Annotated in this window: 47 protein-coding genes and 2 other annotated features (1 of these 49 only partly in view); of the genes, 40 read left to right on the forward strand and 7 right to left on the reverse strand. The window is 33.5% G+C overall.

Annotated features, from left to right (window positions below; genetic code table 11):
• From glyA to BMY18_RS10675, 11 genes are all read left to right on the forward strand, one after another.
• Nucleotides 1-1,209 carry the 3' portion of a serine hydroxymethyltransferase gene (gene glyA / locus BMY18_RS10635; RefSeq protein ID WP_092453796.1) on the forward strand. It extends 30 nt beyond the left edge of the window, so the window shows 1,209 of its 1,239 coding nt (coding positions 31-1,239); its start codon lies beyond the left edge, outside the window; its stop codon occupies nt 1,207-1,209.
• 235 nt (nt 1,210-1,444) lie between these two features.
• A complete protein-coding gene (locus BMY18_RS10640) occupies nt 1,445-3,430 on the forward strand; it encodes a GH25 family lysozyme (protein WP_092453798.1) in 1,986 nt (661 codons plus the stop codon).
• A 507-nt stretch (nt 3,431-3,937) separates the two neighbouring features.
• Nucleotides 3,938-4,111: a hypothetical protein gene (locus tag BMY18_RS21045; RefSeq protein ID WP_170841374.1), complete on the forward strand. Its 174-nt coding sequence runs from the start codon at nt 3,938-3,940 to the stop codon at nt 4,109-4,111.
• Between the two features lie 78 nt (nt 4,112-4,189).
• Nucleotides 4,190-5,272, forward strand: coding sequence for an ATPase, T2SS/T4P/T4SS family (locus BMY18_RS10645; RefSeq protein ID WP_092453800.1), 1,083 nt, complete (start codon nt 4,190-4,192; stop codon nt 5,270-5,272).
• A complete protein-coding gene (locus BMY18_RS10650) occupies nt 5,262-6,779 on the forward strand; it encodes a hypothetical protein (RefSeq protein WP_092453802.1) in 1,518 nt (505 codons plus the stop codon). The genes BMY18_RS10645 and BMY18_RS10650 overlap by 11 nt, the downstream gene beginning before the upstream one ends.
• A 9-nt stretch (nt 6,780-6,788) precedes the next feature.
• Nucleotides 6,789-7,121, forward strand: a complete 333-nt coding sequence (locus BMY18_RS10655; RefSeq protein WP_092453803.1) for a hypothetical protein — start codon at nt 6,789-6,791, stop codon at nt 7,119-7,121.
• Nucleotides 7,122-7,354: 233 nt separating this feature from the next.
• The gene (locus tag BMY18_RS21050) at nt 7,355-7,498 is read left to right on the forward strand and encodes a hypothetical protein (RefSeq protein WP_170841375.1); all 144 of its coding nucleotides are present in this window, start codon (nt 7,355-7,357) and stop codon (nt 7,496-7,498) included.
• A 9-nt stretch (nt 7,499-7,507) separates the two neighbouring features.
• The gene (locus BMY18_RS10660) at nt 7,508-8,026 is read left to right on the forward strand and encodes a hypothetical protein (RefSeq protein WP_092453805.1); all 519 of its coding nucleotides are present in this window, start codon (nt 7,508-7,510) and stop codon (nt 8,024-8,026) included.
• A gap of 19 nt (nt 8,027-8,045) precedes the next feature.
• Nucleotides 8,046-8,669 (forward strand): hypothetical protein, encoded by a 624-nt coding sequence (locus tag BMY18_RS10665; RefSeq protein WP_092453807.1) that lies wholly within the window; start codon nt 8,046-8,048, stop codon nt 8,667-8,669.
• A 125-nt stretch (nt 8,670-8,794) separates the two neighbouring features.
• Nucleotides 8,795-9,643 carry a hypothetical protein gene (locus BMY18_RS10670; protein WP_092453809.1) on the forward strand — a complete coding sequence of 283 codons (849 nt, stop codon included), beginning with the start codon at nt 8,795-8,797 and terminating at the stop codon, nt 9,641-9,643.
• Nucleotides 9,644-9,693: 50 nt separating this feature from the next.
• Nucleotides 9,694-13,179 (forward strand): DUF4214 domain-containing protein, encoded by a 3,486-nt coding sequence (locus BMY18_RS10675; RefSeq protein WP_092453811.1) that lies wholly within the window; start codon nt 9,694-9,696, stop codon nt 13,177-13,179.
• Between the two features lie 101 nt (nt 13,180-13,280).
• On the opposite strand, the gene BMY18_RS10680 is transcribed toward BMY18_RS10675, so the two are convergent.
• The gene (locus BMY18_RS10680; RefSeq protein WP_092453813.1) at nt 13,281-14,573 is read right to left on the reverse strand and encodes an HlyC/CorC family transporter; all 1,293 of its coding nucleotides are present in this window, start codon (nt 14,571-14,573) and stop codon (nt 13,281-13,283) included.
• A 252-nt stretch (nt 14,574-14,825) separates the two neighbouring features.
• On the opposite strand from BMY18_RS10680, the gene BMY18_RS10685 reads away from it, so the two are divergent.
• The 10 genes from BMY18_RS10685 to BMY18_RS10730 all read left to right on the forward strand — a co-directional run bounded on the left by BMY18_RS10685 (nt 14,826) and on the right by BMY18_RS10730 (nt 24,512).
• Nucleotides 14,826-15,182 carry a TIGR04086 family membrane protein gene (locus tag BMY18_RS10685; protein ID WP_092453816.1) on the forward strand — a complete coding sequence of 119 codons (357 nt, stop codon included), beginning with the start codon at nt 14,826-14,828 and terminating at the stop codon, nt 15,180-15,182.
• A gap of 200 nt (nt 15,183-15,382) precedes the next feature.
• Nucleotides 15,383-16,390 carry a deoxyguanosinetriphosphate triphosphohydrolase gene (locus BMY18_RS10690; protein ID WP_092453818.1) on the forward strand — a complete coding sequence of 336 codons (1,008 nt, stop codon included), beginning with the start codon at nt 15,383-15,385 and terminating at the stop codon, nt 16,388-16,390.
• 65 nt (nt 16,391-16,455) lie between these two features.
• A complete protein-coding gene (gene dnaG / locus BMY18_RS10695; RefSeq protein ID WP_092453820.1) occupies nt 16,456-18,216 on the forward strand; it encodes a DNA primase in 1,761 nt (586 codons plus the stop codon).
• Nucleotides 18,217-18,446: 230 nt separating this feature from the next.
• Complete coding sequence (gene rpoD / locus BMY18_RS10700; RefSeq protein WP_092453902.1) at nt 18,447-19,538, forward strand: RNA polymerase sigma factor RpoD; 1,092 nt, start codon at nt 18,447-18,449, stop codon at nt 19,536-19,538.
• 39 nt (nt 19,539-19,577) lie between these two features.
• Nucleotides 19,578-20,396 carry a tRNA (adenine(22)-N(1))-methyltransferase gene (locus BMY18_RS10705; RefSeq protein WP_092453822.1) on the forward strand — a complete coding sequence of 273 codons (819 nt, stop codon included), beginning with the start codon at nt 19,578-19,580 and terminating at the stop codon, nt 20,394-20,396.
• Nucleotides 20,386-21,168, forward strand: coding sequence for a Nif3-like dinuclear metal center hexameric protein (locus BMY18_RS10710; RefSeq protein ID WP_092453824.1), 783 nt, complete (start codon nt 20,386-20,388; stop codon nt 21,166-21,168). The genes BMY18_RS10705 and BMY18_RS10710 overlap by 11 nt, the downstream gene beginning before the upstream one ends.
• 53 nt (nt 21,169-21,221) lie before the next feature.
• Complete coding sequence (locus BMY18_RS10715) at nt 21,222-22,832, forward strand: nucleoside kinase (protein WP_092453826.1); 1,611 nt, start codon at nt 21,222-21,224, stop codon at nt 22,830-22,832.
• 410 nt (nt 22,833-23,242) lie between these two features.
• Nucleotides 23,243-23,443, forward strand: a complete 201-nt coding sequence (locus BMY18_RS10720) for a hypothetical protein (protein WP_092453828.1) — start codon at nt 23,243-23,245, stop codon at nt 23,441-23,443.
• Nucleotides 23,444-23,577: 134 nt separating this feature from the next.
• Entirely contained in the window at nt 23,578-24,177 is a 600-nt protein-coding gene (locus BMY18_RS10725; RefSeq protein WP_092453830.1) for a hypothetical protein, read from the forward strand.
• An 83-nt stretch (nt 24,178-24,260) separates the two neighbouring features.
• The gene (locus tag BMY18_RS10730) at nt 24,261-24,512 is read left to right on the forward strand and encodes a kinase to dihydroxyacetone kinase (protein WP_092453831.1); all 252 of its coding nucleotides are present in this window, start codon (nt 24,261-24,263) and stop codon (nt 24,510-24,512) included.
• Between the two features lie 108 nt (nt 24,513-24,620).
• Here the strand turns inward: BMY18_RS10730 and BMY18_RS10735 are convergent, their stop codons facing one another.
• From BMY18_RS10735 to BMY18_RS10745, 3 genes are all read right to left on the reverse strand, one after another.
• Nucleotides 24,621-25,769 (reverse strand): ComEC/Rec2 family competence protein, encoded by a 1,149-nt coding sequence (locus tag BMY18_RS10735; protein WP_092453833.1) that lies wholly within the window; start codon nt 25,767-25,769, stop codon nt 24,621-24,623.
• Nucleotides 25,770-25,875: 106 nt separating this feature from the next.
• The gene (aroA, locus tag BMY18_RS10740; protein WP_092453835.1) at nt 25,876-27,198 is read right to left on the reverse strand and encodes a 3-phosphoshikimate 1-carboxyvinyltransferase; all 1,323 of its coding nucleotides are present in this window, start codon (nt 27,196-27,198) and stop codon (nt 25,876-25,878) included.
• A gap of 29 nt (nt 27,199-27,227) precedes the next feature.
• Nucleotides 27,228-28,319 carry a prephenate dehydrogenase/arogenate dehydrogenase family protein gene (locus tag BMY18_RS10745; RefSeq protein ID WP_092453836.1) on the reverse strand — a complete coding sequence of 364 codons (1,092 nt, stop codon included), beginning with the start codon at nt 28,317-28,319 and terminating at the stop codon, nt 27,228-27,230.
• Between the two features lie 212 nt (nt 28,320-28,531).
• Between BMY18_RS10745 and BMY18_RS10750 the strand changes: the two genes are divergently transcribed.
• From BMY18_RS10750 to BMY18_RS10775, 6 genes are all read left to right on the forward strand, one after another.
• Nucleotides 28,532-30,619, forward strand: a complete 2,088-nt coding sequence (locus tag BMY18_RS10750) for an elongation factor G (protein WP_092453838.1) — start codon at nt 28,532-28,534, stop codon at nt 30,617-30,619.
• Nucleotides 30,620-30,670: 51 nt separating this feature from the next.
• A complete protein-coding gene (locus BMY18_RS10755) occupies nt 30,671-32,329 on the forward strand; it encodes a hypothetical protein (protein ID WP_092453840.1) in 1,659 nt (552 codons plus the stop codon).
• 59 nt (nt 32,330-32,388) lie between these two features.
• Nucleotides 32,389-32,634, forward strand: a binding site (T-box leader).
• Nucleotides 32,635-32,715: 81 nt separating this feature from the next.
• Entirely contained in the window at nt 32,716-35,130 is a 2,415-nt protein-coding gene (leuS, locus tag BMY18_RS10760) for a leucine--tRNA ligase (RefSeq protein ID WP_092453842.1), read from the forward strand.
• A 447-nt stretch (nt 35,131-35,577) separates the two neighbouring features.
• Nucleotides 35,578-35,836: a binding site (T-box leader), on the forward strand.
• 75 nt (nt 35,837-35,911) lie between these two features.
• Nucleotides 35,912-37,636: a biosynthetic-type acetolactate synthase large subunit gene (gene ilvB / locus BMY18_RS10765; protein ID WP_092453844.1), complete on the forward strand. Its 1,725-nt coding sequence runs from the start codon at nt 35,912-35,914 to the stop codon at nt 37,634-37,636.
• Nucleotides 37,637-37,651: 15 nt separating this feature from the next.
• Nucleotides 37,652-38,170, forward strand: a complete 519-nt coding sequence (ilvN, locus tag BMY18_RS10770) for an acetolactate synthase small subunit (RefSeq protein ID WP_092453846.1) — start codon at nt 37,652-37,654, stop codon at nt 38,168-38,170.
• A 525-nt stretch (nt 38,171-38,695) separates the two neighbouring features.
• Nucleotides 38,696-38,965, forward strand: a complete 270-nt coding sequence (locus tag BMY18_RS10775) for a DUF1294 domain-containing protein (RefSeq protein WP_092453848.1) — start codon at nt 38,696-38,698, stop codon at nt 38,963-38,965.
• A 12-nt stretch (nt 38,966-38,977) separates the two neighbouring features.
• Here the strand turns inward: BMY18_RS10775 and BMY18_RS10780 are convergent, their stop codons facing one another.
• Both BMY18_RS10780 and BMY18_RS10785 read right to left on the reverse strand, forming a co-directional pair.
• Entirely contained in the window at nt 38,978-39,223 is a 246-nt protein-coding gene (locus tag BMY18_RS10780; protein ID WP_092453850.1) for a hypothetical protein, read from the reverse strand.
• A gap of 22 nt (nt 39,224-39,245) precedes the next feature.
• On the reverse strand, nt 39,246-40,031 hold the full coding sequence (locus tag BMY18_RS10785) for a hypothetical protein (protein WP_092453852.1): 786 nt from the start codon (nt 40,029-40,031) through the stop codon (nt 39,246-39,248).
• A 124-nt stretch (nt 40,032-40,155) separates the two neighbouring features.
• On the opposite strand from BMY18_RS10785, the gene BMY18_RS21055 reads away from it, so the two are divergent.
• On the forward strand, nt 40,156-40,296 hold the full coding sequence (locus BMY18_RS21055) for a hypothetical protein (RefSeq protein ID WP_170841376.1): 141 nt from the start codon (nt 40,156-40,158) through the stop codon (nt 40,294-40,296).
• 75 nt (nt 40,297-40,371) lie between these two features.
• On the opposite strand, the gene BMY18_RS10790 is transcribed toward BMY18_RS21055, so the two are convergent.
• The gene (locus BMY18_RS10790; protein ID WP_092453854.1) at nt 40,372-40,626 is read right to left on the reverse strand and encodes a hypothetical protein; all 255 of its coding nucleotides are present in this window, start codon (nt 40,624-40,626) and stop codon (nt 40,372-40,374) included.
• 171 nt (nt 40,627-40,797) lie between these two features.
• Between BMY18_RS10790 and BMY18_RS10795 the strand changes: the two genes are divergently transcribed.
• The 12 genes from BMY18_RS10795 to BMY18_RS10850 all read left to right on the forward strand — a co-directional run bounded on the left by BMY18_RS10795 (nt 40,798) and on the right by BMY18_RS10850 (nt 54,898).
• Complete coding sequence (locus BMY18_RS10795; RefSeq protein WP_092453856.1) at nt 40,798-42,105, forward strand: PIG-L family deacetylase; 1,308 nt, start codon at nt 40,798-40,800, stop codon at nt 42,103-42,105.
• 20 nt (nt 42,106-42,125) lie between these two features.
• The gene (locus BMY18_RS10800; RefSeq protein WP_092453858.1) at nt 42,126-43,178 is read left to right on the forward strand and encodes a bifunctional glycosyltransferase family 2/GtrA family protein; all 1,053 of its coding nucleotides are present in this window, start codon (nt 42,126-42,128) and stop codon (nt 43,176-43,178) included.
• A 20-nt stretch (nt 43,179-43,198) separates the two neighbouring features.
• On the forward strand, nt 43,199-44,539 hold the full coding sequence (locus tag BMY18_RS10805; protein WP_242941017.1) for a phosphodiester glycosidase family protein: 1,341 nt from the start codon (nt 43,199-43,201) through the stop codon (nt 44,537-44,539).
• Between the two features lie 2 nt (nt 44,540-44,541).
• The gene (locus tag BMY18_RS10810) at nt 44,542-45,663 is read left to right on the forward strand and encodes a hypothetical protein (RefSeq protein ID WP_092453860.1); all 1,122 of its coding nucleotides are present in this window, start codon (nt 44,542-44,544) and stop codon (nt 45,661-45,663) included.
• 68 nt (nt 45,664-45,731) lie between these two features.
• Entirely contained in the window at nt 45,732-47,303 is a 1,572-nt protein-coding gene (locus BMY18_RS10815; RefSeq protein ID WP_092453862.1) for a putative polysaccharide biosynthesis protein, read from the forward strand.
• 166 nt (nt 47,304-47,469) lie between these two features.
• Complete coding sequence (locus BMY18_RS10820; protein ID WP_092453864.1) at nt 47,470-47,847, forward strand: GntR family transcriptional regulator; 378 nt, start codon at nt 47,470-47,472, stop codon at nt 47,845-47,847.
• A 47-nt stretch (nt 47,848-47,894) separates the two neighbouring features.
• Nucleotides 47,895-48,446 carry a UvrB/UvrC motif-containing protein gene (locus BMY18_RS10825; protein ID WP_242941018.1) on the forward strand — a complete coding sequence of 184 codons (552 nt, stop codon included), beginning with the start codon at nt 47,895-47,897 and terminating at the stop codon, nt 48,444-48,446.
• Nucleotides 48,439-49,470, forward strand: a complete 1,032-nt coding sequence (locus BMY18_RS10830) for a protein arginine kinase (protein WP_092453868.1) — start codon at nt 48,439-48,441, stop codon at nt 49,468-49,470. The genes BMY18_RS10825 and BMY18_RS10830 overlap by 8 nt, the downstream gene beginning before the upstream one ends.
• A gap of 48 nt (nt 49,471-49,518) precedes the next feature.
• The gene (locus BMY18_RS10835; protein WP_092453870.1) at nt 49,519-51,981 is read left to right on the forward strand and encodes an ATP-dependent Clp protease ATP-binding subunit; all 2,463 of its coding nucleotides are present in this window, start codon (nt 49,519-49,521) and stop codon (nt 51,979-51,981) included.
• 75 nt (nt 51,982-52,056) lie between these two features.
• Complete coding sequence (locus BMY18_RS10840) at nt 52,057-52,470, forward strand: endosialidase (RefSeq protein ID WP_092453872.1); 414 nt, start codon at nt 52,057-52,059, stop codon at nt 52,468-52,470.
• Nucleotides 52,471-52,609: 139 nt separating this feature from the next.
• Entirely contained in the window at nt 52,610-53,971 is a 1,362-nt protein-coding gene (gene radA / locus BMY18_RS10845) for a DNA repair protein RadA (protein WP_092453875.1), read from the forward strand.
• A gap of 69 nt (nt 53,972-54,040) precedes the next feature.
• On the forward strand, nt 54,041-54,898 hold the full coding sequence (locus BMY18_RS10850; protein WP_092453878.1) for a methyl-accepting chemotaxis protein: 858 nt from the start codon (nt 54,041-54,043) through the stop codon (nt 54,896-54,898).
• The last annotated feature ends 242 nt before the right edge of the window (nt 54,899-55,140 follow it).

Consider the following 55,140-nt stretch of genomic DNA (forward strand, 5'->3'; position numbering starts at 1 on the left):
GATCCAGAAGTAGCAAATGCTATGGATGATGAAATTGCAAGACAAAGAAGCCACATTGAGTTAATCGCGTCAGAAAACCTTGTAAGTAAGGCGGTTATGGCTGCAATGGGAAGTCCATTAACGAACAAGTACGCTGAAGGATATCCAGGGAAGAGATATTATGGAGGATGCGAGTACGTAGATGTTATTGAAACACTTGCAATAGAAAGAGCGAAAAAGTTATTTGATTGTGGATATGCGAATGTTCAGCCACATTCAGGAGCACAGGCTAACATGGCAGTGTTTTTTGCAATGCTTGAGCCAGGCGATACGTTTATGGGTATGAGTCTTGATGCAGGCGGACATTTAACACATGGTTCACCTGTCAATATGTCAGGAAAATACTATAACATCGTTCCTTACGGCGTGAATGAAGATGGTTTTATAGATTATGATAATGTTTTGAAGATTGCAAAAGAATGCAAGCCAAAACTTATCGTTGCTGGTGCGAGTGCATATGCAAGAATTATAGATTTCAAGAAATTTAGAGAAATCGCTGATGAAGTAGGCGCTTATTTGATGGTAGATATGGCTCATATTGCTGGTCTTGTAGCTGGAGGTCAACACCCAAGTCCAATTCCTTATGCTGATGTTGTTACAACAACAACACACAAAACATTAAGGGGCCCAAGAGGTGGTATGATTCTATGTTCAAAAGAAAACGGTGTGAAGTTTAATTTTAACAAAGCAGTATTTCCAGGTATCCAAGGTGGACCTTTGATGCATGTAATTGCAGCGAAAGCAGTTTGTTTCAAAGAAGCTTTAGATGATAGTTTCAAAGATTATGCTAAAAATGTTGTCGAGAATTCAGCAGCGCTTGCCAATGGCTTGATAGGTAGAGGATTCAAACTTGTTTCAGGTGGTACAGATAATCACTTGATGCTGGTAGATTTAACAAATAAGAATCTTACTGGTAAAGAAGTTGAGAAGTTTCTTGATGCAGCAAATATTACATGTAACAAAAACACAATTCCTAATGATCCAGCATCACCATTTGTTACAAGTGGCGTTAGGTTAGGTTCAGCTGCCGTTACAACTAGAGGATTTAATACAGCAGATATGGATGTTGTTGCAGAGGCAATGGCACTTCTTATTAATGATGTTGAAAATAATAGAGAAAAGGCTATGGAATTAGTTAAGACATTAACTGACAAGTATCCACTTTATTAATAAAATAATAGAAAGCGTCTAAGTGAGATACTTCCTTAGACGCTTTCCTTATTTATATTTAATTGTAGATGCGGTTAAATGTTGGAAAAGGATAAGTGTTATAAAAGAGCTAGCTTTATGGGGACGGCATAAATAACAGCTTATTTAGATTAAAAAGTAAGATATTTGGTAAATATATAAAAAAGAGGATGGCGCAATAAATATCTGTTTAAATTGGATTAAGGGAGAAAATATTATGATAAAAGAAAATCAATTTTTTAATAACGGTAAGGATTCTGATAAAAAAGAAATCAAAAACAATGAAAATAAAAATGAAAAAAACAGTTCACAAGATATAACTGGTGAAAATGATAAATATTTTAAAGAAGATAAAGATTCAGAAGACAATGAAGATTCGAAAGGTATAGAAGATTCAGAAGACGATGAAGATTTAGAAGATGACTTAGATGAAGATGATGAAGACGAGAATAGCAAAAAAAATATTTTTAAAGAAAAATTAATTGGGTTAATTGAAATTTGTAAAAACAACAAAAAGAGAGTGATAATCGTTTCAATTATTATTGCGGTCATTTGTATTGGAGTTACAACAGTTGTTCTTTTAGGTAAAAACGGTAAAACGAGTGATGCAGGCGCACAGTTACCTACAACTAAAAACGAATATGTAGATGTTATACCTGCTGAAGTCGGAGATATTGATGATCCCAATGATCCCCAATTACAAAATGGTAATAATTCGGAAGGCACTGGAGCTCAAATGAGTGCGACTGATATGAAAAAAACAAGTTCTATGTCCAATGGAATTGATCTCTCAAAATTCCAAGGAAAGGTTGACTGGGATGCAGTGGCAGCAACTAAAAAAATAGATTTCGCAATGATAAGAGTAGGATACAGAACGGATAATAATGGGACAATAGTGGAAGATCCATATGCAAGGTACAATATGCAAATGGCAGATGAGGCAGGAATTAAGGTTGGTGTATATTTCTTCTCAACAGCGACCACAAAAGAAGAAGCATTAGAAGAAGCGGCATGGACCACTAATACTATTGCGAAATATAAAATAACATATCCAGTAGTATATAATTGTGAAGGATTTACGAAAAGTGATAGTAGGATGTATGGGATTAGTAATGCAAATAGAACCGATTATGCAATTGCATTCCTTAATTATGTAAAAAATGAAGGATATGAGCCGATGCTTTACGCTAATAAGACGGATCTTGATAACTCAACGTATTGGGATACTAAAAAAATCAGTGCAAGTTATAAAATTTGGGTTGCACAATATCCAGATCAATTGACAGAAAAATCTTCTTATACGGGAACAAACGCTATGTGGCAGTATACATGTAATGGAAAAGTAACAGGTATCAATGGTTTTGTTGATATGAATATTGCTTATTTTTACTATGAAAATGCAGTGGAACCCAAAGATACAAGTGGCGCTGCGAATGCAGACAATCCGGAATTGGGTGTGACATTTACAGCAGCCAGTGGACAGCTGACAGCAAAAGAGAATACCAATTTAAGAAGTCTACCAAATACAATGGGAGATATCCTCGCAAATATTAAAAATGGAGAGTTCGCAACATTAATCAGTAATGGTGATAATGGGTGGTCAAAACTAGAATTTAATGGCACAACAGGATATTCGTTGACAAGATTACTGACTGATAAGGTTAATGCGGTGGCAGTACCAGTGACGCCTGCGGCAACTAAGGCAGCAGAGGTAAGCGCGTATACAGATGTTTTTGATCAGGTAACTGCAAAAGAGGAAACTAATCTCAGGAAGGAAGCTAATACAACGAGTACATTAGTTGCAACAATTACCAATGGTACATTCTACACAAGAACAGGAATAGGTAAGGGCAATAATGAATGGTCAAGACTCGTATACAATGGTGAGACAGTCTATGCAAAAACAGATTTACTGACAACTGAGGTCAAGGTAACGCAGGCACCGACGACTGCAGCAGAGGGAGAGAAGTATAAAGTCCAAAATATGGTATTTACTGCTATTAGTGACAAAGTAACGATAACTTCTAATGTTCAATCCGTGAACCTTAGAGATTTGCCGAGCACAACTGTTGGTGAAACCAAAGCTACACTTAAAACAGGTGAATTTATTGAAAGAACTGGACTCAATGAGGGTACTGGTTGGTCAAAATTAATATATAATGGGGTTACTGTATATGCATCAACACGGTACCTGAAAAATTAATAGTGTTATTTAGAGAATCAAATATTGATATGCTCCTCTATCCGTTTACACGGGAGGAGCATATTTTTTATGTAAACCATTAATAGAATATTTATAAATAACACATTTGCAAATACTAAATAACGTAAATATAGTTCTAAAATAATGTAAATAATGCTTTACAATATATGCTATAAAATGTATAATAATATTATCTTAAAGATCTTTATGAAGTTTCAAGTTTTACTCATTTGCATGCTAGCGTGCTTCTTTTTCATCTCATCTCAAAAAATATCCTAATTATTTTCAAGTTAAAAATTAATATGAATATGCGGAATGCCAATGCAAGTTAATATATGAGGCAGCTATATTCTGAATTTTTAGCGTATTATTCATCAGAAAAATATCTGAAAAGTTATCTGGAAAGTTATCTGGAAAGTTATCTGGAAAGTTATCTGGAAAGTTATCTGAAAAGTAATCCCAAAAAGTTATCCCAAAAGTTATTTCAAAAATGAAAGGAGGAAAAGAATGTTAGCTAAAATTTTTGATGAATATGGTGGTGCTATCAAAACAGTTGTTGTTTTATTGCTAATTATTGCGATTGTAGTAGTTTTATTAGCGACAAATGGCCCAGTAAAAACAGCATTTACAGATCTACTATCAAGTTTCTTTACCAAAGCAAGCACTAGCTCCGGCATATAATCAGTCGGAGATTGAGGGGGCTTGTACAATGTGGATATATTGGACTGGCTCCTTTTTTGAAAGGAGATTAATTTTAAAATGGCAGAAAATAAAACCAAAATTATGACAGGAGTTATTACAAAAGAAAGGCTGAAACCACTTTTTAAATATTTAAAAAATGATGAGATTACTGACGTTGATTGGAATGGCTCAGACCTCTGGATTAAAAATATATATAACGAAAGTATTATGATTCCCAAAGAAGAACATGAAATAACACCAGCATTCATTCAAGCATTTACTACGCATGTTTCTAATTCTGTTTCTAAATTGTTTAATCAAGAAAATTGTGTGTTGGAAGCAGAAACAGAGGACTATCGTATTGAATGTGTCCATGAAGCCAGGGCTATTTCTGGAAGATGCTGTTGTATTCGTAAAACCACACGAACCCCACGGATGTCATATAAATATTTGATTGATTCCAAGTATACTATTTCACCTATTTTAAATTTACTGATTAATTGTTGTATTGCAAAGTTTAATTTTATGATTGCAGGGGAACCGGGTGTAGGAAAAACAGAATTCGCAAAGTTTTTATCATTGTTTATACCAGATGATCAGAGAGTAATTACAATTGAGGATTCTCCTGAGTGGCATTACAAAGAACTGAAACCCTATGCAGATGGTATTGAATTACAAGTGAATGATGATTTTTCTTATACTGATGCATTAAAGACTTGTATGAGACTTAACCCAAGAAGGATATTTTTATCGGAAGTAAGATCAACTGAAGCAAAATCACTTATAGAATGTTGGTCAAATGGGGTTAAGGGGTTTTCTACCCTGCACACAGATGATGCGAGAAAAATACCTGATAGAATTCTTAATATGATGCCAACTCGAGCAGATGCAGAAAGATTAAAAAGCAATGTATATGAAAATTTGGATATTGGAATTTTGATAAATCAAAAGAAAGACGAGGATGGTAAGAACCATAGATACATCGAACAGGTATGCTTCTTTGAAAGAGATATTCAAAAAGAAGAAAACAAAATATATATGATCGTTGAGGAAGGCAAAATAATAACGCAAGAGATACCTCAAAGCAAAAAAATAAAACTGAAAGGCATAAGCTATTTTGAGATTTCCGATGTCCTAAAGGAGAAGTATTATGAAACATAAGAAAACCAAAAGAAAAAGCATGTTTTACTATTTGAGACATAAAAATCTTATTGTTGAAATCGAACAGTTTGGCCATGTTTTATCTTTCAAAGAATTAATGTTCAGTTACATTAAAGTGGTATTTATAGGTATGGTGGCGGCTTATTTATTCAAGTTACCAATTTATGGTTACATAACCATTATGGGTGCATCTACACTATTTGTATCCAGACTTATTATTGGCTCATATAAGAGCATTTATGAACAAAAGAAGTTTAGTGATGCTAATCTGTACCTGGAAAAAATGTTGTATTTTTTTAAGAAGTCAAAGAAAATTTATTCATCATTAAATGAAGCTTTAAATGTGTTCCCAAGTGGAAACATTCATAATTTGATCGAAAATGCTATAGAGATTATACGCACTTGCGAAAGTAAAAATGTATCAGAAGAAGCATTGAAATTAATTGAAAAAGAGTTCCCCAATAGCAGAATAAAAACACTTCATTCCTTCATGCTAAACGTTGAATCGAAAGGTGGGGACCCATCACTCGGGGTTGAAATGTTACTGAATGATCGAGCACTTTGGACAAATAGAGTTGTATCATTACAACAAGACAAGCAACTTATCAAAAAGAATGTGATTATAGCACTCATTATGACATTAGGGTTATGCTTAACAATTCTATATTTACCATTTATGATTGGAAACATAGGTAATATGGATATAAGCGGTAATATATTTGTGCAATGGTCAGCAATAGCATTAATTATTTTTCTTTTGTTTTTTTATACAAAGGTAAACAATCAGCTCAGCACGAATTGGCTTGAGTATGATCTTATTCAAGATAACTTAAAAATAGAGAAAAGATATAACGATTTTATTCATATTGATATGCAAAAGGAAAGAGTAAAAAGTGTTATATACGCAGCGATACCAGCACTTGGGACAGCAATTTTATTTGCTTTTTTTAATTTAAAAGTTATATTATTTGTTGGTTTAGCAACGGCTATGTTTTTCTTGAATGCGTATAAGCTCGGTTATAAAATCGAAAAAAAGAATTTGATAAAGGAAATAAGTAAAGTATTTCCGACCTGGTTATTGAATATAGCATTATTAATGCAAAATGAAAATGTTCACATGGCAATTGTTATATCCTATGAGGGTGCCCCACCTATTTTAAAACCGGCTATTAAACAGTTATTAGAAGAACTCGATGATAATCCCACGTCTGAAGCTCCATTCAATAAATTTCTAAGTGATTTTTGTTTATCGGAAGTAAAAGAATCCATGAATTCATTATATTGCATTAGCGAAGCCTCAGGAGGTAATATTGAGGATGAATTTCGTCAGATTATTACCAGAGTTAACAAGTATATGGATAAGGCAGAACAAATAAAAAACAGCGATAAATTAGCAATTATGAGCGCTTATATCAGTGCGCCCGCCTTGGTTGGTACATTTAAACTATCCATAGACATGGTAGTTATGCTCATAACTTTCATATCTATGAGTAATTCAATAGTTTAAGGAGGATATATGTCACAAGTATTTAAAACATATCTAACATTATTTTTAATATTTCTTGGTGTACTCATACTGATTGGTATCATAACTGCAGATATTGATATCTCAAATTCAAGGGATTACAAAAATTATGTTATAGATCAAATGGAAAATAGTAATCTCTCTGATAGTGTGATAGAAGCCTGCAAGACGAATGCAAAAATCTATCATTATGAATTAGTAACGAAGTCTATAAAAGATGATATAGGGAAAACGATAGCAGTAGAAGTTATTTTAAAATACAACTATTCTATCAAACTTGTTAATGTATTAATAGAACATGAGCTTCGCGGATATGCAAGGTAGGCGATACCTTCTTATTTATGAAATATTTATATTTTGAAAAATGATATTAACAATATTTTTCAATCGAGGAAAGTGAGCTTTTGAAAGTACTGAGAAAAGAGGGGAAATATGAAAAGTATAATGGATGAATATGGGGAATCCTTGATTAATTATGTGATTGGAACAATGATTGGATCAATGTTAACTACAGCATTAATTGTTGTATCTTTATATTAAAGGAGTGAGAAAAAATTATGTTAAGCCAAATTTTTGAAGAATATGGAAATCAAATCACAGCCGCTATTGAAGTATTTCTTTTTATTGTATTAGTTGCTGGAATCTTTTTTGGAGGAACAATTGGGAATATCATATTAAGCATATCTAATGGTATGTGTTAGGAGAAAACATTGAAACAAATACTAAAAGTTTTGGGAACTTCATTTATTATGGCGGTTGTTGTTCTTGGTCTATTGATTATTTTAAATAACATAAGTTTTACCTCAAATGGAAAAACTCACACAGGAATCTTTGAAGTTTTAGGTATGGCTTCAACCATTGAGAGTGCTTCGTATTGTGCATCGGATTCAGCGGTATTTGAAAGTGTAGTGGCTTTGAAAAAACCTGAAATCTATTTTGAAAAAGCTGAATTAGAGAATTTAATAAAAGATAAAGATATTGAAATATTAAATTACTTCAAGGTAAAATTTAATAGCAAAGATAATGTAATCGATGCAAACAGTATAGATGAAAGTCATTGTAAGATTTTGGACATTACAGATAAAAATGGCAATAGTTTTATGTATCTATATAATAAGCAACTCAGAACAATTAAATTTAATCATACAGATATATATACAATTACATTTTTTTTATTAGATAATGAACAAAAAGAAAGTACGGCCATAATAAATATACCCGTCAATTAAAAAGGAGGCTTGGATTAAAGTGAAAAATACAATTTTAGGAATGTGTTTTGTTTTTTTTATTGTCATTTCGATGTCTATTATTTATACTATTGATGGGAGACGTATTAGAAAGGAGGAGACAGTGGACAGCCTCAGCAGCGCAATTGAAAGCTCTATGCAAGCGCTTGTTGATAATAAATATAAAATATCAAATAACGAAGAATTTATTGCAGATTTTACAGAGGCACTTTTAGTACAAATTGAAAGTGATTTTACAGTGACTATTAATATACTCGATATAGATTATGAAAAGAAGATATTATCTATCGAAGTAATAGAGCACTATCAACATCCAAATGGGAAACCGGCCACTGTAGCCTGCGTAAAGACTGTAATATTTGAACAGGACATTGACAGTAGCCTAACCGAAGCAAACAGACAAGTAAAAATCACATACATGATACCTGGTAATGGTACCAATATTATATATAAAGAATTTTCTATCAAAAAAGGTTGCGAAATCATCATACCTCAAAGTCCGTCTATAGATGGTAAAGCATTTATCGAATGGACATTAAATGGTTCCCAATATATATTGATGGATTCAGACCAGAACAAAGTAAAGGTTAATGAAGATATTTCCTTATATGCAGAATTCAATTAAATTAAAAGTTCTGAAAATATAAGGAATACATAAAAGAAAATGGAGGAGTGAAAAAAAGTAGTAAAAAAAGTGGTAAAAAAAGTAGTAAAAAAAGTAGTGAATAAAAGGAGATGGGGGACAGATATTTGAAAAAATCAAAAATCAAGCTTTTTTATTTGTTATCAATTTTGTTATTATGCGCTTGTAACTCAAAAACAAGTACTTCAAATGTAAGTGAAAACATTAGTCAGTCGGCAACTACGATTAGTAAAGAAACAACAGCCGACAAAAAAACAATAACCACTTTGCCCGATGGCACTATCATTGAGAAATCTAGTGATGGTACGACAATCGAAAGGTCTAGTGATGGTACTACAAAAGAAATTCAAGCAAATGGTACTGTTATCAAAACCGCAATAGATGGTACTATTACTGAGACTAAAATAGATGGTACGGTTATTCTTACTAAAACTGATGGATATAGAATAGAAACCTCACCAGACGGTAGTACTAAGGAAATTCAAACAGCGACACAATTAGTAACAGAGAAGCCTACGGAAGCGCAAATGTCAACGCAGGCCACAACGGAATCCTCTTCACAAGTACCTGCGCCTACTGAAGCACCTATAACTCCAATTGAAGCGCCTCCAACAGAAGCACCTGTAGCAACAACAGGGCGGACTTATGGTTACTATACCAATTGTACAACAACCGGGCTTATTCAAGATAAAACTGAGTATGGAAACCATCGGCCTTATGAATATTTTAAATTGACAGAATCACCCATCGCTTATTGCATTGCTTACGCAGAAGATGCATTGAGTTATGGTGTAAAACCAAAATTCAATTCCCTTTTAGGACTTACATCTACCATGAAGGAATTTAGTGATTACGGAAAATCAAAAGGCGGAAATGGTGTTGTTGGAGTTGAGTTAAGTGATTTTGGTTATTATAATGGTCTTCTAGTTTGTGTTGTAAGTGTTGATTTAAATTAAATAATAAATAACGCAGTACTAAGGTTTATGTGAATAGGAAAGGAAGAATAATGGTGAAAAACAATAAAAAAGTACTTACTGTGTGGTTAATAATTATAATAACTATGTTATTACAATCCATTACATACGCCGCTGATTACCGTAATACTACAGGATACCAAATTGATAGAAATGATGGATGTACGGTAACACATGTATCATATGATATCACGAATGAATTTTGGACTAAACAGGTAATTAAAGGCGGTAACTATCAATGGAGCACTTTTGTTAACAGTAGCACCTATACTGATTCCAATTCTGTAAATAATGATTATGGTTCAAAAGAAACCTATTTATGTGACGAACATGACTATAATTACATTGACGTTTCAAAGGTTGAATTTGCATGTGGCAAGAATGATTTAATTGATTTCTTAAATAATATGGAGGGGGCAGGATTAGGTTTTGATAGCGAATTAATGTTATCCCATGATACCAACTACCTACCAGTCTATACGTTCATGTCTTGCCCGCTTGATGGTTTATTGGCCAGGTTAAAAATTAATTATTATGGATTTTGGTGTGACTATGAAAACTGCTATGTTATTACCGGCATTCGTTACCAAACGAAATGTTCCAATTTTGGTTATGAGGATAAAGATGCATTTGGCAATAGTGGATGGTATGCAGGGTGGGAATTTGGTTATGGTGGCGGATATAATTATCCTCATAATCATTGTTACGGCCATCCTAATGAATATACAATTACGTATGACCCAAACGGTGGAAGCGGAACAATTAATGATTTAAACTGCTTATATAATTCAAGTTACAATCTGAGCAATAGTGGTTATACAAGACCAGGATGGCGTTTATCAGGATGGAAAAATATAGAGATGAATCAAATATATAGTTTGGGTCAATCGTTTACTAATTTAACAGCCACACATGGCGAAGTATTAACAATGTCCGCGCTATGGGAGGATATAAATCCTCCGACGATAAACGTACAAAATCCATATGGTTGGATCAATCAGAATGTAGAGATAACAGCATCTGCAGTTGATTATGAAAGTGGAATGAAAAATCTTGAATTATATGATGGATTAACTTTATTAACCTATGGAGAAAATTCTTTATCATTTCCATTTATAGCAGACCAAATCAAAACATATAGGTTAAAAGCTAGTGATAATGCAGGGAATACATCGTATAGAGATTTTACGATTAATATAGATAAAACGCCACCAAACATAACTATAAACAATAATACGAACAAGGATGTAAGCATCAAAGGCGAGAATAGTAAAGTCAATGTGAGTGTTGATTTTGCAGAAACACTTAGTGGATTGTCAAAAGTAAGTGTAGCAGATTCAAATGGAAATGTTTTTCTTGAGCAAAATTTTACAAGTGAATATCAATGGATTAAAGACATGCAAGAAAATTATATTGATAAGGTATATGAAAATTTGTTCTTGCGACAAGCAACATCTGCCGAAAAAAAAGCTTGGCGAAATAATAAGATCAATAATAATCTTGAAGTCGGTGATATTTTTTGGGGATTATTTGAAAATAATGAATTTATAGATAAATATATATACACTTATAGTGATCACGATTATATATATATGCTATATGATGTAATATTAGATAGAGAACCAGATGGGGAGGGCTTTAATAATTATTCCTATGCACTTGCGACAGGAAGCTCAAGGAATTGGCTAGGGCACGTACTTTATGAATCACGCGAAGCAGTAAATAAAAGAGCAAGCCACTATGGAATTCCTATTTCTCAAACATATAATGGTGATAATTATAATGCTTCCCTTGATTTCACTGTAGTCGTTGAGGGAACTTCAAAATGCTATTATATAACAGCCACAGACAATGCTGGTAATTCAAGAACTCAGGTAACAACCGTTTTGATTAACAAATCTGTATTAAAGGTAGATATGCCTGATTATTCATGGACTAATCAAAATGTGCCTGTACATATTACATCAAGTAATACAAGTGGAACCACTACTCATTATAATTTATATAACAATGATACAGGAGCATGGGTGGAGAGTTGGAAAAATAATACTGATCGATATTACTGGGTTACAAATGAAGGGATAACACATTGGAAATGTATCGCGTACGATGATGCAGGAAATTATGCCGAGGCAACGAATTCAGTTGAAATTGATAAAACTGCTCCAACTATTAATCCAGACAATATTAAAGCAACTTATAATCCAAGTGAAAAAATGACATCTATTAAAGTTATTGCAAATGATTATTTGAGCGGTATAAATACACTAAGTTTTTATGACAGTAATAATCAATTATTGAATCAAGTCAATGGGGATGGGGACTCTACCTGTGAAGTGAATTACACGTTTAATAATATAGATTATCAAGATTATTATTATGTTATAGTTACGGATTTAGCTGGAAATACGTATCAACAAATGATTTGCGCTAAATATACGGCAAATCATTTTAAAATGAATAACGATAACAAAACATATAGACTTACTGATACGGATATCTATTTAGGCATTATAGGACAAAATTATAATCCTACCACAAAAGATTATATCGGTTTTAATACCCCAAGTGTTCAGGCAATTAATGTGACAGCGGATGGACAAGCCACCATCAATTATTTTTACAAGCTAGGCAAATTCATTATTAAATTCAATGGCAATGGTGGTACCGGCATAATGTCTGATGTTATATATAATATTCCTACAATACCCCTTCCGACGCATACGTATACAAAAGAAAATGCTGCTGGAAAAAGCCAATTCCTTGGTTGGGATACGGATTACAAAGCAAGAAATCCCCTATATATGGAAAATGATTTGATTACTATAAATGCAGGCACGACGGAACTTACATTATATGCAATATGGGATGACTGCCCTATTATTAGCGGAACGGATAGCTATTACACCTTAGAAGATGCCAAAAGTGGAAAAATTACCGAAGCCGACTTATTAAAATATGTTCTAGTTACTGATGATTGGGATAGCAGTTCGGAACAAGTATTAAAAGTAACTGATTATAACCCATACGAATTCAAACAATTCACTTCAGACGGTTCAACGCTAGTGAAATATCAGGTGACTGATAGCGCAGGTAATACATCCTATACAACGACTACTGTATATATTGTTGACACAACTACAAAACTCGTGCAAGAAAATAAATATGTGCGATTCATTAACGAAGATTATTACCAAAAAAGTACGACAGAAGGTGGATTAGGTGAAAATTCAATATGGAAAACAAGCGCCTCTTATTCAGAGATACTAGATAAAGTTATGAAAAACAGGAAAAGTCTTGTCGAAGAGAACAATTTTACGAATGTGTTTGGAATTGAATATTCGTATACGAAACCAGGTAGTATTAGCCAGAATCAGATTTATCAATCTTGGTCATTTAACTCTGAAGAGATTAAAAAAGTCAAAGAATACATAAATACACATGGCATCGGAAATATTCAGGAAGCTACAGCCTTAAATACATTTTTAATTGAATTTAGTAATTGTAAGAATAGATAGCAATTACATATGAGAATAGAAAGAAATAAACAATAAAAAAAAACAGTCGAAGATGAGTTAAATTCTTCGACTGCTGCAAGACATAATAAGTTGTTTTAGCGTTATAAAGTTTCTGGCGTAGCACCTAAGCTTGTTGGTCCTAGGTAAAGATGAACTGTTTCAATACGATTATTTGAAGCAGACTCTACAACCAGTCTTATTCCAGGTAATTCAATGTAATCATTTACAATTGGTAATCTATCTAGCTTTTCAATTATAAAACCGCCAATTGAATCATAATCTTCTGATTCAATATCAAGGGCAAGAAAATCGTTTAAATCATCAAGTTTAGTATAGCCATCAAGTCTATATTCATTATCATTAATCTTTTGGATGGAGTCGTGTTCGTCATCGTCATATTCATCTCTGATTTCACCAACTATTTCTTCAAGTAAATCCTCAAGCGTAATCATACCAACAGTTGAACCGTATTCATCTATAACAATTGTAATATTATTAGAAGTCTTTCTAAGTTCGGCAAGTAATTCGGCTGTATTTTTGTATTCATAAGTAAAATATGGCTCTCTTAAAATACCGCGAATGTTAAATGCATCACGAGTATCAAATAACAAAAGGTCTTTTACGTTAATGATGCCAATTACATTATCAACGGTATCTTCATAAATAGGAATTCTTGTATATTTTTCACTTCGAAATATTTCCAATATTTCGTCATATGTACTATCAACACTAGCTAAAGTCATATCAATTCTCGGAATCATAATATCTTTCGCTTGTGAATCTCCAAAATCAAATAAGTTGTTGATAATACGTCTTTCTTCACTTTCAATAATACCATCTTCATGACCAACTGTAACAATCGTTCTAAGTTCATCTTCAGTCATTAACTTCTTCTTTTTAGAAGAATCAATTCCAAAGAACTTAAGGGCATATTTTGAAAGCTTATTTATAATAATTATTACTGGGGTGAGTACAAACATCACAAATGAGATGGGTTTTGCATAAGAAAGTGCTAACTTTTCGGCATGAATCGTTGCAGCTGTCTTTGGGGCGATTTCACCAAAAATAAGTACGAGGATAGTTAATATGCCAGTTGCAATACCTGTTACAATACCTGTTGCTTCACTTCCGAATGAATTAATAACGAAAGCTGTAACAATCGCAGATGCAGAAATGTTAACAATGGTATTTCCGATTAAAACGGCACTTAACAGTTTTCCTGAATTTTCAAGAAGTTCGGCAACTTTTTTTGCTCGTTTATTACCATCTTCTGCAAGTGAACGAATATGAATTCTATTGATAGTTGTAAATGCAGTCTCCGCTGATGAAAAAAAAGCTGATAACATTAATAATATAATAATTATTATAATTTGTATGACACTACTGGGGTCCAAAAAGATTTATCTCCTATTTCTTCTAAAATATTGTTTAATAATGTGAATTTTACAGTATTATGAAACAGATGTCAAGAAAGTAGTCATAAATATAGTAATTGTATCGTATATATTATAGTAAACAAAATATTAGAAATATGACTTATATTCGTCGCTTATAAGCTGATAAAAGGTCTAAATTAGGCCATTAGGAAAATGAGAGTTAAAAAGAGCAATAGATATTAAAATAGTGCGCAAGAGGGAGATTGTATAATGTCAGCAAAAATGGTAGATATTCTAAAGGTAGTATTAATTACATATGTTATAACAGGAGTATTGTTGGTTTTATTAGCATTTGGATTATATAAAATGCAATTGTCAAAAGAACAGATTGATATAGGAATTATAATTGTATATGCTATCTCTACAATAGCGGGTGGATATATAATAGGTAAGAAGAAGATGCATAGGAGATTGTTATGGGGATTACTGATAGGATTGACGTATTTCGTGGTACTTTCCCTTATAGCATTTATTGTACACAAAGGAGTCTATGTAAATGGTGCATCTGCTATGAAGGCTGCATTAGTTTGTTCGTTTGGTGGAATCGTAGGTGGAGTAATTAGCTGATTAAGAATCTTAAAAAATTATTGAAACTTAATATTTTATAAAAAAAAGTTTGGGATTACAAAGACCAAACTTTTTTGTTTGTGGTAAAAAGATTAGGAAGGTGCGTGCTAGGAGAAAAAAATAAAGGAAATATTAATATTGCATAGAATATAAGAGTATAGGCGGTTTTCAAGGAATTTGAAAAAAGAAGGATAGCCAAAATGAATATTAGAGAAGATCAAGAACAAAAGGAACACGAATATTTCAGTACATATGCAGCATTTAGTGACGAGTCACAGGGCCGTGATAGACAAGAAGAATCTTGTACAATGAGGACTATTTATCAAAGAGATAGGGACAGGATTATTCATTGTAAATCATTTCGAAGGTTAAAACATAAGACACAAGTCTTTTTGGCACCAGAAGGAGATCATTATAGAACAAGACTCACTCATACATTAGAAGTCTCTCAGATTGCTAGGAGCATTGCACGAGCATTAAAAATGAATGAAGATTTAACAGAAGCAATTGCGTTAGGACATGATTTAGGTCATACACCATTTGGTCATGCGGGCGAAAGAACCTTGAATGAGCTATGCCCTACAGGATTTGCTCATTATAAACAGAGCATTCGAGTAGTTGAATTTTTAGAAAAAGATGGATTGGGATTAAATCTTACAAAAGAAGTAAGAGATGGAATCCTTAATCACAGAACATCGGGAAAACCATCAACGCTTGAAGGTAAAATTGTTCGTTTGTCAGATAAGATTGCTTATGTGAATCATGATATTGATGATGCAATTAGAGCAAAAATATTCAGTGAAGAAGATATTCCTGTAGAGTATTCAAAAATACTTGGGAATAGTACAAAAACAAGACTGAATACTTTGATTAATGATATTGTAACGAATAGTTATGATAGACCAGATATTTTTATGTCAGAAAGTGTTGAGGCAGCAATGACTGAACTCAGAAAGTTTATGTTTTCAAGTCTGTACCTTAATCCTATGGCAAAATGCGAAGAAACCAAAGCATATAAGCTGATTACAGAATTATATAACTACTACATGAGTAATATTGATGAACTACCAGAAAATTATTTTAAGTTTATCGAACAAAGAGGTGAAACACCAGAACGTGTAGTATGTGATTATATTGCTGGAATGAGTGATCAATATTCTGTCGCAAGATTTCAAGAAATATTTATTCCAAAAGCATGGAAGGGCTAAAGACGAATCAAAGATTCGCGTTTAAGAATGCTATGCATTCTCATACATGACAAGTGAGGTTAATTATGTTTTATCCAGAAGAAGTTATAGAAGAAATAAGATCTAGAAATGACATTTTTGATGTAATATCCGGTTATGTAAAATTACAAAAAAAGGGAAGTTCTTATTTTGGACTTTGCCCATTTCATAATGAGAAATCGGGATCGTTTTCGGTTGCACCACATAAACAGATGTACTATTGTTTCGGATGTGGAGCAGGTGGAAATGTAATTACGTTTATAATGGAGTATGAAAATTTTACATTTGTTGAAGCCGTAAAGCTATTGGCGGATAGAGCTGGTATTAAATTACCGGAAGTAGAATATTCAGAAGAAAATAGGCGAGCATTTGATTTAAAGTCTAAACTGTTTGAGATAAATAAGCTGGCGGCAACCTATTTTTATCATCAATTACAAATTGAGAATGGTAAAAAAGCCAAGGATTATTTAAGTAATCGAGAACTAAGTGATGAAACAATTAATCAGTTTGGCCTTGGATACTCAAATATGTATAGTGATGATTTATACAAATATTTTAAGAGCAAGGGATATCAAGACGATATATTAAAAGAAACTGGATTGTTTTCATACGAGAACTCATACAATAGTGGTGTGAATGACAAATTCTGGAATCGTATTATATTCCCAATTATGGATGTGAACAACAAAGTGGTTGGATTTGGTGGACGAGTTATGGGAGATGCAAAACCAAAGTATCTCAATTCGCCAGAAACGAAACTGTTTGACAAAAGCCGTAATTTATACGGGTTAAATATTGCAAGAATATCTAGGAAACCGAACTTGATTATTTGCGAGGGGTATATGGACGTTATATCACTCCATCAAGCTGGATTTAATCAAGCTGTTGCTTCGTTAGGTACGGCACTTACATTGGGACAAGCCAGTCTTATGAAACGATATGCGAATGAAGTGCTAATTACGTATGATAGTGATGAAGCTGGTGTTAAGGCGGCATTGCGGTCAATACCAATATTGAAAGCTGCTGGACTTACAACAAGAGTGATTGATATGCGGCCATACAAAGATCCAGATGAATTTATCAAGGCACTTGGAGCAGAGGCTTTTCAGGAGAGAATTGATAAAGCGATGAATAGTTTCATGTATGAGATTGCCACGATGCAATTAGAATATGATTTGAAAGATCCTGAAAGCAAAACAAAGTTTTTCAATGAGATTTCAAAAAGAATTGTTGAATTTCCTGAGGAACTTGAGCGAAATAATTATATAGAGGCTGTAGCAGATAATTATATGATTTCAGTAGATAGTTTAAGGAAAATGGTAGCAAACTATGGAAATATGGTTGGAATCGTAAAAAATATAGGTGAGCCGAAAAAGAGTACTTTCAAGAAAGAAAAAGAGGATGGCGTTAAAAAAGCGCAGAAGATTCTTCTTACATGGATGATTAATGATGTGCCACTGTTTCAAAAGATAACAAAGTATGTTTCACCAGAAGATTTCATTGAACCACTCTTTCATGATGTTGCGAATAAACTATTTCAGCAGCTTGAATCAGGAAATGTAAATCCGGCTTCGATTATTAGTACTTATGAAAGTGAAGAGGAACATAAAGAAGTGGCGGCACTATTTAATTCTGAGTTAAGCGATGAACTAAATGATAATGAGATGGAAAAGGCACTTAATGAGACTATATTTAAAGTGAAAAAGAATAGTCTTGAATATAAGAGTAGAAATGTTAATAATATGGAAGAATTGAAAAATATAGCGAAAGAAAAGATACTTTTGCAAAATATTCACGTTGAATTGTAATGATATTTCAAAAATAGGATAAAATAGGGTTAACTATGGAAGGATGGTCTATAATGGCTAAGAAGACAGATGAATTGTCAGGAGAAATGGAAGAAGTGAAAGTGGAGAAAAAAGTAACAAAGAGAGCAACAACAAAAAAAACAATTAAAAATAGTGAAGTTAAATCAGAAGATGTTGAGGCAGCAGCTGCTAGTGCAGACGCAGATAAAGAGGATGAAGCAACTGACGGTATGGCAGAAAGATTTGATGAAAAATGTAAATCACTACTTTTGCTCGCTAGAAAGAAGAAAAATGTTCTTGAATATCAAGAGATTATCACTTCATTTACAGATTCAGAATTTGATGCAGATAAAGTTGAAAAGGTATTTGATTTCCTTGAAGCGAATAACGTAGATGTTAAAGTATCAGAAGATGATCAAGAAGATGAAGCTATTATAGATTCTGAAGACGATATTGATATTGAAAAAATCGATTTAACAGTTCCAGATGGTGTAAGTATTGAAGATCCAGTAAGAATGTATTTAAAAGAAATTGGTAAAGTACCTCTTTTAAATGCTGAGGAAGAAATCAATCTTGCTAAAAGAATGGAAAATGGGGATCTAGAAGCGAAAAAACGTCTTGCAGAAGCAAATCTACGTCTTGTTGTAAGTATTGCGAAACGTTATGTAGGTCGTGGTATGTTGTTCCTTGATTTAATTCAAGAAGGTAATCTTGGACTTATTAAAGCTGTTGAAAAGTTTGATTATAGTAAAGGCTATAAGTTTAGTACCTATGCAACATGGTGGATTAGACAAGCAATTACCAGAGCTATTGCAGATCAAGCAAGAACAATCCGTATTCCAGTTCATATGGTTGAGACAATTAATAAATTACTAAGAGTATCAAGACAATTACTTCAGGAATTAGGACGTGAGCCACTTCCAGAAGAAATTGCAAAAGAAATGGATATACCAGTAGAACGTGTTAGAGAAATTCAGAAAATTTCTCAGGAGCCAGTTTCTCTTGAAACACCAATTGGTGAAGAAGAAGATAGCCATCTTGGAGATTTTATTCAAGATGATAATGTACCAGTACCAGCCGATGAAGCAGCATTTACACTTTTAAAAGAGCAATTAGTTGAAGTGTTAAGTACGTTAACTGAACGTGAGCAAAAAGTATTAAGACTACGTTTTGGCTTAGATGATGGACGAGCTAGAACACTTGAAGAAGTTGGGCGTGAGTTTAATGTAACAAGAGAAAGAATTAGACAGATTGAAGCGAAAGCATTGAGAAAACTTCGTCATCCAAGCAGAAGCCGTAAACTGAAAGATTATTTAGATTAATATTTTAGATTAATATATTACTGCAGAAAAGAGGATACGATGGAGCTTATTAAATTATCAAAAAGGTTACTCACTGTAGCTAATATGGTAACAAAAGGCAGCGTGGTTGCAGATATCGGTACAGATCATGGATATCTTCCAATATATCTTGTGCAAAATAATATTTCTGAGCACGTAATTGCTATGGATGTTAATAAAGGACCTCTAAATAAAGCACTTCTTAATATTGGTCAATTGCATTTAGAAAATAAAATAGATATTAGGTTATCAGATGGACTTGATAATCTTGAAAAAGATGAAGCGAATACAGTGACAATTTGTGGAATGGGAGGCAAACTGATTGCTAAAATACTCGAAGGTGGAAGAAACAAAATTTCACAAGACATTGAGTTAATCCTTTCTCCACAGTCAGAAATCCAGTTATTTAGGGAATATCTTTTACAAAATGGGTATAGAATTGTGAAAGAGGATATGATTATAGATGATGGTAAATTTTACGTAATCATAAAATGTTTTTTGAATATTGAAATCAGGCAATCGGAAACCGTGCTATGTAAGGATAAACAAATTGAAGCCAATCAAATTGAAGCCAATCAAATTGAATCCATTCAAGTTGAAACTAATCAAATTAAAGTTAATCAAGTTGAAACCAATCAAGTTGAAGTAAAATACGGGAAATATTTGCTAGAACATAAAAATGATATATTAAAACAGTATCTTATGAGAGAGCAAAAAAGCTTTTTGAAAATAAGAGAAAACGTAGATAATTGCAATTCGGAACTGGCTGAGAAAAGAATAAAAGAAATTGACTACGAATTAAGTTGTATAAAAGAAGGATTGAATTATTATGAAATGTAGTGAGATTATAGAAATTCTTGAACTGTTAAGTCCCAAAAGATTTGCTTGTGACTGGGATAACGTTGGACTTATGGTTGGAAGCCCTAATGCGCATATAAAAAAGATATTAGTGACGCTTGATGGTGATGATGCTGCAATTGATGAGGCAATTAAGACGGGTTCAGACTTAATCATAACGCACCATCCACTTATTTTTAATGAAATTAAAAATGTTACAACAGGCGATTTAACAGGTCGAAGAATAATCAAATTAATACAAAATGATATTTGCGTATATTCAATGCATACTAATTTTGATGTCAAAGGTGGAATGGCGCAATTGGCTGCAGATATGATTGGCATTCAAGATGGAGAAGTCTTAGAAGATGTCTGTGAGGGTGAGGGATTGGGAAGAGTTGGTACATTTGGGGAGTCACTTACAGTCAGACAGTGGGCAGATAAGATAAAAGCACTGTTTGGACTTCCAAATGTCTGCGTTTTCGGCAATCTAGAAAGAATAGTTTCCCGCGTTGCAATCTCACCTGGATCAGGAAAAGACTTTGTGCAATGCGCAATTGAAAAAGGAGCACAGCTTTTCATTTCTGGAGATATTAATCATCATAGTGGTATTGATGCAAATGCACAGGGCTTGGAGATAATCGATGCCGGTCATTATGGAATTGAACATATATTTATAAAATTTATAAGTGAATACTTAGAATCAGAAATTCTAGCTTCGCAAGAGGTGCAGATTGTACATATGAATAAGAAGTTACCATTTGTAATAGTATAAAATATATTATGAAATAGCATTAATGTGTGAATTGTAATTGGAGGTGTTAGAGAATGGGTAAAACATTAATTGAATTAGCAAAAGAAAACCAGTCACTTTTTGAAAATCAAATAATTGTAGCAAAAGCGGATGGAAAATTAAAGGAATTAAGGGAAGAAGTTTCGAGTGAAAACATTGAATTTATATCAACAGAGTCAAGAGTTGGTAGTCAAACATATAAAAGAAGTGTTGTACTTATGATGCTATATTCAATATATAAAATCTCACCGAAAGATAGCATTGAAAAAGTTAGTGTGCAGTATTCAATCAGTAAAGGTTTGTATTGCAAAATTAACGCTGATTTTGATGTGAATTTAGAATTTATAAAAAAATTAAAACATATGATGCTTGAAACTGTAGAGAATGATATGCCTATTAATAAAGTTACAGTTGGTACAGATGAAGCGATTGCTCGTTTTGAAAAGCACAAAATGTATGATAAAGTAAAACTTTTCAAATATAGACGTAGTTCGACTGTTAATATTTATGATATTGATGGTTTTGAAGATTATTATTATGGATATATGGCACCTTCAACTGGGATACTTAAGTATTTTGAATTATATCTTTATGAAGAAGGGTTCGTTCTGCAACTTCCAGTAAGAGCAAATCCTACACAGGTTCCAGAATTTAAACCTCAAAATAAGCTGTTTAATGTATTGAAAGAATCTACAGAATGGGCCGATATGCTTGATGTTGATACAGTAGGCGCATTAAATGAATCTATTTCAAATGGCGGAATCAGCGAACTTATGCTGGTGCAAGAAGCACTTCAGGAACAAAAAATTGCAGAAATAGCAAGAACGATTACTTCTATGCCAGAAAAAAAATTTGTTATGATTGCAGGACCATCATCATCAGGAAAAACGACATTTTCTCATAGATTGTCAATCCAATTAAGGGCTTGTGGATTAAAACCACATCCAATCGCTGTTGATAATTACTTTGTAGAACGAGAGCAAACTCCAATTGACGAAAATGGGATTTCTAATTTTGAAGATTTGCATGCGATTGATATTGCTTTGTTTAATATGCATATGAAGGAATTGCTTGAAGGAAGAACAGTTGAAATTCCTACTTTTAATTTCATTACAGGTAAAAAGGAATATAGGGGAGATTACCGAAAATTAGGTAAAGAAGATATACTCGTTATTGAGGGAATTCATAGCCTCAATGATGAAATGTCAAATGCCCTTCCAAGAGAAAGTAAATTTAAAATATATATAAGCGCTTTAACACAGTTAAATGTTGATGAACATAATAGAGTTGCAACAACGGATGGCAGATTAATTAGAAGGTTGGTGCGTGACGCAAGAACAAGAGGCGCTTCAGCGGAAAAAACGCTTAGTATGTGGGAATCAGTAAGACGTGGTGAAGAACTCAATATTTTCCCATTTCAGGAAGAGGCGGATGTGATGTTTAATTCTGCATTGGTACATGAATTAGCGGTACTGAAACCATATGCGGAGCCATTACTTTTTTCTATTACAAAAGATCAACCAGAGTATCAGGAAGCGAAACGATTATTAAAATTCCTTGATTACTTTTTGTCATGTGGAAGTGAAAATATACCTAATAACTCGATTCTTAGAGAGTTTGTTGGTGGTGGATGTTTTAATATATAAGAAAAATATCGATTTACTTTTGATTCATATTTCCTCATAAGTAACTTATCATATTCGTCAAGATATGAAGCAAAAGTAAATCGATATTTTTGAGTTTCGCGGTGCTACGGTTAGTGAATGGTTAGTTAAATCAGAAGGAAGGGCGAAAGTAATTATCTCGCTTTGACTATTAATTGTGAAAGGAAATTGATATGTTTAATTAAAAAACATATAATTTATTTTATAGGGTAAATAGGGGGAATAAGTAATAGTATGAGATTGATATATTATTTTGTGGGAAAAATAATAGTAGATAATTCAATTGCAGCAAATCAGGTGGAATAGCCTCGTTTTGTTGCTTTTTTGCGTTTGATAGTTTGATAATGTAATATGAGCGAAAATATAAAATGATAATCTCAGGGGAGAAATTCATGGAAATAAAGAAATATTTGGGGGTAAAGAACGTAATTATATTTGCAATAGAAGTGGTTTTGTTTTGGATAATATTTTTTTTACATTGCTACTTTTGGATTAATGGAAAAGACGCAATTGCTGGTGCACTTCTTATGGTTCTAATGGCTGGAATGGTGATTATTAACTACGTCGATAATAGAGGTAAAGGTATAAAATAAATATCTTATTTATGATAATATTTATGTTTGCAACGCAAACATATCTGCAAGTTTGAGAAATGAGATATTAATAGACGAGGATATATAAAGTGGTGTTAAAAATTAGCGCTTGCATGTGACTAGGAGGAAATCAAATGCTTAAATTGGCAAAAGGTTATAAAGTTACAGATCTAACAGGGATTGAAGAGGGTTTTGAAATTAGGGATAATTATTTATTAGCAAATGTTGATGCAGACAAGCAAAGTGACGTTATTGAGCATTTTATTTGCATTCAAGAAGAACCATTATTTTTCATCTTAGAGATACCGACAAATCAAAAGATTGAATTGGAATTAGGTGATGGTATAATCAACGATTTACATAAGGATGTTTATTATATTGATGGATGTTCGCAAGAATTTGCTATGTCAATATTTTCACAGTATAAAGAAATACTAATTAATGATGGAATGATTAAGTTTGGTTTCGCATCTCATATCACTGGGGACGAAATCTTGGTAAATAATTATGGTGAAGTGATTATTTTTAGTAAACATATCTCTTCATATGCGGATTTTTATGAAGAACATAATATAGCAAAGGTAGGAAAATTGAAAACTGCATGGGATAATATCTCATATGAAAAGCCAGGAGAAAGTGACAAATACATACTTGATGGAAAGTGCTGCTACGACTTAGTAGAAGACTTGAAAGAATTTAATATTTATTTTGGTGAAAGAAGAGAAGATATCTAAGCGACTTCAATAAGAATTCGTGATATAATTTAAGATAGAAGAAAAAACAAAGTTTGTAAGATGAAAAGGAGAAAGAAAAGGGTATGCTTGAATACAGATATGATACGCAATTATTAATTGAAGGGGAAAATCTTTCAGAAGATAAGATAAATGAGTATATTACAAAAAACATTGAAGGCGATTGTTTGCTAGCGGTTGGTGATGAGGAATTGATTAAAATTCATTTTCACACAAATACGCCATGGAAACTACTTGAGTATTGTTCTTCATTAGGAGACATTTATGATATTGTTGTAGAAAATATGGAACGTCAGACCAATGATCTTCAAGGTTAAACGAAAAATATAAGAATTGTTTATTCATAAGATAGCAGGGCATAAAGTCCTTACTATCTCATTTGCTTAGAAATGTATATATGAATTATATACCAAATCACTTTATTGTCATGGCTTACACACCCCACACGGACTAAACCCCGAGCTAACCGCATCTTCACGCGAATCAAAATCCACCTGGTTACTTGCAGCCGGAAGATTAGGGCAGGTTGGTAAATGAAATTTCAGACTGTTTTTATTGCCAATATAAGAAGCTTCAGTGGAACTATTGCTGGCAGCTTCTTTTTTGATTGATTTGGTATCAAAATTAATATTCCATTCCAGAAAATCTTTCCCACTATATGCGATTATCGTTCCATCCTGATCAGTTCTTAGAATACTTATGTTATGAGCACTTAATCGTTTAAGCGTCTGTTCAGTGGGATGACCGTAATCATTTTTGCCAACACTAATAACAGCTACACTAGGCTTTACAATATCTAAAAGTGCATTTGAGGAAGAATTTGAACTGCCATGATGGCTCACCATATATACATCGCAAGATATTTCAATTCCGCTATTTATAATATCTGACTCACTTTGCGCTTGTGCATCACCTAATATTAAAAATGTGTGGGAGCCATCAGTGAGCCTGATGCCCACAGAATTGTTGTTTTCATCATCATAGGTATACTTTGTTGGTGAAACAATTTCAAAGGTAGCGTTGCCTAAATTAAACGCATCACCAATAGAAGGATGAATCGCAGTATAATTTTTTTTATTCATTATGGAAATATATGAGCCAAATGTTTTGGTGTCTGATTCATAGTCGGGTGAAATAACCTTGGTTACATTGTAATTATTTAAAACACCAATAATTCCGCTTAGATGGTCGGCATCATAATGGGATATTACAACATAATCTAGCGTCGTGATTTTCAAATCATGTAGATAACTTACAACCTTAGAGGAATAGTTACTATTTCCTCCATCAATTATCATATAGTGACCATTTGATTCGACGATTACGCAGTTTCCTTGCCCAACATCAAGAAATGTAACACTAAGAGTTGTGTTTGAAGGTGCAGAGGCCACCGTTGAAATATTTAGATCATTATTTGCATTTAATAAGTAATTTCCACCAAATAATGCGGATCCTATTAATATGATCGTAGCAAAAAATAAAGAGGTAAGTTTCTGAAAATGCTTAGTGCCTCTTTTTCTTGAATTATGATTGAATGATTCTGTGTCGTCATTGGAGTTAGAGTTTGATGTCATTTTGGAATTCCTTAAGATATATTATTTGATATAATATAATATAGCTTATGAGAAAGAGTGAAAGAAAATACTTTTCACTCTAGCCATAAAAGAAGCTGTAAAGATATTATTTAGAAAGTCTGCTTAAATCGTTATAGAATTGTGGGTATGAAATATTAACGCATTCTGCATCATTTATAGTAGTAGTGTCTTCACTTACAAGAGAAGCAATAGCAAATGCCATAGCAATTCTATGGTCTAAATGACTTTCGATTATAGCGCCGTGGAGGTGTTTTCCACCATTGATAATCATTCCATCCTCGGTTGGTGAAATATCAGCCCCCATGTTTTTAAGATTGTGAGATACTGTATCTATTCGATTTGATTCCTTAACTTTAAGCTCTGCAGCATCTCTTATAATTGTTTGACCTTCAGCAAAGCAGGCAAGAACAGCAATGACAGGAATTTCATCTATCAGTGTTGGAATGATTTCACCACTAATTGTAATTCCTTTTAGGTTACTTGATTTTACAAAAATATCGGCAGTTGTTTCGCCACCGCTTTGTTTTTTATTCATGATTTCGATATTGGCACCCATTGCTTGGCACACACGAATAATGCCATCTCTTGTAGGATTGATACCAACATTTTTAATCAGTATTTCTGAATTCGGTACGATAAGTCCAGCGACAATGAAGTTTGCTGCTGAGGAAATGTCTCCAGGAACCTCTATCTTTTGTGCAAATAATTCCGCTACTGGAGTAATCGTAGCAGTAGCATTTGTAGCAGTAATATTTGTAGAAGAGACATTTGCACCAATCGTATTTGTAGAAGTAACATTTGCCCCATATGCATTAAGCATAAGTTCGGAATGATTTCTTGATAGATAAGGTTCGGTAACAGATGTGATGCCATCAGCATATAGTCCAGCGAGTAATATAGCAGACTTAACTTGTGCAGAAGCTACTTTTGACTGATAGCTAATCGCTTTTAATGGGCTTCCTGTTATTTCAAGTGGTGCACAGTCATTGCCATGTATACTTTTTATGCTTGCTCCCATTAGGGAAAGTGGTTCGATAATTCTTTTCATTGGGCGCTTTTGGATGGAAGCATCACCATTTAACTGCACATTAAAATTCTGAGCAACTAATATGCCAGAGATAAGTCGAGTTGTTGTACCACTGTTGCCAACATCAAGAAGCGAGGTCGGTTTTGATAATCCATGAAGGCCATTTCCCTTGATCGTAACAGTGTTTGTGTTATTTGTGATTTCGATTCCCATCTTCTGGAAGCATTCAATTGTTGACAGACAGTCAGCTCCTTGTAAGAAATTAGTGACTTCTGTTGTTCCTTTTGCAATAGACCCAATCATAACTGCTCTGTGAGATATTGATTTGTCTCCTGGGATGGTTACTTCCCCTTTTATATATTTTACTTTATTAAATTCCATAATAGTTAAATCCTTTCAGAGTGTTAGATTTAGTTTTCGTGAACAGTATATCCATTTTCATTTAACATTGTTTTCGCTTTATTACTGGCGATCAAATCATAAAATTCGATTCTAAGAGTACCATGCTCAAATTCTCTGTTGTTAACAATGGATATATTTTTCATGCTGATGTGATTATCAGCAAGCAAGTTTGCTAGTTTTGCAATCGAACCTTCGGTATCAATAATGTCGCAGTTGACTCTGTATACAGCTTTGTCAAGCCCATATGAATTATCATCAAATGAATTTCGATATTCGCTTGATTTCTCAAATAGGTTAAAAATATAATTTGCATTATGATTTTCAAGGTTCCTTTTGATATTTGTTAACGATAAAATATAATCATTTAGAAGAGATGCAATTGCGCTAGAATTTGTCATACAAATCTGTTCCCACATTTCAGGAGAAGAGGATGCGATTCTTGTGATATCTTTAAATCCTCCGGCGGCAAGTCTTTTCATAAGTGAATCGCTGTTATCGGAGTCCTTAATAAGATTGACGAGACTTCCTGCAATGATGTGAGGCAGATGACTTATGCCAGCTACAGAGTAATCGTGTTGCTTATAATCTACAACTACAGGGATCGCTCCAAGTTTTGATACTAAATCAACATATTTTTTCAATTGCTCATCAGTAGTCTTAGCAGTTGGCGTAATTGCGTAAAATGCATTTTCTAACAAATATGGGGAAGAATTAGAATAGCCAGTTTTTTCGGAACCAGCCATAGGATGTCCACCAATGAAGTTTTTCTCCAAATCAAGTTGGGTAACGGTCTTGTGAATGTATTCTTTAACACTTCCAACATCCGTAATAATACAAGATTCATTAATGACTGGTTTTAACTTTTCCAAATAATCAGAACTGTATTGAACTGGAGTACATAAAAATATATAGTCACAGCAGTTAAATGAGCTGTCAATAGAAGTGCAGATAATATCTATGTTGCCATCCTTCTTTGCTTCTAATAGCGGTTGCGCGCTTCTACTATATGCTGTAATAATACAATCTGGTTCTTTTATTTTTAATATTCTAGCAATAGAACCGCCAATAAGGCCAAATCCTATAAAACCTATATTTGACATTTTTATAGTATCTCCAATCGGTATATGTATATATGATTTCTGTTTCTTGTATTGTAGATTATCTTATATGGATTGTCAACACTTTATTGCTTTAAAGCGTAAAAATCAAAAAGGGTTTAAATTGTACAATCAATTCATTGAATTTACTTGAAAAACCAGTTAAAATAAAGTAAAATAAATATATTATTAAGTAAGAGCGGAGGCATAGGCTTATGAAAGACTATTTAGTTGATAATATTCGTAATGTAGCTATTTTGGGTAATGGTGGATGCGGAAAAACAACTCTTGTAGAGGCTATGGCGTTTAATTCATCATTAATCAATAAGTTGGGAAGAATCCAAGACGGCAACACAATCAGCGACTTTGATAAAGAGGAGATTAAAAGGCAATTTTCGATTAATACATCGATAATACCGATGGAGTGGGGTGGTTGCAAAATCAATGTGTTCGATACTCCTGGACAATATGATCTTGTTGGGGAAAGAGAAGAAGCTTTGAGTGCAGCAGATGCAGCTGTTATTGTTGTGAACGGAAAGAATGGAGTTGAACCTGGAACTCAGAGAGCTTGGAAATTATGTGATAAGTATAATTTGCCAAGGCTTGTATTTGTAACTGCTATGGACGATGATAATGCCAGCTATAGGGAAGTGGTTCAGGTATTGACAGAATTATATGGCAAGAAAATTGCACCCTTTCATCAGCCAATTAGAGAAAATGGGAAATTTGTTGGTTACGTTAATATTACAAAAATGAATGCAAGAAAATTTACTGGAATAGCAAAATATGAAGAGGTTGAGATTCCAGACTACTCATATGAAAATCTAGAAAAATTTAGAGAGACACTTATAGAATCAGTGGCTTCAACAAGTGATGACCTAATGGAAGCATACTTTAACAATCAGGAGTTTACACAAGAAGAGATTGACGAGGCACTTAAAGTGAATTGCTGTCAAGGAACGATAGTGCCTGTTACCATGGGATCAGGATTGAATGTGAATGGCGTATTTATGCTACTGAACGATATAGTAAGATTCCTTCCGGCACCAACTAAAACGAAGATAGGAATCAACATTAAGAATGATGATATATTTGAAGGAAATTATAAATGTGATGGGCCATTTGCAGCACAAGTAGTTAAGACTATTTCAGATCCATTTATGGGAAAATATTCAATTGTTAAGCTATATTCTGGAACGTTAAGCACTGATAATAATATATTTAATGCGGCAAAAAATTCTGAAGAAAAGGTGCCTAGATTATACATGATGCGCGGTAAAGAATTGATTGAAGTCAAGAAAATAATAGCAGGGGATATTGGAGCAATTTCAAAGCTTACGAATACGGTTACTGGAGATACTTTATCAACAAAATCAATACCTATCATATTTGATGCGCTAGCTTTTACAAAACCATATACGTATATGAGATATAGTATCACTAATAAAGGTGATGAAGATAAAGTAGCAACCGCACTTTCGAAACTTATGGAGGAAGATGTGACTTTAAAGGTCATTAATGATAAGGAAAACAGACAGCTTCTAATATATGGAATAGGTGAGCATCAGTTAGAATTAGCGGTTAGCAAATTGTTAAATAAGTACAAAGTTAAAATAGAATTAAGTAAACCTAAGTTTGCATTTAGAGAAACAATTACAAAAAGTGCAAGAGCGCAAGGCAAGTATAAAAAACAATCTGGTGGACATGGCCAATATGGTGATGTATTGATGGAATTTAAACCCTTAGATGATAGAGAGATATCATATAGATTTGAAGAAAAAGTTGTTGGAGGCTCGGTTCCTAAGAATTTCTACCCGGCCGTTGAAAAAGGAATTGAAGAAAGTGTTGTAAAAGGACCGTTGGCAGCATATCCAGTGGTTGGAATAAAAGCCATATTGGTAGATGGTTCATCACATCCAGTAGATTCTTCTGAGATGGCATTTAAAATGGCTTCTAAACTTGCATTTAGAAATGCATATACGAAATTAGGACCTATTCTTCTAGAACCAATAGGAACAATCGTAATTCATACTCCAGAGCAATTTACAGGTGACATAATGGGAGATCTTAATAAGAGACGTGGGAGAGTTCTTGGTATGTCACTAGAGGAAATTGGTAGCCAGATCATAGCTGCAGATATTCCTATGTCAGAGCTATTTGGATATTCAACTAAACTTTGTTCAATTACAGGGGGACTCGGAGAATTTTCATATGAATTTGCCAGATATGAAGAAGCACCTGAGCACATTGCAAAAAAAGAGATAGAGGAACGTGCAAGTAAAGTTGACAAACTAGACAGTTAATGTGAAAATGAAAAATATACTACATTAAAATGTATGAGGAGATTTATTATAATGAAAAGTAAAAAAGTATTTGGTATTGTGGTGGCAATTATTATTGGGTTGATTTGTGCAGGCGGTTATTATTATGTAGCGTTGCCTCCTATCAATATACATGCACCTGGATTTTGGTCATTTGTGATTGTAGCATTACTATTGATTCTTGCGGTCTATGGTTTAATGAATATAAAAAAGCCAGATATTAGAATATCTGATGCTCAGAATTTCGATGCAAGAGATATAAAAATTAAGTTTAAATCTAAAAAAGCAGAAGCAATAACGAAACTAATTGTTTATGCAACTGTAATTGTTGTTATTATATTTATAGGTGGATCAATATTGTCATCACCACTTGTAAATGCAAGCAAATACCAACAATTAATTACGGTGTCGACTGGTGATTTTGCCTCTGATATAAAACCTGTTTCATACGATAAAATTCCCGTACTTGACAAAGATTCAGCTTCTATAATAGGTAGCCGTGTAATGGGTACCATGGTAGATATGGTTTCTCAATATGAGGTTGATGATAATTATGTTCAGATCGACTATAATGATAAGCCATTTAGAGTTACACCACTTAAATATGGAAATCTCATCAAGTGGTTTACGAACAATGGAAAAGGAATTACTGCATATATCAAAATAGACATGACAACTCAAAATGCTGAGAGTGTAAAATTAACAGAAGGAATTAAGTATTCAACAAGTGATCATTTTAATAGAAATATTTATAGACATTTGAGATTTGCTTATCCTACTTATATATTTGATACTTTGAATTTTGAAATTGATGATAGTGGAACACCATATTGGGTATGTCCTGTTAAGAAGTATAATATTGGCCTATTTGGAGGAGTTACAATCGGTCAAGTTGTGTTATGCAATGCAATTACAGGTGAGCTTACATCTTATGAAGTAAAAGATGTCCCTACATGGGTGGATAAAGTGTATTCAGGCGACTTGCTTGTTGAATTGTACAATTACTATGGGACTTTGAAGCATGGATACTTTAATAGTGTCTTAGGTCAAAAAGATTGTCTCAAGACAACTGAAGGGTATAATTATATTGATATTGATGGTGCCATATGGTTATATACAGGTATTACTTCTGTTGGAGAGGATCAAGCCAATGTCGGGTTTGTATTAATGAATCAGCGGACAATGGAAACACGTTATTATGAAATAGCTGGTGCAGATGAACAGTCGGCAATGGCTTCTGCAGAAGGTCAGGTACAACAGCTAGGATATAAGGCAACATTTCCACTACTACTTAATATAGCGGGGGAACCGACATATTTTATGGCACTCAAAGATGCCTCAGGGCTTGTAAAACAATATGCAATGCTAAATATCGAACAATATCAGACAGTCGCTACTGCCGAAACGGTAAGTGGATGTGAAAAAACATATATTGCTTTGCTTGCAGACAATGGAATAACTATACCAAAAGTACTAGAAGATAAGACTGCTTCTGGTACGATAACAAAGATTGCGCAAATGGTAGTAGGTGGAAATTCACATTACTATATCATGATAGATAGTTCACAAGATATATATGATGTATCGGTAGTGGATTATATAGATATTATTAAATATAATGTCGGCGATAAAATATCATTTAAGTTTAATGAGGGAACGAATGTTAAGACCGTGATAGGAATTACAAAGTAAATTCCTTAAAAAAAGTTTGACATTGTCTTCAAATATGATAAAATGTCAGTTATATATAGTTAAAAACTTTGATGAGGATTAGTAAGTTCCAGAAAGTTTCCAGAGAGCTATCGGTAGGTGTGAGATAGTAACTTGAATAACTGAACTCGCCTTTGAGTTTCTTTTCTGAAAGAATCAAGTTGGTTTTTATAGGAAAAGACGTGTGATTTACGTTATAGAATATAATGAGTGCATAACGTGCTACTGGTAGCACGTGTGAATTAGAGTGGTACCGCGAAAAGAATTTAAGCCCTTTCGTCTCTAAATTAGAGATGAAGGGGCTTTAACGCGTAAGCCTGAATCTTATATTAATTACAACTGCTTAGGCAGCCCAAGGAGGATATATTATGGCACCAATTTATAATCATAAGGAAGTTGAAAAGAAATGGCGTGGTAATTGGGAAGTGAAACCAATTAACGTAAACGATGGAAAGAAACCAAAGTATTACTGTTTGGATATGTTTCCATATCCATCAGGTAGTGGACTTCATGTAGGTCACTGGAGAGGTTATGTCATCTCTGATGTATGGAGCCGTTACAAAATGCTGAACGGATATTATATAATTCACCCAATGGGATGGGATGCATTCGGCCTTCCAGCAGAAAACTATGCACTTAAGATGGGCGTACACCCCAAAAAAGCTACTGCAGAAAATGTAGCAAATATCAAGAGACAAATTAAGGAAATATCAGCAGTTTATGATTGGGATATGGAAGTAAATACAACAGATCCTGAATTTTACAAATGGACGCAATGGATATTTGTAAAGATGTTCAAAGCAGGACTTGCTTATGAAAAGCAGATGCCAATCAACTGGTGCCCATCATGTAAGACTGGTCTTTCAAATGAAGAAGTTGTGAATGGTTGTTGCGAACGCTGTGGAGCAGTAGTAACGAAGAAAAACCTAAGACAATGGATGCTTAAGATTACGGCTTATGCAGACAGACTCCTTGATGATTTAGACAAACTTGACTGGCCAGAAAAGGTTAAGAAAATGCAAGGCGACTGGATTGGCCGTTCATATGGTGCTGAAGTAGACTTTAAGGTTGATGGATCAGACAAAGCAATTACTGTATATACAACAAGACCAGATACATTATATGGTGCTACATTTATAGTACTAGCACCTGAACATGCAATGGCAAAAGGTCTTGCAACGGATGAAACAAAGGCAGCAGTAGAAGAATATATTTATAAATCATCTACTCGTTCAAATATCGACAGAATGCAAGGCAAAGAAAAAACTGGTGTATTTACAGGAAGTTATGCAATCAATCCGATAAATGGCAAAAAGACTCCAATCTGGCTTTCAGATTATGTACTTGCTGATTACGGTACAGGTGCAATTATGTGTGTTCCTGCGCATGATGACAGAGATTTTGAATTTGCAACAAAATTCAATATCCCAATTATTCAGGTTATTGCAAAAGACGGAAAAGAAATAGAAAATATGACAGAAGCTTACACGGAAGCAGCTGGTACAATGATTAATTCAGGTGACTGGAATGGACAGGAATCAGCAGTTCTAAAAAAAGAAGCTCCTATAATGATAGAAGATATGGGATTTGGAAGAAAGACGACTAACTACAAGCTTCGTGACTGGGTATTTTCTCGTCAAAGATATTGGGGTGAACCAATCCCTATCGTCCATTGTCCAGATTGTGGATGCGTTGCGGTTCCGGAAGATCAACTTCCATTGCTTCTTCCTGATGTAGAATCTTATCAGCCAACAGGAACAGGGGAATCACCACTTGCAGATATTGACGAATGGGTGAATACTACTTGTCCAAACTGTGGCAAGCCAGCGAAAAGAGAAACAAATACGATGCCACAATGGGCTGGTTCATCATGGTATTTCTTAAGATATATTGATAACAAGAATACGAAAGAATTAGTAAATAAAGAAAAAGCAGATGCACTTCTTCCAGTTGATATGTACATTGGTGGTGTGGAACATGCAGTACTTCATTTATTATATTCAAGATTCTATACAAAATTTTTGAATGATATTGGAGTCGTAGACTTTGACGAACCATTTACAAAGCTTTTCAATCAAGGAATGATTGGTAAAGATGGCGCTAAGATGAGCAAGTCAAAAGGAAATGTTGTTTCTCCAGATGAACTTGTAAATGATTATGGCTGTGATTCACTTAGAATGTATGAGTTATTCGTTGGGCCACCAGAACTTGATGCTGAATGGGATGATAGAGGAATTGACGGAGTTCATAGATACCTGAACCGTTTCTGGAATCTTGTAGAAGACAATGCTAACTCCGGATTTGAAGCAACAAAAGATATGATTAAATTAAGAAATAAGATGATATATGATATTACAACACGTCTTGAAAGCTTCAACCTTAATACTGTAATCAGTGGATTTATGGAATATAATAATAAATTCATTGAACTTACAAGGAAACAAGGTGGAATTGACAAGGAAACACTTGAGACAATCGTTACTTTATTAGTTCCATTTGCACCACATGTTGGTGAAGAATTGTGGCAAGTATTAGGACATGATGAAAGTATATTTACAAGCACAACATGGCCTCAGCACGACGAGGAAGCAATGAAAGATGATGAAATTGAAATTGCAGTTCAGTTTAATGGAAAAGCAAAAGCTGTAATACTACTTCCAGTTGATGTATCAAAAGAAGATGCAATAGTAGCTGCAAAAGAGGCACTTGGAGAAAAACTAGTTGGTACAATAGTGAAAGAAATCTATGTACCGGGCAGAATCATTAATATTGTGGCTAAGTAAGGTTATAAATTCAATGTTAAAAACAAATAACGGAAGGTATTGAAAACCTAAAATTATTAATTTGATTTTGCTTTCAATCTCCTTATATGTAAGTTACTAATGGATTCATTTTATGCTAAAAGCAAAGAAACAAAGTTCTAAACTCCTCACTTCGTTCGTCAGACAGTAGAACTTTGTTCCTTTAACGCATAAAATGAATCCATAAGTAACTTATCATATTCGTCAAATTTACAGCAAAAGCAAATTAATAATTTTAGGTTTGATTTACTTTTTTGTGGTTATGATTATTTTTAAATAGATGAATAGTGGGGCACGGTCGAGTTCGAACGGATGCTTTATTAGCCGAATATATTGCATTTAGTTTCTGGTTTCTTCTGGTTTCTTTTAAAAGTTATGATTGACATCACAAATTATAAATGTTAACATTTGATTAATGAAAATAATATTTTAAATGCAGTGACAAGGAGGAGTACATATCCTTCAAAATTTCAGAGAGAAGATGGTTGGTGCGAGTCTTTATTTTGAACTTATGGAAGTAGCCTTTGAGCAGTGAACCGAACGAGGATAATTATCTTTAGTAGACTTCACCGGAATGTTCCACCGTTATAGGGAATAGGTATCGATAGCAATATCTGTACTGATGAGAGCAAAGATAATATCTTTGAATTTAGGTGGTAACACGGATTGATAATAATTCGCCCTAAGCTGGTAAATATACTAGCTTAGGGCGATTTTGCGTACACAAGCTGGTGATCACAATCATAAACAGGAGGTAATGACTATGCAAGTTAAGGGAACTGAGATTTTTGTAAAGGCATTAAAAGAAGAAGGCGTAGATATATTATTTGGATACCCGGGCGGTCAGGCAATTGATTTGTTTGATGCTTTATTTGATCAGGATGAAATAGAGGTTATTATGCCTCGTCACGAACAAGCACTTGTTCATGCAGCAGATGGATATGCGCGTTCAACTGGAAAAGTAGGGGTGTGCCTAGTTACGAGTGGCCCAGGAGCTACGAATCTTGTAACAGGAATAGCAACTGCTAATTATGACAGTGTTCCTCTTGTATGCTTTACTGGTCAAGTACCACAAAGTCTATTGGGAAATGATGCATTTCAGGAAGTTGATATTGTAGGTATTACCAGAAGTATTTGTAAATATGCAGTAACTGTTAGAGATAGAAAAGAACTTCCAAGAATAATAAAAGAGGCATTCTACATTGCAAGAACCGGAAGACCAGGTCCAGTTGTAGTTGATTTGCCAAAGGATGTTCAGCAAGCAATGGGAAGTGATGAATATCCAAGTGAGGTTAACATCAGAAGCTATAAGCCAAATGAAGGCGTTCATATGGGCCAGATTAAGAGAGCGGTAACGATATTAAACAAAGCGAAAAAACCATTGTTTTTAATCGGCGGTGGCGTTAATATTTCACATGCAAATAAGGAAATGACAAAACTTGTTGACATTACTGGCGTTCCTATTATTACAACAATTATGGGAAAAGGAGCAGTTTCTACGAATCACCCATTGTATATGGGAAATATCGGAATTCATGGAAGTTACGCAGCGAATCATGCGGTAAGTGAATGTGATGTACTATTTTCTATCGGAACTAGATTTAACGATAGAATTACAGGTAAAATAAGTGAATTCGCAAAAAACGCAACAATAATTCACATTGATATAGATTCGGCCTCTATCTCTAAAAATATTGCTGTTGATATTCCAATCGTTGCAGATGCAAAACTTGCAATTGAGAAGCTTATTGAGCTTGCAGTGCCTGTTAAAACAGATGAATGGATTGATGAAGTTAGTGGATGGAAAAAGAAATATCCAATTAATATGGATAAAAACAGCGGAATGACACCTGAAAAAATCATTAGAACAATAAATGATATGTATAAAAATCTGATTGTTGTAACTGACGTAGGACAGAATCAATTATGGACAACGCAGTATATTGAATTAGATGAGAATAAACAGTTACTTACATCTGGTGGGCTTGGAACAATGGGTTATGGATTTCCAGCTGCAATTGGCGCTAAACTAGGCAATCCTGATAAAGACGTTATATGTATCACAGGTGATGGTGGAATGCAGATGAATATTCAAGAAATGGCTACCGCAGTTGCGATGGAATTACCCGTTATAATATGTATCTTTAATAATGGATATCTTGGAAATGTTCGCCAGTGGCAGGAGATGTTCTATAATAAACGGTACTCGAGTACCTGTTTACGTTATAGAAAAAGTTGTAATAGAGATTGTGGGAATTGTGATAAAGAGTGCCCTAAATATACGCCTGATTTTATTAAACTGGCAGAAAGCTATGATGCTTATGGAATTAGAGTTACCAAGGAAGAAGAAATCGTAAATGCATTTTTATATGCGAATTCACATAAGGACGGACCTACAATTATAGAATTTATTATCGAACGAGAAGTTAATGTTTTACCAATGGTGCCAGGTGGAAAACCGCTGAATGAAATGATTATGGATTGCTAAGAAAGGAGCGCTTAAATGACAAATAATTCAAATATAAAAAAAAGATGGATTTCATTATACGTAGAAAATCAAATAGGAGTCTTGGCTAAGATATCAGGACTATTTTCAGGCAAGTCTTATAACTTAGACAGCTTAACTGTGGGCGAAACGGAAGATTTAACAGTTTCTAGAATGACAATTGGAGTTACAAGTGATGACATAACATTTGAGCAGATTAAAAAGCAACTAAATAGAAGTATTGAAGTAATAAAAGTGGTTGATATTACTGATATCCCGATCAATATGAAGGAAATTTTATTCGTAAAGATTAATTTCTGTACTGAAAAAGATAAGGAAGAAATATTTAGAATTGCACAAGTATTTAATTTGAAAATTGTTGATTATAATAAAAATACGATACTCATTGAATCGTTGCAGACAGAAGTGAAAAATAATGACATCATTAAACTACTCAATAATGTATTTATCAATCGTATAGAGGTGGTTCGGGGCGGTAGTGTCGCAATTGAGTCAATCAGTATGACAGACCGGTGAAACTTTTTAAATATGGATTGTGGATTGTTTTAATTTAATTTCAAAATTTTGACGGGAGGGTGTGAGTGAATATAAATTTAGAATGATGTGTTTTGCCTTGCCTTTCCTTCAAGCAGCATGTTTTTTTACAAGCCTCTAAGATGATGAAAAGTCTCACTTCGTTCGAATTTTCATCTGAGTCTTGGAAAAAACATAAGCGCTGCTTTCAGCCGGTCAGCGGCAAAACACATCATCCTAAATTTATATTCACCATTTACTTTGTTGAGAAAATTTGAAGATTAAATTAATATTTGTACTAGACTCCATTTAAAAAAGTTTTGGGACTTTAGAGGAAAAAGCGTAAAAGCGTAAAAGAATAAAGGCGTAAAAGAATTAAAAAAAGAATGAAGAAGAAAAGAGAACATAAGACATTAGAAGAGACTAGATTAGATTAGATAAGGTTAGACGATATTAGAAGAGATTAAAATAGATTAGAAGAGAATAAAAAAGAATAAGAGATTAAAAGAGAGAAAGTGAGGTGCGTAAATGGTTTATGTGGTGGTTGGGTATTTGGTGATTATAAATGTGATTGCATTTGTTGTATATGGAATAGATAAAAGAAAAGCCAAAAAGCACCTATGGAGGATACCAGAGGCAACTTTAATTGGCTTAGCTTTAATGGGGGGATCAGTTGGAGCTTTTTTGGGGATGAGATGTTTTCGTCATAAAACAAAGCACATTAAATTTTATGTAGGGGTGCCAGCTATTTTTATGATTGAAATTGCTATAGCAATATTTTTGAAAGTAAAATTCTAGCAAATGAAATGGTTATTTCTTCATGACGGACATCATATTCATCATCATATCTATTCGTTTTTTTTCTGCAGGCGCTAAGTCAGCAGATAAGGTGTTTACAATCTGATGCATTTCCTCGGTGGAAAATTGAAGTCCCATTGAATTTGATTTTTTTGACATTGCTAATACTAAAGGAAGGATTTCATCAGAAGACTTCCCACTTGCCATATTTTTGAATTCGTTAATTAACATTAGTTTACGTGGATCAAGATTTGCCATATATTTTCTCCTATCATCATTTTTAAATAATATCATCTGATATATAATTATCAAAATTAATATTTTCAATTTCACTTATATATTTATCGTAAAGTTTTTTTTGCTCTGCTGTCATCATATTATTAAGAGAGCTTGTGGCTTTGTTGTTATTAGTGAAGTCATTAGTGATATTATTTGTATTGCTTTTGATATTATCATTTGAATTTTTATTGCTATTATTATTTATATTAATATTGTCCTTTATATTGCTATTCATATTATCATTTGGATTTTTACTGCTGCTATAATTTTTGATATTATCATTTGGGCTTTTACTGCCGCTATCTTTTTTTATATTATCTTTCGTTTTGTTGTCATTCTGGCTAAATTCATTGCCTGCATCCATCCCCATATTGTTAAATGCATCAGAAATATTTGGATCGTTCATATTCTTTACCATATTGATAATACTCTGAAAATCTTGACTTTGATCCATATCCTTGTACATATTAATTACATTAAACATTTCCATATAACTTTGAAACGTATTTAAAGTTTCCTCATTTGATTTCGGAAAGTAGGGCATTGTTTCTAAAAGTATATCTTTCATTGTGTAATTAGAACGATTAAAAGTAGTGGTGCTTTCTGCGTGAAGTGGCTTTTTGAAAAATTCAATTGTTTGCATCAGTTCTTGAAATCTGATGAAAATTGAGATCGTTTTCTTAGTGGAAGTGTCTAGAAAGGGGACGACTGCTTTTATCATTTGAGTAGATTCTGAAACAGTTAATCTATCAAACTCTGTAAGGGGGAGTGGTTTATCACAGTCCATATTAACCTCCACGATTTTATATATTAAATATATGCCTTTATTATCAGAGTATGATAAAAAACATATGATATATAGAAGATAAAAATGATATGAAGTTCTAAATCATATGAAAGGAGCTATTCCTATGCATAGCAATTATATTATTGATGGTAATACAGTTTATGAAATAGACGAAGAATGTTCGCAAAATAATAATAAATCAGTGGAATCGTCAAGTAAATCTGATATTGAGCATGAACAGGTTACATTTAGTGCATATATTTAGCCTCAAATGCAGCATAAGCCCGGAAAAAATATTCCGGGCTTATGCTATGATAGAGAACTCCGTTAAAAGAACTTATTAACAGAAGCCGCCACCACCACCACAGCAAAGTAATAAGATGATTATGAGAATACAACTACTTCCACCACCATTGCCACTACTACTTCCACCGCCAAATAAATCTCCTAAACCGCCGCCATTGCCGCCACATCCGCCGCCGCATAATAGAAGCAAGAGAATTATCCAGATACAAGAATTTGAACCACAGCTGCTACTGCTACTACTACAGCCGCATGGTCCTCCGCCACAGTTTGTTGCTGCTAAATCACTCATTTTAATTCCTCCGAATAAAATATTTACACTAAAATAATATGTGAGGTAGCTTGTATGTGTTACAAAAATAATTTGGTTGCATAAAAAAAGTTTTTGTTATAATATTAAGAATGGACTGTTGTATCTAAAAATAACAGATTATGCATTAAAAATGGGGTGAGAATTCAACTTATGATAGAACAATTTATTTTGAAAATCTTGAATTTATCTAAAAAAATTTTATGCGTTGCAATATTCTTAATTGTAATATTGCATAATAGAGTTAATATATATGCAAATGAACCAGAAGCAACTGATTTGACCAAGACAACAGCAATTAGTTTGTCAAGTGGTGATGATAGTTCGTTTTTAAAAGATCAAAGTTATGCCACAAAGAAAACCTTGAACGGTGGGACTACAATCACAATAACAAATGATTCTGGTATCAAGGGAATTTATATTATATGGGAACAACCACCAAAAGAATGGCAATTAGATATTAATGGGGTATCACTTACATACGGAAAATATGGATTTATTCATGAATATATAGCAATGGATGATACTGTTAAGAAGGCAGTGATTCATATTCCAGCGGGTGGAGCAATCATTGCAGATATTTCAACATTTTCTGTTGGAACTGTTCCATCCTGGGTGCAAGTTTGGAAGCCACCATATGAAGAGGCTGATATGGTCGTGTTACCAACACATGCAGATGATGAGTTTCTGTTTTTTGGTGGAACAATGCCGTATTATGCAGGAGAACTCGCATTGAAAGTGCAAGTAGTATATCTAACCAATCATTGGGCTGAGTATTACAGACCACATGAATTGTTAAATGGTTTGTGGGAAGTTGGAATTACCGCGTATCCCGTAATAGGACCGTTTACTGACATTTATTCAACAAGTCTTGAACATGCAATGACACTATATCCAATCAATGATGTAATTGGATTTCAAGTACAAATGATAAGAAGATTCAAACCGAAAGTTATCATCGCACAGGACTTTAATGGAGAGTATGGGCATGGTGTTCACCGGCTAAATACATATACGCTATCAAAAGCTTTAGAGATATCAAATGATGCAAATTCGTATCCGGAATCAGCAACAAAATATGGTATCTGGGATGTTCCTAAAACATATGTGCATTTGTATGAAAAGAATCAGCTTACAATGAATTGGGATGTTCCATTAGACAGTTTTGGTGGTACTACAGCATTTGATATGGCAGTAAGAGGCTTTGCAAAACATAAGTCTCAGCAGACATATTATAAGGTGGGACGTGAAGGCGTATTTAATTGTATGCTATTTGGTTTATATAGAAGTACAGTTGGAGAAGATATTAAAAAAAATGATTTCTTTGAAAATATCAATGTGTTTAGGACCTATAATTATTTGAGAAAATCAAGTATAATACCATTGAATGTACAGATAGAAAGTTCTTTTAAAAGCAATGCAGGTGTTACACACAAACTAACATCGAATAGTGTTAAATAGACAATGGAGGAAATGTTAACATGAATGTTTCAGTAATTATACCATCACTTAATCCTGATGATAAAATAATCAATGTGGTGGATTCTTTAATAGAATATGGTTTTGATGATATTATTCTTATAAATGATGGCAGTGATGAAGCACATATGGATCAATTTAACTATTTAAAAAATTATAGTCAATGCCATCTTCTTACACATGAAGTGAATAAAGGTAAGGGAAGAGCTTTGAAAACGGCCTTTGAATATTGTATTGCGAATCGTCTAGACATTGATGGTGTTGTTACTGTTGATGGAGACAACCAACACAAGGCAAAAGATATCTTAGATTGTGTGAAGGCTATGAATGAAAACGAAGATAATATCATACTTGGAGTAAGAGATTTTAAAGGCAAAAATGTACCTTCGAAGAGCAGAATTGGCAATCTTATGACAAGCTTTGTATTTAAGTTTGCATGTGGTCTTAATATTAGTGATACACAGACCGGGTTAAGAGCAATTCCAAAGCAATATTTACAGTTATTCACAGAAGTAAAGGGTGAGAGATTTGAATATGAGACGAATATGCTTTTGGAATTTAAACATAGTAATATACCATACAAAGAAGTTAAAATAGAGACTGTATATATTGAGGAAAATGCTTCAACACATTTTAATCCAATTACGGATTCAATTAAAATATATGGAGTTATCTTTAAATTCCTATTTAGTTCAATCATGTCCTCCGTTATAGATTTATCGGTATTTTCAATAATTAGTATTTTACTTATTAATAGTATGGACAAGCGTGCAAGTATTTTTATCGCAACCGCGTCAGCTAGAGTGATATCTTCATTATTTAATTTTTCATTTAATAGAAAGGCTGTGTTTAAGTCAAAAGAATCTATTAAAAATTCAATCGTGAGATATTATATTTTATGTATATGTCAGCTACTTGTTTCATATGGTTTGGTATATTTTGTTGCACAATCATTGCTATTAGGAAGAGGATTAACAATAGTATCAAAAGCTATTATTGACACTATTCTTTTTATGATTAGTTTTCGAATACAACGAAGATGGGTATTTAAATAATATAAAATGGGAGGTTTATCATGAATAAGAGTGAAGATAATGAAGAAATTGAATTCTTGGATTTAGTGGATATCAATGAAACAAAATCCTCTGGGATTCTTAAAGAACAAGACGAAAGTGCAGAACTAAGTGCAAAAGAAAACGCAGAAGTAAATGAAGAAGTAAATACAGAAGTAAATACAAAAGAAGACGCAGAAGTAAATGCAAACGAAAACGCAGAAGTAAATGTAAAGGAAAGCACAGAAGAAAATAAAGAAGAACAATTAGAAATAAATAATAAAAAAATAAATGAGAAAAATAGAAAAATATTCAAAAAGAAATTCAAAGAGAGAAATAGTGCGAAGAAGAATAAAGTAATAATATATATAAGAAGAACGCTTATCACCTTGTTATTGACAATTGTAATATTACTTGGAGGCCTTTATTCAGTAATGGGTATGTTGGTTCATGGACCATCACCCACTGCTAAAAATCTATTTGTTATGTCTGTAAAAGAAACGAGTGCAATAGGATTTTTAGCCAATTGGTTTTTATCAGAAGAGCAAGTGAAAGAAATAATGGATAGGAATTCAATTAAGGATACGGATGAAGTGACAAATACAAAGTTGGTTGAAGTCGGTGCAACTGGCACTACTTCAGTAGAAAACGCTGAAATGCCAGCGATTCAGATTGTTGATATTAAAGGTGGAACATACAAGGGAAAATTGATGATTATAAAAGATCCTTCAACTGTATTTGTTGGAACTGTTCCTACATTTACAGAAGGTGACGGTCTTTTAGTTTCGGATATGGCAAGAAACAATAATGCAATTGGTGGAATCAATGGTGGTGAATTTGTCGATGGAGATATTACATATACAGGGATGCCTATAGGCCTTGTAATGACTAAAGGTAATATTATTAATGGTGATAAGTCAAAAGTATATCATGTTACAGGACTAACAAAGGATAATATCTTAGTAGTTGGTAACATAACAGGGCAACAAGCAATTGATATGAAAATGCGCGATTGCGTAAGTATTAAAAACAGCATTGGTCCATTTTTGATTATTAATGGTGTAGCACAAGAAATCGCTGATGATGGTACTGGAGGTGGATTAAATCCACGTTCAGCTATTGGACAGCGTGCTGATGGTGCAATTCTTTTATTGGTAACAGATGGCCGTCAGGTTAATACTTTTGGAGCTTCATTTTTAGATTTGATAAATGTATTACAAAAATATGGTGCAGTGAATGCATCTGCAATGGATGGTGGTACTTCAACACAGATGTACTATGACGGGAAAGTTATCAATGTTCCTTATTCACCAACAGGACCAAGAAGATGTCCTACTTCATTCTTAGTAGGAGGAATTAACTAGATATGAACATAAAGAGAAATACAAAAAAGAACACGCAGAAGAATAAAAAGAATACTTTAAAGAAAATAAAACTTAATAAATTTGGTGTATTTTTGCTAGCATATTCAGGTATATTGATTTCTGCAGTTATCGTATTATTATTACTGTTGCAAGGCGTGTTAAAGGATTATGAAAAAAGTATGCCTAATAACACAATGAGTAAAATAGAAAAAGAATTTACTCCAGATAATATTGAGCAAATTCTAAACGATAATCCGGTAAAAATCAATGAATTTGAAACTGTTAGTTCAATTGCAGATTATTTCAAACTGAAAATGCAAGATAATGAAGTTACATATAAAAGAAAAAGTGGTGAATTTACAGATACAACGCCTGTATATGTAGTTAAAGCCGGTGATGCTACTATTGCAAAAGTCACTTTAGCTGAAAATGGTAAAAATGCGCATAAATTTACTGAGTGGAAGTTAGATAGCATTTCATTTGATGGATATATTGATGCGAAAAATGAAATTACGATTACTGCACCTAGTTCAGCAGAAGTGAAATTAAATGGAATTAAGATTAGTGAGTCTTACATTACACAAAAAGGCATTAAGCTTGAACTTACTAAAAATGTAGATCCATATGTTAAGGCGCCTACAAATGTAGAATATAAAGTTAGTGGACTTATGGTACAACCTAATATTACAGCATCAATGAATGGTGTTGATCTTGGAGTGACCGTAGATGGAAAAGTATGTAGTGTGAATTATCCTACAGATGCAGTTCTATTTGAAGCACAAAAGCCTAATATTAATGCCTTAAATGAGGCGTTTGGTAAATATCTCATCAATAGAGGCTCTTTAGATACGCTTAACAAATTCTTGGTTGGAAATGCCAAAAAAAATATGAGCAATATTGAAGCTACATGGGCATTCCTATATGGTAAAACGTATACATATGAATTTAGAAATCAAAGCTTCACCAATATGATAAAATACTCCGATAATTGTTACTCTTGTCAAACATTCTATCAGCTCTATGTTAAATGGGGTGAAGGCGAAAAAACATATGATACGAGTATGATTGATACATTTGTTAAAATCAATGGAAGCTGGTACTTGTCAGATTTTTCATTTGATTAAAAGAAGAACTTAATTAGTTAGAAGAACTTAATAAGTTAGAAGAACTTAATAAGTTAGAAGGACTTAATATGGGACAAAAAAACGGAACAAAAAACTTCATAATTCACGGTGGAATACTTGCAATGGCTGGAATCTTAGTTAGAATCATAGGGTTGTTATATAGGATTCCTATGGTAAACATTATTACTCCTGACGGTAATGGTATATATGGTAGAGCTTTTGAGGTATATAATATTGTCCTTGTAATGTCATCATATGGCTTGCCAATGGCAGTTTCAAAATTAGTTTCGGCCAGAGTGTCCGTAAAGCAGTTCAAAAATGCACATAAAGTATTTGTTGCAGCTTTGATCGTATCATTAGTGTCTGGTGGAATAGCAGCGTTGCTAATGTTTTTTGGAGCGGACTTCTTAGAACAGAACTTTTATGCAAAATATCCAGGAGTAGCAATTCCACTTAAGGTGCTTTCCCCGACTATATTTATTGTGGCGGTGCTAGGTGTGTTTAGAGGGTTCTATCAGGGACAGGGAACAATGATTCCAACTGCAATTTCTCAGATCGCTGAGCAGATCGTTAATGCAATTGTTAGTATATTTGCAGCATATACGCTTGTTAAAATATATAGTGGATCGATAAATGTAGGCGCATATGGTGCGGCAGGTGGAACGTTAGGTACAGCGCTAGGTGCATTTGCAGCATTGCTTTTCGTGATATTCTTATATGTGATTTATAGGCCTACTTTTATGAAAAAGTTGCACAAAGATGTAAGCGATGTAGATGAAAAATATACAAATATTTATAAGATTATTGCACTTACAATGTTACCAATTATATTAGGACAAACGTTTTATCAGATAAGTGCCGTAATTGATTCTGTTATGTGGGGAAAGATAATGGGTTCGATTGGTGTAAGTGAATCTGTAATTAAGATTAGTATGGGGAGTTATGATTCATGTTTTATGATATTAATCAGTCTTCCTATGGGAGTTGCATCGGCAATGTCCGCATCTATGCTCCCCAGTATAGTAGCTTCAAAAGCAAAACATCTATATAGCGAGATAACAACGAAAATACAGGCGACAGTGAAGGCGAATATGCTTATTGCGATACCATCAGCTGTTGGACTTATTGTCCTTGGAAAATCAATCATTGAAGCTTTATTTCCAGCCTATAACAGCGCAGATGGCTCGATGATGCTTAAAATAGGAGCATTTGCAGTGGTTTTTTATACATTATCAACGGTAACCAGTTCCGCATTACAAGGTATTGATAAAATGAATATTCCAGTGATCAATTCCTGTATATCATTGATTGTGCATATTATACTCGTCTGGAGTTTGTTGAAATTTACAAATTTAGGCATATATGCGATTGTAATAGGCAGTGAGACATTTCCAATCATAATAATGGTACTGAATCTGGTGGCACTTTACAAATATGTAGGTTATAAGCAAGAACTGTTAATTACATTGGGTATTCCATTCATATGTTCAATCATAATGGGTATTACTTCAGGATTGGCATATAAGTTGATGATGTATCTTTCTGACATCAATCTAGTAGCGCTTGTATTTGCTTGTGCAGTAGCCGCAATTGGATATTTCTTACCTATCATTTTATTTAAGAAAAAAGGAATATATTAGATAGTATTTAACTAATTATGAAGAGTAAAAGGATTGAAATCCGGTTACTCTTCTTTTTATTGGAGTTAAATAAGAAAAATTAATTATAATAGAATTATTGACAATGAAAATATATTGTTATATTATGTGTATAACAACTATAACTATATGGAAAGGACAATAAATTATGTTAGTAACTATTGATTTTAATAGTGATGAAGCACTATATATTCAATTGAGAAATCAAATTATAGTAGGAATTGCAACTTCTAATATCCATGAAGGTGAAACGTTGCCATCGGTTAGACAGCTTGCCGAAACTATTGGAATTAATATGCATACCGTAAACAAAGCATATACAGTCTTAAAACAAGAAGGATATATAAAGTTAGATCGAAGAAAAGGTGCTGTCATTGCACTTGATCTTAGCAGAATTGATGCAATGGAAAACTTGATAAAAGATATGAGGGTAATAATAGCGCAAGCTATGTGCAAGAATATTACAAGTGAAGAGATTCATCAAGTCGCGGATGAGATAATAGATGAATATATTAGTAGAATATAGAATGCTTGCATTCTTTGATAAAATTTTATGCCCCATATGGTGGCAGAATGGAGGGAATTATGCTGTGCGAAAATTGCAATAAAAATGATGCAACAATTCATTATACGGAAATAGTGAATGGAGTTATAAGTGAACATCATATTTGTGGCGAATGTGCTAAGGAGTTAGATTTAAGCTATTATTCAGATGGACTTAGTAGCGAACTTCCATTTGCAAAATTACTTACAGGATTATTAGCATCAAAAATGTTATTACAGCAGGAAAGCAATAATCCAATGACTCATGTAATTTGCCCAAAATGTGGAATGAATTATGATGAATTTACTAAAGTTGGTAAATTTGGATGTGCTGAATGTTATAATGTGTTTGGACCATTAATTGAAGAGCATATGAAGAAGCTCCATGGAAATAGTGTTCATACTGGTAAAAAGTATAGGAATTTGAATAATGAAACTGAAGAAATCAACGATTTTCATAAAGATTTAGAAATACTAAACGCAAAATTAAAAGAGTCAATTCAACTTGAAAACTATGAAGAAGCAGCTAAGTTTAGAGATGAAATCAAAGAAATCAAGGAAAGGAATGAGACGAATGAATAGGTGGTTTGAAGCAAAAGGTGAAAATAGTGATGTCGTTATATCAAGCAGAGTTCGTTTGGCAAGAAATTTAACCAAATATAATTTCTCCCATAAACTTAAAAATAAAGATGCTAAGCAAATGGTTGACGATACACTTATGAAATTTGAAAAAATGTCAGAGTTTGAAAATTATAATTCATATAATTTTGAAAATTTAGACCAGTTCCAAAAAATCGCTATGTTAGAACGTCATGTAATTAGTCCATTTCTAACAAATCAAAGTATTGCAGCTGGTCTTGTTTCACCAGATGAAAATATTTCTATCATGCTAAATGAAGAAGATCATATTAGAATACAAGCATTTGTTGCAGGAAGCGATATGGAAACTGCATATAAAAACGCAGATATAATAGACGATTCCTTGAGTAATGTGGTAGAATATGCATATAATTCAAAATATGGATACCTAACAACTTGTCCTTCAAACGTTGGTACTGGAATGAGGGCTTCTTATATGCTACATCTTCCAGCACTATCTGGCACGAACAAGTTGAATGGATTAGCAGCAGAAATTGGAAGATTTGGACTGACGATAAGGTGTATATATGGAGAAGGAACCAGAGGATTGGGAGATATTTATCAAATATCAAATCAAGTCACATTAGGATTTTCGGAAAGTGAAATAATAGATAATTTGAGTAATATCGTTTATCAAATTGTTCAGCAGGAAAGAACTGCAAGAAGACAATATATTTCAAGAAAGAGAGTCTCAGCAGAGGATGTTGTTTATAGATCTTATGGCGTATTAAAATATTCAAGAAAGATTTCAATTAAGGATGCGATGGCGCTCTTATCAGAACTAAGAATGGGGCTTGAGCAGGGATTGTTAAAAGTAACTGCTAAGCATGGTTTTACGATATATAGTATAATGATTGGAATACAGCCAGCTAATTTACAATTAATCGCAGAGAGAGAACTTACGGAAGAAGAGATAGACATAGAGAGAGCTAAGTTTATTAGAGAAAATCTACCGTTGATTCAGTAAATATATTATAAAAAACATACAGAAATATTTATCGGAAAGGATATAGATATGCAGAGCAGATTTACTAAAAAAGCAGAGCAAACATTACAGTACGCAGGTCAGGTGGCGATTGAACTTGGACATAGTTACATTGGGACAGAACATATACTAATTGGTTTAGTAAAAGCAGGAGATAGTCTTGCTTCAACAATTTTAGAAAAACATGGAGTTACGGAAGAAAGAATTGTAGAGCTTGTAAATAAATTAATAGCTCCAGATAATAGTGTTAGCGTAAAGGATCCAGAAAGTTATACGCCAAGGGCGAAAAAGATTCTTGAAAATTCAGCAAGAGAAGCAATTCGATTTAAAGCACAACTGATAGGAACAGAGCATTTATTAATTGCTATTGTTAAAGAGAGTGATAGTGTTGCTGCCAGATTGTTAAATACGATAGGCGTGAATATTAAGAAGTTATATATCGACATTATGATTGCAATGGGTGAAGATACGAATTCTTATAAGGAAGATTTTCCTAATGGGAAGCCAAGAAATAAGGATAGGAATTCTACAGCAACGCTAGATCTATATAGCAGGGATTTGACGCAAATGGCACGCGACGGTAAGCTAGATCCCGTTATTGGTAGAGAAGAAGAAATTCAAAGAGTGATTCAAATTCTTAGTAGAAGAACGAAGAATAATCCTTGTCTAATTGGAGAGCCAGGCGTTGGTAAAACGGCTATTGCAGAAGGGCTAGCAGCTAAAATAATTGAAGGAAATGTGCCTGAAACTATTAAGGATAAAAGGGTATTAACGTTAGATTTGGCAGGAATGGTAGCTGGATCAAAGTATAGAGGCGAATTTGAAGAGAGAATAAAGAAAGTAATATCAGAAGTGAAAAGTGATGGACATGTATTATTATTTCTTGATGAGCTTCATACAATTATAGGCGCAGGCGGTGCGGAAGGTGCAATTGATGCATCTAATATTTTAAAACCCTCACTTGCTAGAGGTGAAATTCAATTAATAGGTGCAACAACATTAGAAGAATATAGAAAGTATATCGAAAAGGATGCAGCATTAGAAAGAAGATTTCAACCTGTAAAAGTTGAAGAACCATCTGAAAATGAAGCGATTGAGATTTTAAAAGGACTAAGAAAAAATTATGAGGATCATCATAATGTTACCATAACAGATGATGCTGTAATTGCGGCAGTTAAAATGTCGAAAAGGTATATCAATGATAGATTTTTACCTGATAAGGCGATTGATCTAATCGATGAAGCGTCTTCAAAGATAAGACTTGGCACATATATTATGCCACCAGTAATCAAGAATCTTGAGCAAGAAATAAAAGAACTTGATAGCCAAAAGGAAGATGCTATTAAAGCAGAAGCATATGAAGTTGCTGGAGAAATTAAAAAGAAACAAATAAAAAAACAAGATAAGCTAACCAAACTTACAGATAAATGGGAAAAAGAGAAAACTACAAACAGACTGATTGTAGGTGAAGATGAAATAGCGGATGTAATTTCAAATTGGACGAAGATCCCTGTAAAAAAACTTACATTAGGTGAAACAGAAAGACTTATGAAATTAGAAAGCATTTTACATGAAAGAGTCATAGGACAAGATGAAGCGGTTACATCAATTGCCAAAGCGATAAGAAGAGGAAGAGTAGGGTTAAAAGACCCTAAACGACCAATTGGATCTTTTTTATTTTTAGGACCAACGGGTGTAGGAAAAACAGAACTTTCAAAAACCTTAGCAGATGCTATGTTTGGAAGTGAAAGTGCTTTAATTAGAGTCGATATGTCTGAATATATGGAAAAACATACAGTATCAAAGCTCATAGGTTCCCCACCAGGATATGTAGGATATGATGAAGGTGGCCATTTAAGTGAGAAGGTCAGAAAAAATCCTTACTCAGTAATATTATTTGATGAGATAGAAAAAGCACATCCAGATGTATTTAACGTTTTACTTCAGGTCCTTGATGATGGTCATATTACAGATTCAACAGGTAGAGAAGTGGATTTCAAAAACACAGTTATTATTATGACTTCTAATGCAGGCGCAGAAAATATTGTTTCACCAAAAACACTTGGATTTTCTGCAAATCTAGATGAAAAACAGAACTATGAATTAATGAAAAGTAAAGTAATGGAAGAAGTGAAACGAATATTTAAACCTGAATTTATTAATAGAATTGATGAGATAATTGTATTTCATATTCTTAACAAAGAACAGATCGGTGAGATCGTAAATATTTTAATGGCAAATATTAATAAGAGAACTATGGAACAGATGAAACTTTCAATAGAATTAGATGAGTTAGCAAAAAAATGTATAGTTGATAAGGGGTACGACTCCAAATATGGAGCAAGACCCCTAAAAAGAGCTATCCAAACGATGATTGAGGATCAGTTAGCAGAAGAAATCCTTGAAGATAAAATTAAAAAGGGTAATAAAGTTCTTGTAACTTGTAAAGAAGGTAAAATTGAATTTTCTATTAAACGTGGTATAAATCACTAGATAAAAAAAGCATTTTAATGTATAATAAAGTTACCGAATATTTTAACGGTATAATGTGATTAGGAGGATTCTTAAATGCCAGTTGTTAATGAGTTAATTCGTTCGGAAGTGGATGGAACAATCAGTTTTGGTAATTTTAAATTAGATGCAAAATCAAAAGTAGCTGATTTTGAACACTGTGGAGATTCTTATAAAGTAAAGACTTTTAAAGAAATCACAAAGTTAGAAAGAAATGGACTGTTTGTATATGAGTCAGTACCAGGTACTGCTGTTAATAATATGAAGATTACTGAAAAAGGTGTGGAATTTACTGTTTATGGAGATGCGGATGCACAGATTACTCTTGAATTAGAAGACAGTGCTGAATATGAAATATCAGTGAATGGCGAAAATGCAGGTAAGATGAAGACTAATCTTGGCGGAAAGCTTATTTTTAGTGTAGACCTTAGCGAAGAAAATGCAGTTGAAGTAGTTGTGGTTAAGTTATAATTGGGATAATATTTGATTTAAACAATATTCTATGTATCTGTCAAATTGATATTTGTTACGTTACAGATATTTAATTTGGCAATACATAGATTTTTTTTTACTTAAAGCAGTGAAATAAGCGAATGATAAGGGGAATTTAATGGCAAAAGCAAAAACAACAGCGTTTTTTTGTAAAGAGTGTGGATTTGAATCGTCAAAATGGTACGGACAATGTCCAGCTTGTAAAGAATGGAATACATTTGTAGAAGAACCAATAGTGAAAAAAACCGCAACGAAAGGTGTTGCTAATATAATGAGTAGCCAACCTTCTGTATTATCACAGATATCTACGAACGATACAGATAGAACTTCAACTGGAATAGAGGAATTAGACAGAGTCTTAGGTGGCGGAATCGTAGAGGGTTCTCTGGTCTTAGTAGGTGGAGACCCAGGAATTGGAAAATCTACACTTTTATTACAGATGTGCCAAAAATTATCTGTTATGGGTAAGAAGGTGTTATATATTTCAGGTGAAGAATCATTAAAGCAGATAAAGCTTAGAGCTGAAAGAATTGGAGAATTTAATGACAATTTGCTACTTTTATGTGAAACAAATCTTGATATGATTGAAAAAGCATTAAGAGATATAAAACCAGAAATTGTTATAATTGATAGTATTCAGACAATGTATCGTGAAGAAATTGGGTCTTCGCCAGGAAGCGTAACACAGGTAAGAGAATCAACTGCAATTTTAATGCAGCTGGCAAAAGGTCTGGCAATTTCGATTTTTATCGTAGGACATGTTACAAAAGAAGGAATCGTTGCAGGTCCAAGGGTATTAGAGCACATGGTAGATACGGTACTATATTTTGAGGGCGACAGAAATGCTGCGTATAGAATACTTCGAGGCGTAAAAAACAGATTTGGCTCTACCAATGAAATAGGTGTATTTGAAATGCGTGGAAGTGGATTGGAGGAAGTAAAGAATCCATCGGAATATATGCTTAGCGGTAGACCGCTTGGAGCGTCAGGCTCGGTGGTAGTTTGTCTTCTAGAAGGAACAAGACCATTATTAGTTGAAATACAGGCATTGGTTTGTGATTCGAATTTCGGGATGCCAAGAAGGACGGCAGCAGGAACAGATTACAACAGAGTTAATCTATTGATGGCAGTCTTAGAAAAACGTGTAGGAATGCATTTGTCAGGGTGTGATGCCTATGTAAATGTAGCTGGAGGGCTTAAAGTAAACGAACCAGCGCTTGATCTGGGCATCGTATTAGCAATAGTATCGAGCTATAAAAATAGAGAAATAGATTTCCAAACTATAATATTTGGTGAAGTTGGACTTGCAGGCGAAGTGCGTGCTGTTAGTCAGGCCCAGCAACGAGTGACAGAAGCAATTAAATTAGGATTCAAAACTTGTATTTTACCTGAAGTTTGCTTGAATAATGTGCTCAAAACTGATAAAATAAAATTAATTGGAGTTCGCAATTTAAGTGAGGCTATGAATGCGATACTGTAATGTTTAGAAGATGTTTTTAATATTGCTTTTAAAATTGGGAGATTAAATAAAAAAGGGTGGTAAAACAATATGTATCATAAACTTACAGATGAAAAATTTTTGGATGTAGAATCATCAGATGAGAAATTAACAAGAGGGATATCGTCAGTTGACAAGCATTCAGGAGGAATATCGGCAGATGAGAAACACACAGAAGGGGTATCGGCAGACGTGATAAGTGCAGATGAGAATTTAGTAAATGAATTGTGCACAATTTTATCTGGATTGGATGATTCGCAGGAACAATTAGAAAAAGATGCATTTGACGTGATTAATTCTTCAGATACATCGCTTAACCTTGTTAAAGAAAGCATAGGAAGTGTTGAAGAAATACTGAATATAATTGTAGAATTGAACAGGGCAGTAGAAATGTCTACAGAGAAAATAAATCAATTAGAAAAATTGTCGACTCAGATCGAACAATTTGCTTCGGTCATTGATTCTATAGCAAATAGAACCAATATATTATCTTTAAATGCATCAATAGAAGCTGCAAGAGCAGGTGAACATGGTCGTGGATTTGCAGTCGTTGCAACTGAAGTACGTGATTTAGCATCTCAATCCTCTAAATCCTCAAAAGAAATAACAAGTACTATTGGACAAGTCCAAGATGCTGTAAAAGAAACAGTGAATTCTATGAAAACGATTTTTGATAATGCCAATCAGCAAAAACAAAAAGCGGGAAATGTGGATGGTTTATTGAAACAAGTAATTGCAGCAGCATATGCAGCGAATGAAGTTGCCCGAAACATTGAAAATGAAATAGCCTATCAAAGAGATATAACAGAAGAAGTAAAGAATGTATTAAGGAAAAGCGTACATTCCAATAATGTATGTTCTAAATCAAAAAGTAATCGATTTGTGTCAAAAAACATCAATATTATATAAAAAAACCATATATATTACGATAAAATAAAAAAAGTCGAAAATAGTGTTGACAAAGTGGGCTCAGAATGATAAGATAACCAAGTCGCCAAAACAAACGGCAACACACAAACAATACTCGAAGGCGCATAAATACTGGATTATTCAGTGCACGAACCCAAGAAAAAGTTTGAATTGAACATTGATAACTAAATAGTAAAACAACCTTGAAAATTCTATAAAAGAATTTCAAAATAAACGAACGG

Source organism: [Clostridium] fimetarium (genome assembly GCF_900111235.1).
Taxonomy (GTDB): Bacteria; Bacillota; Clostridia; order Lachnospirales; family Lachnospiraceae; genus Clostridium_N; species Clostridium_N fimetarium.

Excerpts from the sequence above, each read along its gene's own strand:
- BMY18_RS10640 (WP_092453798.1), top strand. The coding sequence starts at position 1,445 with ATGATAAAAGAAAATCAATTTTTTAATAACGGTAAGGATTCTGATAAA.
- BMY18_RS21045 (WP_170841374.1), top strand. The coding sequence starts at position 3,938 with ATGTTAGCTAAAATTTTTGATGAATATGGTGGTGCTATCAAAACAGTT.
- BMY18_RS10645 (WP_092453800.1), top strand. The coding sequence starts at position 4,190 with ATGGCAGAAAATAAAACCAAAATTATGACAGGAGTTATTACAAAAGAA.
- BMY18_RS10650 (WP_092453802.1), top strand. The coding sequence starts at position 5,262 with ATGAAACATAAGAAAACCAAAAGAAAAAGCATGTTTTACTATTTGAGA.
- BMY18_RS10655 (WP_092453803.1), top strand. The coding sequence starts at position 6,789 with ATGTCACAAGTATTTAAAACATATCTAACATTATTTTTAATATTTCTT.
- BMY18_RS21050 (WP_170841375.1), top strand. The coding sequence starts at position 7,355 with ATGTTAAGCCAAATTTTTGAAGAATATGGAAATCAAATCACAGCCGCT.
- BMY18_RS10675 (WP_092453811.1), top strand. The coding sequence starts at position 9,694 with ATGGTGAAAAACAATAAAAAAGTACTTACTGTGTGGTTAATAATTATA.
- BMY18_RS10685 (WP_092453816.1), top strand. The coding sequence starts at position 14,826 with ATGTCAGCAAAAATGGTAGATATTCTAAAGGTAGTATTAATTACATAT.
- BMY18_RS10690 (WP_092453818.1), top strand. The coding sequence starts at position 15,383 with ATGAATATTAGAGAAGATCAAGAACAAAAGGAACACGAATATTTCAGT.
- dnaG (WP_092453820.1), top strand. The coding sequence starts at position 16,456 with ATGTTTTATCCAGAAGAAGTTATAGAAGAAATAAGATCTAGAAATGAC.
- rpoD (WP_092453902.1), top strand. The coding sequence starts at position 18,447 with ATGGCAGAAAGATTTGATGAAAAATGTAAATCACTACTTTTGCTCGCT.
- BMY18_RS10705 (WP_092453822.1), top strand. The coding sequence starts at position 19,578 with ATGGAGCTTATTAAATTATCAAAAAGGTTACTCACTGTAGCTAATATG.
- BMY18_RS10710 (WP_092453824.1), top strand. The coding sequence starts at position 20,386 with ATGAAATGTAGTGAGATTATAGAAATTCTTGAACTGTTAAGTCCCAAA.
- BMY18_RS10715 (WP_092453826.1), top strand. The coding sequence starts at position 21,222 with ATGGGTAAAACATTAATTGAATTAGCAAAAGAAAACCAGTCACTTTTT.
- BMY18_RS10720 (WP_092453828.1), top strand. The coding sequence starts at position 23,243 with ATGGAAATAAAGAAATATTTGGGGGTAAAGAACGTAATTATATTTGCA.
- BMY18_RS10725 (WP_092453830.1), top strand. The coding sequence starts at position 23,578 with ATGCTTAAATTGGCAAAAGGTTATAAAGTTACAGATCTAACAGGGATT.
- BMY18_RS10730 (WP_092453831.1), top strand. The coding sequence starts at position 24,261 with ATGCTTGAATACAGATATGATACGCAATTATTAATTGAAGGGGAAAAT.
- BMY18_RS10735 (WP_092453833.1), bottom strand. The coding sequence starts at position 25,769 with ATGACATCAAACTCTAACTCCAATGACGACACAGAATCATTCAATCAT.
- aroA (WP_092453835.1), bottom strand. The coding sequence starts at position 27,198 with ATGGAATTTAATAAAGTAAAATATATAAAAGGGGAAGTAACCATCCCA.
- BMY18_RS10745 (WP_092453836.1), bottom strand. The coding sequence starts at position 28,319 with ATGTCAAATATAGGTTTTATAGGATTTGGCCTTATTGGCGGTTCTATT.
- BMY18_RS10750 (WP_092453838.1), top strand. The coding sequence starts at position 28,532 with ATGAAAGACTATTTAGTTGATAATATTCGTAATGTAGCTATTTTGGGT.
- BMY18_RS10755 (WP_092453840.1), top strand. The coding sequence starts at position 30,671 with ATGAAAAGTAAAAAAGTATTTGGTATTGTGGTGGCAATTATTATTGGG.
- leuS (WP_092453842.1), top strand. The coding sequence starts at position 32,716 with ATGGCACCAATTTATAATCATAAGGAAGTTGAAAAGAAATGGCGTGGT.
- ilvB (WP_092453844.1), top strand. The coding sequence starts at position 35,912 with ATGCAAGTTAAGGGAACTGAGATTTTTGTAAAGGCATTAAAAGAAGAA.
- ilvN (WP_092453846.1), top strand. The coding sequence starts at position 37,652 with ATGACAAATAATTCAAATATAAAAAAAAGATGGATTTCATTATACGTA.
- BMY18_RS10775 (WP_092453848.1), top strand. The coding sequence starts at position 38,696 with ATGGTTTATGTGGTGGTTGGGTATTTGGTGATTATAAATGTGATTGCA.
- BMY18_RS10780 (WP_092453850.1), bottom strand. The coding sequence starts at position 39,223 with ATGGCAAATCTTGATCCACGTAAACTAATGTTAATTAACGAATTCAAA.
- BMY18_RS10785 (WP_092453852.1), bottom strand. The coding sequence starts at position 40,031 with ATGGACTGTGATAAACCACTCCCCCTTACAGAGTTTGATAGATTAACT.
- BMY18_RS21055 (WP_170841376.1), top strand. The coding sequence starts at position 40,156 with ATGCATAGCAATTATATTATTGATGGTAATACAGTTTATGAAATAGAC.
- BMY18_RS10790 (WP_092453854.1), bottom strand. The coding sequence starts at position 40,626 with ATGAGTGATTTAGCAGCAACAAACTGTGGCGGAGGACCATGCGGCTGT.
- BMY18_RS10795 (WP_092453856.1), top strand. The coding sequence starts at position 40,798 with ATGATAGAACAATTTATTTTGAAAATCTTGAATTTATCTAAAAAAATT.
- BMY18_RS10800 (WP_092453858.1), top strand. The coding sequence starts at position 42,126 with ATGAATGTTTCAGTAATTATACCATCACTTAATCCTGATGATAAAATA.
- BMY18_RS10805 (WP_242941017.1), top strand. The coding sequence starts at position 43,199 with ATGAATAAGAGTGAAGATAATGAAGAAATTGAATTCTTGGATTTAGTG.
- BMY18_RS10810 (WP_092453860.1), top strand. The coding sequence starts at position 44,542 with ATGAACATAAAGAGAAATACAAAAAAGAACACGCAGAAGAATAAAAAG.
- BMY18_RS10815 (WP_092453862.1), top strand. The coding sequence starts at position 45,732 with ATGGGACAAAAAAACGGAACAAAAAACTTCATAATTCACGGTGGAATA.
- BMY18_RS10820 (WP_092453864.1), top strand. The coding sequence starts at position 47,470 with ATGTTAGTAACTATTGATTTTAATAGTGATGAAGCACTATATATTCAA.
- BMY18_RS10825 (WP_242941018.1), top strand. The coding sequence starts at position 47,895 with ATGGAGGGAATTATGCTGTGCGAAAATTGCAATAAAAATGATGCAACA.
- BMY18_RS10830 (WP_092453868.1), top strand. The coding sequence starts at position 48,439 with ATGAATAGGTGGTTTGAAGCAAAAGGTGAAAATAGTGATGTCGTTATA.
- BMY18_RS10835 (WP_092453870.1), top strand. The coding sequence starts at position 49,519 with ATGCAGAGCAGATTTACTAAAAAAGCAGAGCAAACATTACAGTACGCA.
- BMY18_RS10840 (WP_092453872.1), top strand. The coding sequence starts at position 52,057 with ATGCCAGTTGTTAATGAGTTAATTCGTTCGGAAGTGGATGGAACAATC.
- radA (WP_092453875.1), top strand. The coding sequence starts at position 52,610 with ATGGCAAAAGCAAAAACAACAGCGTTTTTTTGTAAAGAGTGTGGATTT.
- BMY18_RS10850 (WP_092453878.1), top strand. The coding sequence starts at position 54,041 with ATGTATCATAAACTTACAGATGAAAAATTTTTGGATGTAGAATCATCA.